Below are 57,671 nucleotides of genomic sequence, written 5' to 3' on the forward strand. Positions count from 1 at the left end.
GCCACTCACCAGCCGTGGTCACCTCTATTTTCGAGTGAGACGCAGAATCGCATGATATTCGCGTCCGCGATGCGATTCTGTGTCTGCTCGCCGCGTCAGGCGGCCGCGCCCGGCTTCAGGTAGGTGACCAGGCTGACGTCGAGCATCTCGTCGTCGAAGTAGTGTTCGCAGCCGCGCAGATACTTCATGTACCGCTCGTAGACCTCCACCGAGGTCACCTCGATGGCCTTCTCGCGGTTGGACTCCAACGTGTCCCCCCAGATGTGCAGCGTCTTGATGTAGTGCGGACGCAGCGAAAGAGGCTCGGGGACAGTGAAACCCGCCTTCTCGCCGTGCTCGACCATCATCTCGGTGGACGGCAGCCTGCCACCCGGGAAGATCTCGGTGACGATGAACTTGATGAACCGCACCGTCTCGAACGTGATGCGTTTGCCGCGGGCCGCCATGTCGTAGGGGTGGTAGCTCACGCTGCTCTGCACCGTCATCCGGCCGTCCTCGGGCATGATGTCGAAGCACCGCTTGAAGAAGTCGTCGTAATTCTCGTGCCCGAAGTGCTCGAAAGCCTCGATGGACACGATCCGGTCGACGGGTTCGTTGAAGTCTTCCCAGCCGTGCAGCAGCACCCGCCGCGACCGGTCGGTGTCGAGGGCGTCCAGCACCTGCTGCGAACGCGCGTGCTGGTTCTTGGACAGGGTCAGACCGACGACGTTGACGTCGTACTTCTCGACGGCGCGCTTCATCGTGGTGCCCCAGCCGCAGCCGATGTCCAGCAGGGTCATGCCCGGCTTGAGGTCCAGTTGGTCCAGGTTCAGGTCGACCTTGGCGATCTGAGCTTCCTCGAGTGAGATGTCCGGCGGCTCGAAGTAGGCGCAGCTGTAGGTGCGGGTCGGGTCCTGGAACAGGGCGAAGAAGTCGTCGGAGACGTCGTAGTGCGCCTGGATGTCCTGAAAGTTTCTCTCGCGCGTCTTCGTCGGGCTAAGCGGGTTCTCGGCCATTCTCGTCTTTCTTCTCCTGGATCGTGTTCATGCGATGAGCGCACGCGCGAGCCTCGGCTGGAATGCCAACCGTATGGTTTGTCGAGGCGGTAATCAATGACGCGAGGGTGCCCGTCGTTGGCAGAAAGTCTACTTCGCCAGGGTGAAGTGGTTGCAGTCGATATAGCCGATGCGAAACGCCTTGGCACAACCGGTCAGATACTTCATGTACCGGTCGTAGACCTCCTCCGACTGGATAGCGATGGCCTCGTCGCGGTGCGCCTCCAGCGCCTCGCCCCAAAAGTCCAGCGTCCGGGCGAAATCGAGCTGCAGCGACTGGATCTGGGTCACGTTGAACCCGACCTTCGCCGCGTGCTCTTCGACCTTCTCGATCATGGGCAGCCGGCCACCCGGGAAGATCTCGGTGATGATGAACTTCATGAACTTCGCCCACTCCATGGTCAACGGCATGCCGCGCGCCATGATCTCGCGCGGATGTAAGCCGGTGATCACGTGCAGCAGCATGACGCCGTCGTCGGGCAGGGCCTCGTAGGTGAACTTGAAGAAGTCGTCGTAGCGGTGGAAACCGAAGTGCTCGACGGCTTCGATGGTGACGATCCGGTCCACCGATTCGTCGAAATCGGCCCAGTCGCTCAGCAACACCCGGTGTGAGCGGTTGGTGTCGACCTGGTCAAACAGCTGCTGGCAATAGTTGTGCTGGTTCTTCGACAGCGTGAGTCCGATCACGTTGACGTCGAATTTCTCGAGCGCGCGCTTCAACACCGGGCCCCAGCCGCAACCGACGTCCAGCAATGTCATGCCTGGCTCTAGCCCAAGCTTGCCCAGCGCCAGGTCGATCTTGGCGAGCTGGGCTTGGTGCAGGTCCATGTCCTCGCGCTCGAAGTACGCGCAACTGTAGGTGCGTGTCGGATCGACGAACAGCGCGAAGAACTCGTCGGACAGGTCGTAGTGCGCCTGGACGTCGTCTGAATTGGATCGCAGACTTCCGGCGCGCGTGTACGTATCCGCCATATGTCCTCCCGATGGGACAGCTCACCCCCCAGCGAGGTGCCCTTCCACGGCACCCTACACGGGGGCAGGCCCATCCTTCGTATTTGGAAAGCCTGTTCGGCGGCTTTCGCGCGAACCGGTACCGACGCACCGGACCCGCAGCAGACCGCAGCTGCCGCGCCAGTACCATCGGGGAGCCCGATAAGCGCCCCGCCGCGAAAGGCCGGATCAGCCCGTGCTTAAGAACGATTTCCTGCGACGCCTCGCCGTGATCGTAACTGTAGGCATCACTTTGATGTGCGGAACCACGGCCTGCGGCGGCGGGAAGCCTGCGACGCCCCGGTCGTCTTCGACATCTATTTCTTCGACCCGTCCTGCTGTGACTTCGGCACCGCCGGCGACAACTACGACACCCAAAGCCCTGCGCGTTCCAACCGGCGGCGTCGTGGGGCCTGGGACGATTTACAGCGGGTGTGAGAACAGGTTCGCTACTGGCGACGATTTGAAATTCGATAAATCCGGTCAGATTTTCAATCCCAAGGCCGGTCAATTCGTCGCGTTGCCGGTGCCCACGATACCTGCTGGGCAGAAGTTGGTGGGATATGGCTGCACTGTCGGCGGCGATGAAGATCATACTCGGGTGTTTTATGTGACCACGTTGTCGATACCGTCGGAGGGTTTGACTCCAGAACGGCGATCCACTTCGATCGTCGCTTTCGATCCCTTCACGTCGGCGCCCCCGCAGACAGCGCCTTGGCCGTCAGACGTGACCGTGCGAGCAATCTCTCCGTCGAATTATGGATTCTATGCCGAGACATCAGGCGGCTTACTCGGCTTCGATGGCGCAACCCTGAAAACGACGTTCACCTGCACCATTGACAACCGCGCCGGCAACTGTTGGCACAACTATGCCGGATTCGGCAGATTCCGCGCAGACCGCGAAGCCGGTGAAGAATTTTTCAATGGCAGGGACGGCAGCAAGGTCGGCGAAAACATCGGCACGACCATGAGTGGCGGTGTCCCGATGTCCTTCGACGGGATGGTCGTCGTCGTGGGGACCGCTTGGCCATACAAGTACGGCTACTTCGACTTCCGCGACAACAAGATGAAGGACGTTGCCGGCGAGTTCAATATGGTCCTGTGGGACGACTTACTCATGCAATGGGGGGCGGACTACTTGACGGTCTTGAACCTGACTACCAACAGTAATGTGTTCCACCGCGCCGGCGATGACGTCAAAAACCTGCATATCAAGACGGTTCACTTTGCTGGCAAATATCTTTATATTGACAACGATTCCGACAGACCCGTCATTGACATCACCACCTCCCAGAAAGTGTCGTCAGGGTGGAAAGTGGTGCCGCTTCTCAGAGTCTCCCGCGACTGGATGCTGATAGATAACAAGAATCCGGATTGGAATCAGTCGTGCTTCAGCAAGAACGTGATCCATTGCCCTGTCGGCAACGACACTGAACTGGTCTACGCACCGAACGGAAACTACGCAGGCCCCTGGTATTGATCACGATCGCGTGACCGCCGGGCGCTGAGAAATGCCCGACAGCTCCTTTCAGAAGGAGCTGCCGGGCTGCCTCATCCGACGGTGGCGCGGTGCTGCTACTTCTCCAGCGTGAACTGGTTGACGTCGATGTAGCCGGTGCGGAACGAGTCAGCGCAACCGGTCAGATACCTCATGTAGCGGTCGTAGACCTCTTGGGACTGGATCTCGATGGCCTCGTCGCGCCGCGACTCCAACGCAGCGGCCCAGGTGTCCAGGGTCCTGGCGTAGTGCGGCTGCAGCGACTGACGGCGGGTCAGCTTGAAACCGGCCCGCGACGAATGGTCTTCGACCTTCTCGATCGACGGCAACCGGCCACCCGGGAAGATCTCGGTCATGATGAACTTCGTGAACCGGGCCATCTCGAAGGTCAGCGGCATGCCGCGCTCGATCATCTGCGGTCCGGTCAGCGCGGTGATCGTGTGCAGCAGCATCACGCCGTCGTCGGGCAGCACTTTGTGGGCCAGCGCGAAGAAGTCGTCGTAGCGGTCGTGGCCGAAGTGTTCGAACGCGCCGATCGAGACGATCCGGTCGACGGGCTGGTCGAACTGTTCCCAGCCCTCCAGCAGCACCCGCCGGCTGCGCTCGGTGGCCAGCTCGTCGAACGTCTGCTGCACGTGCGCGGCCTGGTTCTTGGACAGGGTCAGCCCGATGACGTTGACGTCGTATTTCTCGATCGCGCGGCGCATGGTGGCGCCCCAGCCGCAACCGACGTCCAGCAGCGTCATGCCGGGCTGCAGGCCCAGCTTGCCCAGCGCCAGGTCGATCTTGGCGATTTGCGCCTCTTCCAGCGTCATGTCGTCGCGCTCGAAGTAGGCGCAGCTGTAGGTCTGGGTGGGATCCAGGAACAGCCGGAAGAAGTCGTCGGATAAGTCGTAATGTGCCTGCACGTCGTCGAAGTGCGGCTTCAATTGCTCGGCCATGATTTTTGTGTGCCTTTCTGGACCGCCGCGGTCCGCGGTCGCATGCAAAACGTTTGCAAACCCCCCGAGCATGCAGGAGGCATGCTATCCGATGCAGCGTTGCATCACTAAACTGAGAACCCGTCCTACCAGGTAGAACGTCCTATTTGTGCGCCCGGCGGCCTGGTTGCCGTGGGGGAGAGCGCTATTTGATCAGGGTGTATTGGGCGACGTTGGAAAGGCCCTTGCGGAAAAGGCCCGCGCAGCCGGTCAAGTAACGCATGAAGCGGTCGTAGACCTCCTGCGACTGCACGGCGATTGCCTGCTCGCGATTGGCTTCCAGATTGGCCGCCCACATGTCCAACGTCCGCGCGTAATGCGGCTGCAGGTATTGAATTTCGTCCACCGAGAACCCGCTGTTCTTGGCGTTGTCGATGATGTCGACTTCGCCGCACATGCCCCCGCCGGGGAAGATTTCGGTCGCCAGGAATCGGAAGAACCGCAAATCGCTCATGGTCACGGTGATGCCGTGGTCACGCCAGTAGGTCTGCTCGTGGGTGAAAATGCTGTGCAGCAGCATCCGGCCGTCGTCGGGCATGATCTCGTAGGAGCGGTCGAAGAACGCCGGCCAGCGTTCCTTCTTGAACGCGTCGAAGGCTTCGAAGCTGACGATTCGATCCACCTTCTCGTCGAATTCTTCCCAGCCCTGCAGACGTGCCTCGGCGCGTCGCTCGGTGGGTATCGCGGCCAGCCGCTGCTGGCTGAGCGCGGCGTGGTGCTTGCTCAAGGTGATGCCGATGACGTTGACGTCGTACTTCGTCAGCGCGCGGACCACCGCGCCGCCCCAGCCGCAACCGACGTCCAGCAACGTCATACCCGGCTCGAGTTTGAGCTTGTCCAGGGCCAGATCCAACTTGGCGAGCTGCGCCTCTTCCAGCGTCATGTCGTCGCGCTCGAAGTACGCGCAGGTATAGACCATGTTGGGGTCCAGGAATAGCCGGAAGAAGTCGTCGGAAATGTCGTACGTCGCCTGGGACTCTTCGTAATACGGCTTCAATTCGGCCATGTCAGACAACCTCCTGTTCCAACGGTAACAATGTCGCACGCGGCGCCGAGCAGGGAGAACGGAACCATTTATCCGCCCTGCGCCCTGCCGGCTGCAGCGAAATTGCTCGTGAGTTCACCGATGACGCGATCCCACAACTGCTTCGGCAAATCATGGCCCATTCCGTCGACTAACACCAATCGGGCGCCGTCGATCGCGCGTGCGATCGCCCGTCCCCCGAAGGGGCGCATCAGTTTGTCGGCCCGGCCGTGAATCACCACAGTCGGGGCGGCGATGCGCCGGTTGTAGTGCTGCAGGCTGCCGCTGCCCAGGATCGCGCTGAATTGTTGCGCGATGCCCCACGGGTGGTAGTTGCGGTCGTAGCTCTCGGCGGCGTCGGCGCGGAGCTCCTCGTCGGGCGCCAAGTAGCGCGGGCTGCCGATGATCTTGCTGACCCGCACCGAGTTGTCGATGATGACGTCGCGCGGCGAGTTCGGCGCGGGACCCTTGATCAGCGACAACAGCGCGCGCGGCGCGGGCGGCGGCAGGAAGCGCTGATTGTTGCTGGAGAAGATGATGGCCAGCGTCTTGGTGCGCTCGGCGAAGCGTGCCGCGAAGACCTGGGCGATCATGCCGCCCATCGACGCACCGACGATGTGCGCGTGCTCGATGTCGAGGTGATCCAGCAAGGCCGCGGCGTCCTGGGCCATGTCCTCCAACGTGTACGCGGCCCGGCTGGGCAGACCCAGCCACGACCGCGCCATCCGGACCGGCAGCGGTTGATCGGACTTGTGCCGTCCGGTCTTGGTGGACAGGCCGACGTCGCGGTTGTCGAAGCGGATCACCCGCAGACCCTGGTCGACGAGTTGCTCACAGAACCCGGTCCGCCACAACAGCATCTGGGCGCCCAGGCCCATGATGAGCAGCACGGGCGGATGCTCGACATCGCCCATGTCCTCGTAGTAGAGCTTCACATCACCGGAGATCGCGGTGCCGCTGCGAACTTCCATGCGGTCAGACCTCGAGATCGGAGGAATGCTCGCGGCTGACCTCGACCATGAAGTTGGCGAAATACCCGGTCAGCTGCGGGTCGGACATCATCTGCCATTTGGGCGCCAGCAACTTCATGTAGCGCTCCACATAGAGGAACTGCTTTCCGATCAGCACCAGCTCACGGGGCAGCTTGACGTCGTAGGCGTCGGCAAGGGTAGACAACTGGCGGCCGATGTCGGCGTAGGACATGTCGCCCAGCGACTGCATGGTGAGCGGGGTGGCGAACTTCTCCAGGTCCTTGGCGGCCTGGGCTTCGGGTTTGACCGTTCCGACGGCTCCCATCAGCACGACGATCTTGCCCGCCGCGGCGTGGTCCTTCTTGACCAGCAACGCGTACACCAGTTCCCGCAGCAACCATCGGGTGCGCGGGTCGATGCGGCCCATGATCCCGAAGTCGAAGAAGACGATGCGGCCCTGGTCGTCGACGTAAAGGTTGCCGGCGTGCAGGTCGCCGTGGAACAGGCCGTGGCGCAGCCCGCCCTCGAACAGGCTGAACAGCAGGGCCTTCACCAGTTCGGTGCCGTCGAACCCGGCCTTGCGGATGGCGGCGACGTTGTCGATGCGGATGCCGTGCACCCGTTCCATCGTCAGCACCCGCTGACTGGTCAAGTTCCAGTGCACCTGGGGCACCCGGATGTTCTTGCCCAGCGGCGAGGTGTGCAGATGCGAAACCCACGCATCCATCGATTGCGCCTCGAGCCGGAAGTCCAGCTCCTCGGCCAGGTTGTCGGAGAAGTCGGCGACCACGTCCTGCGCGGAGAGCCGCCGGCCCAACTTGGCGAGTTCGACGGCCTGGGCGAAACGCTGCAGGATCTGCAGGTCGGCGGCGACCCGACGGCGGATGCCGGGCCGCTGGATCTTGACCACGACCTCCTCGCCGGTCTTCAACGTCGCGTAGTGCACCTGGGCTATCGACGCCGAGGCGAACGGCTGTTCGTCGAAGCTGGCGAACAGGTTCGCGGGGTCGTCGCCGAGCTCCTCGACGAACAACTTGTGCACCTGGTCGGTGTCGGCCGGCGGCACCCGGTCCAGCAGTCCGCGGAATTCACGCGACAGCGATTCGCCGAACGCGCCCGGGCTGGAGGCGATGATCTGCCCGAACTTGACGTAAGTGGGACCCAGGTCGGCAAAAGCCTGCGGGATTTCTTTGATGACTTTCTGTTGCCACGGCCCCTTGGCCGGCAGCTTGGTGACCACACGAGCGGCGGTGCGGGTGACCTGCCAACCGGTGACAGCTACCCGGGCCGCCTCGACCGGCAACGGCACCCGGTCGAGTTTGGCCACATCGCGATGCTTTGTGGAACTCATCCCAGCAGTGTGCCAAACCGGGGAGGTCAACTCTAAATTTGCGTGACGCCGCTCCCGAGCCGTTACGCGGTCGCCGAACGTGCCGCTGCTGCGAAATCCGGGCCCGGATTTCGCACTGACTACACGCTCGGTGTAGAGCCGCGCAATTCAAGGCTTGCGCCACGGCGTGAGCCAGGGTTGCGGTTCCCAGTTCTCCAGCCCGGCGATCAGCTCGTACATGGTGGCACCGTCGATGCTTTCCCGCACGATGTCGGCGTGCCCGGAGTGCCGGGCCAACTCGTTGATGATGTGCAGGATCACCCAGCGCACCGACCAGGCCGGAAAGTCCTTGGGAAACCAGGGCGCGTCCTGCGGCACCGGGACGGGTAGGTCGAGATCGACCGTCTCGACCAGGCGCAACGTCACGGCGTTCTGTTCCGCGAAGGCGTTCAGCAGCTCCGCCAATGTCTCGTCGGCGCCCATCACGTACTCGGCCTGGAACTCTTCGGCACGGACTTCGAACGGCCGGGTGTCTTTTGCGGGCTCACCAGGTGCCGCGGCGACCCGTGCCATCCACACGCGTTGCATGCCGGTGGCGTGCTTGATCAGACCGCCGACCGACAGTGCGCTGGCCGACGGCGTGGACCGGGCCTGCTCATCGGTGAGTCCGTAGGACACCGCGAAGTAGGCGCTCTGGTGGTAGGCCACGAATTCACGCAGGGCGTCGCGTTCGTCGGTCACCGGTGCGGCGAGTGCGGGCATGGCTCAGTCCTCCCTGGTGTGCTGGTGCATGGTGTGCTCGTAGAGGTCGCGCAGCAAGGCGATTTCGGCGCCGTGATGAATTGCTTCCCGGTTGATGTGCAGGACCAGCGCGAGCATCGGATATTCGGCGTAGGGGCCTTCGGCCGGTCCGCACGGGCGGTTCAGGTCTGCCGCGGACAACGATCTCACGCCGGATATCCAGGTCGCGTAGGTCTCGTCGAGCTGGCGCAGCGCGGTGGCGGCGTCGGTGGCGTAGGGCCAACTCTGATAGTCGGCCGGCGGAGCGCCGAAGTGACTGTGGTTGCGCATGGCGAACACCCCGACGATCACGTGCGCCAGGCGCCAGGCGATCGTCGTGAACGGCGCCGGGTCGGGCGGCGGGTAGGCGAAGTCGATTCCGCCGTCCTGGCGGATCGTCCAGCAGTCGGGCGCCGGCCGCCAGAAGTATTCGTCGTCGGTCAAGCCGGTCAGGCGGGGGCGCAGTTGGGTGTGCCAATGCACGTCGAGTTGGTCGGCGAGCTGGGAGGTCAGGTCTGCCATGCCGTCGAGTCTGGCACCCACAGCGGACATGTTCGGTCCGCTGACCGAGGCAGACCGGCACGCGCGCTCGCCGAACGCCTACACCGTGTCGGCGGGGGGCCGTAAGGTGCTGTCATGCAGGTTGTTTCGGCGGAATCGACCGAGCTGTTCGTCGGGCCGCCGGACGCCCCGGTGCAGTTGGTGCGGCTGACCGTCGCGCACTGCACCGAACCGACCACGCTGCGCATCGAGGGCGACGGGCTGCGCGGCGACGTGGTCGTCGGGCCCGGTGCCGGGGTCGTCGAGGTTCCGGTGACGGTGGATGGTCCGGTCGTCGGACAACGGCGCGCGGCCCGGGCGGGGGGCCTGCCGTTCGAGTTCGTGGTGGCCGAGCCGGGCTGGACGATGTTCATGATCAGCCACTTCCACTACGACCCGGTGTGGTGGAACACCCAGGGCGCCTACACCAGCGAATGGGCGGAGGATCCGCCCGGACGGGCCCGGCAGACCAACGGCTTCGAACTGGTCCACGCGCATCTGGAGATGGCGCGCCGCGAGCCCGAGTACAAGTTCGTCCTCGCCGAGGTCGACTACCTCAAGCCCTACTGGGACACCCGTCCCGAGGACCGCGCCGACCTGCGCCGGTTTTTCGCCGAAGGCCGGGTCGAGGTGATGGGCGGCACCTACAACGAACCGAACACCAACCTCACGAGTCCGGAGACCACCATCCGAAACCTGGTGCACGGCATCGGTTTTCAGCGCGACGTGTTGGGCGCCGACCCGGCCACCGCGTGGCAGCTCGACGTCTTCGGCCACGACCCGCAATTCCCCGGTATGGCCGCCGACGCCGGACTGACCTCGAGTTCGTGGGCCCGGGGTCCGCATCATCAGTGGGGTCCGGGGCAGGACGGCATGGAGCGCATGCAGTTCTCCAGCGAGTTCGAATGGATCTCGCCGTCCGGGCGGGGACTGCTCACCCACTACATGCCGGCCCACTATTCGGCGGGCTGGTGGATGGACTCGGCGACGACGCTCGGGGAAGCCGAGGAGGCGACGTATGCGCTGTTCGACCGGCTCAAGAAGGTGGCTCTGACGCGCAATGTGCTGCTGCCGGTGGGAACCGACTACACGCCGCCGAACAAGTGGGTCACCGAGATCCACCGCGACTGGGCCGTCCGCTACACCTGGCCGCGGTTCGTGTGCGCACTGCCGCGCGAGTTCTTCGCCGCGGTCCGCGCCGAGCTGGCCGAACGCGACGCGGTGCCCTCGCCGCAGACCCGGGACATGAACCCGATCTACACCGGCAAGGACGTGTCGTTCATCGACACCAAACAGGCCAACCGCGCCGCGGAGAACCTGGTCTTGGACGCCGAGCGTTTCGCGGTGTTCGCCGGATTGCTGTCCGGCGCCGAATACCCGCAGGCGGCGTTCGCCAAGGCCTGGGTGCAGCTGGCGTACGGGGCTCATCATGACGCGATCACCGGCTCGGAATCCGACCAGGTGTATCTCGACCTGCTGACCGGTTGGCGAGACGCGTGGGAGCTGGGACGCGCCGCGCGGGACAACTCGTTGCGGTTGCTCACCAGCGCGGTGGCCCGGGACCGCGACTCGGTGGTGGTCTGGAACCCGTTGACCCAGTCACGCACGGACGTCGTGACCATCCGAATGGACGAACCCTGTGCGGGCGTGCTGGACGACGAAGGCGCTGAGGTACCGGCGCACGTGGCGGACGACGGACGGTCGGTCACCTGGCTGGCGGCGGTGCCGTCACTTGGCTGGCGTACGTATCGTCTGGTCGCCGGGCGTGGCAAGCGGCGGGGTTGGCAGCCGGTCGCCGGTGCGCGAATCGCCAACGAGCACTACCGGGTGACCGTGGACCCGCAGCGCGGCGGCGGTGTGGATTCGATGACCCACCACGGCCGCGAGCTGATTGCCGACGGCCGGGTCGGCAACGAGCTGGCCGTCTACGAGGAATATCCGGCGCACCCCAGCCAAGGCGAGGGCCCGTGGCATCTGCTCCCCAAAGGGCCGGTGGTCGGATCGTCGGAAGCTCCCGCGACCGTGCAGGCCTTCGACGGACCGCTCGGTCAGCGGCTGGTCGTGCAGGGCCGGATCGGCACCCTGCTGCGCTACACCCAGACCCTGACCCTGTGGCACGGCGTCGACCGGCTGGACTGTCGCACCACCATCCACGACTTCACCGGCGAAGACCAGCTGCTGCGCCTGCGCTGGCCGTGCCCGGTGCCCGGCGCCACGCCGGTCAGCGAGGTCGGCGACGCCGTCGTCGGGCGCGGATTCGCGCTACTGCACGACGGCGACCGCTCGGTGGACACCGCCCAGCACCTGTGGACGCTGGACAACCCGGCCTACGGCTGGTTCGGATTGTCCTCGGCGGTTCGGGTGCGCTTTAAAAACAGTGCCGCAACGCGGGCGCTGTCGGTCGCCGAGGTGATCACGCCCTCGGAGGCCGACTCCGGCCCGCTGGCGCGCGACCTGACGGTGGCCCTGGTCCGCGCCGGCGTCACGGCCACCTGTAGCGGCGCCGACCGACCCCGCTACGGCCACCTCGACGTCGACTCCAACCTGCCCGACGCGCGGATCGCGCTGGGCGGTCCCGACCGCAACGCGTTCACGAAATCGGTGCTGGCCCAAGCGGACCCGGCCTACACCGCCGAACTCAATCGTCAGCTGGCCAAGACCGGCAAAGCGCGGGTCTGGGTGCCGGCGGCGACGGAGTTGGCCGCGGTCTGGGTGCCCGACGCCGATCTGCGGGCCGCTGATGCGCTGCCCGTTCTGGTGATCGACGGGCGCGACGACGCAAGCCTGGCGGTCGCCGTGAAGTCCGTGGTGCGCGACCTGGGCGACGCCGAGATCCTTGTGCACCAGCGGGTCCCCTCAGATGCCGGAACCTTCGAGGACTACACCGTCGCGCTCCTCAACCGCGGCGTGCCGAGTTTCGCGGTCGACACCGAAGGCACCCTGCACACCGCCCTGATGCGGTCCTGCACCGGCTGGCCGTCGGGGATCTGGATCGACGATCCGCGCCGCACCGCACCGGACGGCTCCAACTTCCAATTGCAGCACTGGACACACGATTTCGACTACGCGCTGGTCTGCGGGAGTGGTGACTGGCGGCGGGTGGGGCTGCCGGCACGCAGTGCGCAGTTCTCCAACCCGTTGGTCGCGGTATCCCCGGTTGATCGGCACGGCGCGCTGGCTCCGGTCGGCTCGCTGCTGCGGATCGAACCCGCGGACTCCGTGCAACTGGGTGCGCTCAAGGTCGCCGGCAACCCGCTCACCTCGGGGAGTGCCCATCCCGTCGTACCGGACGAAATCGCGCTGCGGCTGGTCGAGGCGACCGGTTCGCCGGCCCGGGTCGAGATCGGCTCGGATGTGGGTGAACTGCGTGCACTGCGGCAAGCGGACCTGCTGGAACAACCGCAGCGTCGCAGCCGGACGATCCAGCTGCACGGCTATCAGGTCGCGACCGTGCTCGCCCGCCTCGAGAGGCCCGACGTGCCGGTCGAGGCAGGCGAGTTGGCACCGCAGGCCGAGCTCGCCCAGCCGCTGTATGCCCGGTACTGGCTGCACAACCGCGGCCCCGCGCCGCTGGGCGGGCTGCCGGCCGTCGCGCACTTGCATCCGACGCAGCTCAGCGCCGACCATCCGGTGCTGCGTCTGACCGCGGCCAGCGACTGCACCGATGCGGTGCTGGGCGGCAAAGTCGAAATACGTTGCCCAGACGGCTGGACCGCCCAGCCGGCCGAGTTGCCGTTCTCGCTGGAGCCGGGCGGGCACCTGGAAACCGATGTCGTGCTGACCATCCCGGCCCACACGCCGGCGGGCAGGTATCCGATCCGGGCACAGTTGCGGGTCACCGGCACCGGAGTGCCGCCGTCATGGCGGCAGGCGGTCGAGGACGTCGCCGTCGTGACCGTCGGAGTCGACGATCGCGAGCTCGTCTATCTCGTCGACGGTCCGGCCGACGTCGAACTGGCTGCCGGCGCGGCGACGCAACTTGCCGTGACGATCGGCAGCCACGCCGGCGCCGACCTCGCCGCCGAAGCACACCTGATCAGTCCGTGGGGGACCTGGGAGTGGATGGGCCCGGCGGCGCTCGGCGCTACGCTGCCGGCGAACGGCACCGTCCGACTCGTCTTCGACGTGACGCCGCCGGCGTGGCAGGACCCCGGACAGTGGTGGGCGCTGGTCCGGGTCGGCTGCGCGGGCCGGCTGATCTATTCACCCGCGGCCAAGGTGACGGTGACGACAGCGATGAGGAGGAGCGACGCAGAGTGACGACACACGTGGTGGCGACCGTCGCCGGCACCCCGGTTCCAGAGGCCGAAGTCGACGCGCGCGAGGCACGGCTGCGTGGGGGAACGCGGGCCGCGATGCTACCGGCCGCCGGCACCAGCGAGGGCCGTCAGCTGCGGCGCTGGCTGACCCAACTGATCGTGACCGAGCGGGTGGTCGAGGCAGAAGCGTCCGCGCGTGGCCTCAGCGGCGTGCCTGTCCCGACCGAAGCCGAACTCCTGCCCGACGTGACTGCCCGACTGGAGATCGGCAGCGTCGCGGCCGCGGCGCTGACTGACCCGCGGGCACGCGCATTGTTCGTCGACGTCACCGCCGGCGTCGTGGTCAGCGACGACGCCGTCGTCGACTACCACCGGCGCAACCCGACGCGGTTCGCGCCGTCGCGGTCGGTCGGACGGGGCTGGCGGGTGCCGGCGCCAGCCGTCCCACCTCTGGATCAGGTGCGGGTGGCCGTTACCGAACACCTGCTGGGCGCCGCGCGCAGGCGTGCCTTTCGCGTCTGGCTGGACGCGCGCCGGGCGGCGCTGGTTCATCTGTCGCCCGGCTACGAGCATCCTGGAGATCCTCGCCAACCCGACAACACCCACCGACACTGATGCTGACCCTCTGCCTTGATATCGGCGGCACCAAGATCGCCGCCGCCCTCGCCGACCCGGCCGCCCCCGGGTTGCTGGTGTACAACGACAAGCGTCCCACCCCGAAAGATGTTGCTGCCGAACAGGTTTGGGATACGGTTGCCGCGATGGTCGCCGATGCGGTCGGCGCCGCGGGCGGGGTGGTCGAGGCGGTGGGCATCGCGTCGGCCGGGCCCGTCGACCTGGCCACCGGCACCGTCAGCCCGATCAACATCCCGGCCTGGCGCGGATTCCCGCTGCGCGATCGGGTGAGCGACGCACTGCCCGGGATTGCCGTGCGGTTGGGCGGCGACGGCGTCTGCATGGCACTGGGCGAGCACTGGCTGGGTGCCGGACGGGGCGCCGGTTTTCTGCTCGGCATGGTGGTGTCCACCGGAGTGGGCGGCGGCCTGGTGCTCGACGGCATTCCGTACGACGGGCGCACCGGCAACGCCGGTCACGTCGGCCACGTCGCCGTCGAGCCGGACGGCAGACGATGCGCGTGCGGGGGTCGCGGGTGCGTCGAGACGGTCGCATCCGGTCCGTCGATGACCCGTTGGGCACGGGAGAACGGCTGGTCGGCTTCCCCGGCAGCCGGCGCGAAGGAACTGGCCGACGCCGCCGCGGCGGGGGATGCGGTGGCCTTGGCCGCTTTCGCCAGGGGCGCCCGGGCGCTTGCGGCCATGATCGGGTCGGTGGGCGCCGTGTGCGACCTCGACCTGGTCGTGATCGGCGGGGGAGTGGCCAAATCCGGTGCTTTGCTGTTCGATCCGCTGCGCGCGGCGCTGGCCGACCACACCGGGCTGGACTTTCTGCGCGGGTTGAAGGTGGCCCCGGCCGAGTTGGGCGGCGACGCCGGATTAATCGGAGCGGCCCGGCTCGCCGGGCTATAACGCCACAGCCCACCACGAGTGTGAATTCCACGACGAGACACGCCGCGGGACTGTCGCATATGTCGCACTCGACGGTCGGTGTGGTGGCCTGGCGCGTCCGGCTGACTGTCTGACGCGGCCGTTTTGGCTGATCGGACGACGCCACGCTAAGGTGGTGCCCGATCCACCGAAGACCGTCGGTCACCGAGCAATCGGTTGAAGGTCCGGGAACATCCCGGCGGCCCACGCAGGAGGACGAGGCACTTCCGCCGGCCCGTGTGTCGGCGCCTGTAGACGCCCCGGCCGCATCCTGCGCCGGGGCGTCAGTTGTTTTCGCCGGTGGCAGAGACCCCGAGTCCACACACTTATCAGGAGGCATGCATGGCCCGGGCTGACAAGGCCACCGCCGTCGCCGACATCGCCGAACAGTTCAAGAGTTCGAGCGCAACCGTCATCACCGAGTACCGCGGCCTGAGCGTCGCCAATCTGGCCGAGCTGCGCCGGTCGCTGGGCGAGTCGGCGACCTACGCGGTGGCCAAGAACACGCTGATCAAGCGGGCCGCGTCCGAGGCCGGTATCGAAGGGCTCGACGAACTGTTCGCCGGCCCCACCGCCATCGCGTTCGTCACCGGTGAGCCGGTCGACGCCGCCAAGGCGCTGAAGACCTTCGCCAAGGAGCACAAGGCGCTGGTCATCAAGGGCGGTTACATGGACGGTCACGCGCTGTCCGTCGCCGAGGTCGAGCGCATCGCCGACCTGGAATCCCGCGAGGTGCTGCTGGCCAAGCTGGCCGGCGCGATGAAGGGCAACCTCGCCAAGGCCGCCGGGTTGTTCAACGCGCCCGCGTCGCAGATGGCCCGACTGTTGGCCGCACTGCAAGAGAAGAAGGACTCCGAGTCCCCGGCAGCCGCCGCGGCACCTGCCGAAGCCGAATAACAACTACCAACCCCGACAAACCCCAAGAGATCAGGAAGGTCCCAAACCATGGCAAAACTGTCCAGCGACGAACTGCTCGACGCTTTCAAGGAAATGACCCTGCTGGAGCTCTCCGACTTCGTCAAGAAGTTCGAGGAGACCTTCGAGGTCACCGCGGCCGCCCCGGTCGCCGTCGCCGCGGCCGGCCCGGCCGGTGGTGGCGCAGCAGCTGAGGCCGCCGAGGAGCAGACCGAGTTCGACGTGATCCTCGAGGCCGCCGGCGACAAGAAGATCGGCGTCATCAAGGTGGTCCGCGAGATCGTGTCCGGCCTGGGCCTCAAGGAGGCCAAGGACCTGGTCGACGGCGCGCCCAAGCCGCTGCTCGAGAAGGTCGCCAAGGAGGCCGCCGACGAGGCCAAGGCCAAGCTCGAGGCCGCCGGCGCCAGCGTCACCGTCAAGTAACTCTGCCGAGCAGACGCAAAAGCCCCCATTTCCGCAAGGATTTGGGGGCTTTTGCGTCTGCTCAGCCTCGGAGCTCCTGCTGCGACCGGTGCACCTGTTCCGCTGAATCGCCAAGAGCGACAAGCAAATTAGTGGTCACCGCGGCCAGCACCGGAACCAGCGCCGAGCCGCTGACGCTCGAGTCGCCGTAGAACCCGGCCAGTTCGAGCATCACGAAGCCGTGGATGAGCGCCCAGAACTGGGCGGCCGTCGCCACCACCGCCGCGTCGTCGTCCGCCGGACAAGCGGTGATCCGGCCGGCCAGTATCGATCGGTGCACGGCGCGCACCACGTGAGCGAAGCTGGGCTCGTGCTGCTCGATCTCGGCGATCGTGAGCGTCAGCACATTGCCGGTCGGCGCATTGATGCCGTGGGCGCTGGTGCTGCCGAACATCAGCCGATACATGTGCGGGCGCTCGATCGCGAACCGCCGGTAGGCGGCGCCGACGGCCATCAGGTCGGCTACCGGGTCGTCCGTCGCAGGCACCGTCAACGCAGCATCGAACTGGCGTAATCCCTCTTGCGCGACCGCGGCGATCAAGTCGCGCATCCCACCGAAATGCGTGTACACCGCCATCGTCGACGTGCCCGCGGCGCCGGCCACTTTCCGGGTCTGCAGTGCGTCGGGCCCGTGCTCGTTGAGCAGTTCCACCGCGGCATGCAGCATCTCGTCCCGGACGCTGCGCTGGGTCGAAGTCATCTCGCAAACAATATTGCCATCTCCTCCCCGGCGGCGTACGGTCTCGATAACGGCGTAATAACGATGTTATAGGAGCTCAGACATGACGGCCATGCAGACGACCAAAGCCGGGAACCCGTATCTCAGCGGGTTCCTGGCCCCAGTAAGCGCCGAAATGACCGTGACCGACCTCGAGGTCACCGGGCACATCCCCGAGCACCTGACCGGACGGTATCTACGTAACGGGCCCAATCCCGTCGCCGAGGTCAACCCGGCTGTCTACCACTGGTTCAGTGGCGACGCGATGGTGCACGGCGTCGCGCTGCGCGACGGGAAGGCCGCCTGGTACCGCAACCGCTGGGTGCGGACACCTGCCGTATGCGCCGCGCTGGGCGAGCCGGCGCCCACGGGACTGGACCCGCGGGCCGGAATGTTGTCGGTGGGTCCCAACACCAACGCGCTGAGCCACGCGGGCAAGACGCTGGCGCTCGTCGAAGGCGGCGGGGCCAACTACGAGCTGACCGACGAACTGGACACGGTAGCGCCGTGCGACTTCGACGGAACCGTGTTCGGCGGCTACACCGCTCATCCGCACCGCGACCCCGCGACGGGCGAACTGCACGCGCTGTCCTATGCCTTCACCCGCGGGCGCACCGTGCAGTACTCGGTGATCGACACCGACGGTCGGGCCCGTCGCACGGTGGACATCGAGGTCAGCGGGTCGCCGATGATGCACGACTTCTCCCTGACCGACAAGTACGTCGTCATCTACGACCTACCCGTGACGTTCGATGCCGCGCAGGTGATGCCCACCAACGTGCCGCGCACGCTCAGTGCGCCGGCTCGGCTGGTGGTGCAGTCGCTGCTGGGACGGGTTCGGGTGCCCAACCCGATCGCCGCGATGCTCAACCGGAACCGGCAGCCCATGCACAAGATGCCGTATCGCTGGAACGCCGATTATCCGGCGCGCATCGGCGTCCTCCCGCGGGAAGGCGGCGCCAAAGACGTCCGGTGGTTCGACATCGAGCCGTGCTACGTGTTCCATCCGCTCAATGCCTACAGCCAGGATCGTGACGGCACCGAGCTGCTGATCCTGGACGTGGTGCGCTACTCGCGGATGTTCGACCACGACCTGCGTGGCCCCGGGGACAGCAAACCTACCCTGGATCGCTGGACGATCAACCTGGCCACTGGCGCGGTGAGCAGCGAGTGCCGCGACGACCGTCCCCAGGAGTTCCCCCGGATCAACGAGACCGTGCTGGGCGGCCGGCACCGGTTCGGCTACACCCTCGGCGTCGACGGCGGCTACCTCGCCGGCGGCGCGTACGAGATGTCGACACAGGTCTACAAGCACGACTACGCGACCGGCTCCAGCCAAACAGCCCCGTTGGACCCGGACGTTCTGATCGGCGAGATGTCATTCGTGCCGAACCCGTCGGCCACCACCGAAGACGACGGAATCCTGATGGGTCTGGGCAGCCGGCGCGACCGCGACGCGGGCCTGCTGCTGTTGCTCGACGCCCAGACTCTCGAGACGATGGCCACCGTAGAGCTGCCGCAACGGGTTCCGATGGGCTTCCACGGAAACTGGGCGCCCTCGGAGTGATCCAGCCTCACGGATTGTTATCGATACAACCCTGATGTGCGGCCCCAGGCGTGCGCTACAGTGACTCAAGCCACACGGGGCTGGTGGCTGAAACGCGCGTCGACGGAAGGGTTTCCCATGGGTGTCGCGATCGAGGTAAACGGGCTCACCAAGTCCTTCGGATCCTCGAGGATCTGGGAAGACGTCACGCTCACGGTCCCGGCCGGCGAGGTCAGCGTGCTGCTGGGCCCGTCGGGTACCGGCAAGTCGGTATTCCTGAAGTCCCTCATCGGCCTGCTGCGCCCGGAACGGGGTTCTATCCTCATCGACGGCACCGACATCATCGAGTGCTCGGCGAAGGAACTCTACGAAATCCGCACCCTGTTCGGCGTGCTCTTCCAGGACGGCGCGCTGTTCGGTTCGATGAACCTCTTCGACAACACCGCCTTCCCGTTGCGCGAGCACACCAAGAAGAAGGAAAAAGAGATCCGCGACATCGTCATGGAGAAGCTGACGATGGTGGGTCTCGGCGGCGACGAGAAGAAGTTCCCCGGTGAGATCTCCGGTGGTATGCGCAAGCGTGCCGGCCTGGCCCGAGCCCTGGTGCTCGACCCCCAGATCATTCTCTGCGACGAGCCCGACTCGGGTCTGGACCCGGTCCGTACCGCCTACCTCAGCCAGCTGATCATGGACATCAACGCCCAGATCGACGCGACGATCCTGATCGTGACGCACAACATCAACATCGCCCGCACCGTGCCGGACAACATGGGCATGTTGTTCCGCAAGCACCTGGTCATGTTCGGCCCCCGCGAAGTGCTGCTGACCAGCGACGAGCCGGTGGTCCGTCAGTTCCTCAACGGTCGGCGCATCGGGCCGATCGGTATGTCCGAGGAGAAGGACGAGGCCACCATGGCCGAAGAGCAGGCGGCTCTGGATGCCGGCCAGCACGCCGGTGGTGTCGAGGACATCGAGGGCGTGCCGCCGCAGATCCAGGCCTCGCCCGGCATGCCGGAGCGCAAGGGGGTCGCGCGTCGTCAGGCGCGGGTGCGCGCCATGCTGCACACGTTGCCCAAGAACGCCCAGGAGGCGATCCTGGACGACCTCGAGGGCACCCACAAGTACTCCTCGCACGACTACTGAGTCGCCCGGTCTGCGCACCCGGGATCTGGATTCTGCTTGGCGGGATTCTGGCGTGCCGTTGTGCGCCCACAAACGCTCGCCAAACCCCTGACCAGCGGTCCTCGACGTAATTTTCCCGGTAACTTTGCACAACTTGCCGCGCCCACCTCTTGACGCACAGGCCTAAACGGGTCAATCTGTTGGGCAGCATGTGTTCGCGGGAACCTCGAGGTGCCAGCCAGCGCCGTATCCACGGACTGTTACTTGTCGTGGGTATTTGAGGAATGTTCCGTCGTGCGCTACTGTTGGACGTTGCGCTGGCTACTTCCTGCCCACCTCACCATCGCCTCTTGGCCGCTGAAGACACTGTGGTCTTAGCCTGAGCCCTCTCTGCGGCTCAGCTACTTAGTTGCGTGCGTGAGATCCGGACAGTTCGTCCGCCAGCCGAACCGACAATTATCTGCGGCGAACAGGCCTGGTAGGCACCCGTCCTCCCTGGGAAACTCGTCGTCGCACGAGGTGCTGGAAGGACGCATCTTGGCTGATTTCCGCCAGAGCAACGTAAATCCCTCTCAGAGTTCTTCGAACAGCTCCGTACCCGGAGCGCCCAACCGGGTGTCGTTCGCCAAGCTGCGCGAACCGCTCGAGGTTCCGGGGTTGCTCGATGTGCAGACCGATTCGTTCGAGTGGTTGATCGGCTCGCAGCGCTGGCGTGAGTCAGCCGCGAAGCGCGGCGAAGTCAACCAGATGGGCGGGCTCGAGGAGGTTCTCTACGAGCTGTCGCCGATCGAGGACTTCTCCGGGTCGATGTCGCTGTCTTTCTCCGACCCCCGCTTCGACGAGGTCAAGGCGCCGGTCGACGAGTGCAAAGACAAGGACATGACGTACGCGGCGCCGCTGTTCGTCACCGCCGAGTTCATCAACAACAACACCGGTGAGATCAAGAGCCAGACGGTGTTCATGGGCGACTTCCCGATGATGACCGAGAAGGGCACCTTCATCATCAACGGCACCGAGCGTGTCGTGGTCAGCCAGTTGGTGCGTTCGCCGGGTGTGTACTTCGACGAGACCATCGACAAGTCCACCGAGAAGCTGCTGCACAGCGTCAAGGTGATTCCCAGCCGGGGCGCCTGGCTGGAGTTCGACGTCGACAAGCGCGACACCGTCGGTGTCCGCATCGACCGCAAGCGTCGCCAGCCCGTCACCGTGCTGCTCAAGGCGCTGGGCTGGACCAACGAGCAGATCCACGAGCGGTTCGGCTTCTCCGAGATCATGATGGGCACGCTGGAGAAGGACAACACCGCCGGCACCGACGAGGCGCTGCTGGACATCTACCGCAAGCTGCGTCCGGGCGAACCGCCGACCAAGGAGTCCGCGCAGACCCTGCTGGAGAACCTGTTCTTCAAGGAGAAGCGCTACGACCTGGCCCGCGTCGGCCGTTACAAGGTCAACAAGAAGCTCGGCCTGAACGCTGGACAGCCGATCACCAGCTCGACGCTGACCGAGGAAGACGTCGTCGCCACCATCGAGTACCTGGTCCGTCTGCACGAGGGTCAGCACACGATGACCGTGCCCGGCGGCTCCGAGGTGCCGGTGGAGACCGACGACATCGACCACTTCGGCAACCGCCGGTTGCGCACCGTGGGTGAGCTGATCCAGAACCAGATCCGGGTCGGCATGTCCCGGATGGAGCGCGTCGTGCGCGAGCGGATGACCACCCAGGACGTCGAGGCCATCACGCCGCAGACTCTGATCAACATCCGGCCCGTCGTCGCCGCGATCAAGGAGTTCTTCGGCACCAGCCAGCTCTCGCAGTTCATGGACCAGAACAACCCGCTGTCCGGTTTGACGCACAAGAGGCGTCTGTCCGCGCTGGGGCCGGGTGGTCTGTCCCGTGAGCGGGCCGGCCTGGAGGTCCGTGACGTGCACCCGTCGCACTACGGCCGGATGTGCCCGATCGAGACCCCGGAAGGTCCGAACATCGGTCTGATCGGGTCGCTGTCGGTGTACGCGCGGGTCAACCCGTTCGGGTTCATCGAGACGCCCTATCGGAAGGTGGTGGACGGGGTCGTCTCGGATGAGATCCACTACCTGACCGCCGACGAGGAGGACCGCCACGTCGTGGCGCAGGCCAACTCGCCGATCGACGAGAACGGCCGCTTCGTCGAGCCGCGTGTGCTGGTCCGCCGGAAGGCGGGCGAGGTGGAGTACGTGCCGTCGTCCGAGGTGGACTACATGGACGTCTCGCCGCGCCAGATGGTGTCGGTGGCCACGGCCATGATTCCGTTCCTCGAGCACGACGACGCCAACCGTGCCCTGATGGGCGCCAACATGCAGCGCCAGGCGGTTCCGCTGGTGCGTAGCGAGGCGCCGTTGGTGGGCACCGGGATGGAGTTGCGTGCGGCCATCGACGCCGGTGACGTCGTCGTCGCCGACGAGGCCGGTGTCATCGAGGAGGTGTCGGCCGACTACATCACCGTCATGCACGACACCGGCACCCGTCGCACCTACCGGATGCGCAAGTTCGCCCGGTCCAACCACGGCACCTGCGCCAACCAGTCACCGATCGTCGACGCCGGCGACCGGGTGGAAGCCGGACAGGTAATCGCCGACGGGCCGTGCACCGAGAACGGTGAGATGGCCCTGGGCAAGAACCTGCTGGTGGCGGTCATGCCGTGGGAGGGTCACAACTACGAGGACGCCATCATCCTGTCCAACCGCCTCGTCGAAGAGGACGTGCTGACCTCGATCCACATCGAAGAGCACGAGATCGACGCCCGCGACACCAAGCTGGGCGCCGAGGAGATCACCCGGGACATCCCGAACGTCTCCGACGAGGTGCTGGCGGACCTGGACGAGCGCGGCATCGTGCGCATCGGTGCCGAGGTGCGAGACGGCGACATCCTGGTCGGCAAGGTCACTCCCAAGGGTGAGACCGAGCTGACCCCGGAGGAGCGGCTGCTGCGCGCGATCTTCGGCGAGAAGGCCCGCGAGGTCCGCGACACCTCCCTGAAGGTGCCGCACGGCGAGTCCGGCAAGGTCATCGGCATCCGGGTGTTCTCCCGCGAGGACGACGACGAGCTGCCCGCCGGCGTCAACGAGCTGGTCCGGGTCTACGTCGCCCAGAAGCGCAAGATCTCCGACGGCGACAAGCTGGCCGGACGGCACGGCAACAAGGGCGTCATCGGCAAGATCCTGCCGGTCGAGGACATGCCGTTCCTGCCGGACGGCACCCCGGTGGACATCATCCTGAACACGCACGGTGTGCCGCGACGGATGAACATCGGCCAGATCCTGGAAACCCACCTCGGGTGGGTGGCCAAGGCCGGCTGGAACATCGAGGGATCACCGGACTGGGCGGCGAACCTGCCCGAGGACCTGCGGCACGCCCAGCCCAACCAGATCGTCTCGACGCCGGTGTTCGACGGCGCCAAGGAGGAGGAGCTGCAGGGCCTGCTGTCGGCCACGCTGCCCAACCGCGACGGCGAGGTGCTGGTCAACGAGGACGGCAAGGCGGTGTTGTTCGACGGGCGCAGCGGGGAGCCGTTCCCGTACCCGGTGACGGTTGGCTACATGTACATCATGAAGCTGCACCACCTGGTGGACGACAAGATCCACGCGCGTTCCACCGGCCCGTACTCGATGATCACCCAGCAGCCGCTGGGCGGTAAGGCGCAGTTCGGTGGTCAGCGCTTCGGTGAGATGGAGTGCTGGGCCATGCAGGCCTACGGTGCCGCGTACACGCTGCAGGAGCTGTTGACCATCAAGTCCGACGACACCGTCGGCCGGGTCAAGGTCTACGAGGCGATCGTCAAGGGCGAGAACATCCCCGAGCCGGGCATCCCCGAGTCGTTCAAGGTGCTGCTCAAGGAGCTGCAGTCGCTGTGCCTCAACGTCGAGGTGCTGTCCAGTGACGGTGCGGCGATCGAGCTGCGCGAAGGTGAGGACGAGGACCTCGAGCGGGCCGCGGCCAACCTGGGAATCAACTTGTCGCGCAACGAATCTGCCTCTGTCGAGGATCTTGCTTAAGTATCGAGTCACTAAACCCGCAAGGGGAAAGGGAGTTACGTGCTAGACGTCAACTTCTTCGATGAACTCCGTATCGGTCTGGCCACTGCGGAGGACATCCGCCAGTGGTCCTACGGCGAGGTCAAGAAGCCGGAGACCATCAACTACCGCACGCTCAAGCCGGAGAAGGACGGCCTGTTCTGCGAGAAGATCTTCGGACCGACTCGCGACTGGGAGTGCTACTGCGGCAAGTACAAGCGCGTGCGCTTCAAGGGCATCATCTGTGAGCGCTGCGGCGTCGAGGTGACCCGCGCCAAGGTGCGCCGGGAGCGGATGGGCCACATCGAGCTGGCCGCCCCGGTCACCCACATCTGGTACTTCAAGGGCGTCCCGTCGCGTCTGGGCTACCTGCTGGACCTGGCGCCCAAGGACCTCGAGAAGATCATCTACTTCGCCGCCTACGTGATCACCGCGGTCGACGACGAGATGCGGCACAACGAGCTGTCCACGCTCGAAGCCGAGATGGTGGTGGAGCGCAAGGCCGTCGAGGACCAGCGCGACGCCGACCTGGAGGCCCGCGCGCAGAAGCTGGAAGCCGACCTGGCCGAGCTGGAGGCCGAGGGCGCCAAGGCCGACGCCAAGCGCAAGGTGCGCGACGGCGGCGAGCGTGAGATGCGTCAGCTGCGCGACCGTGCCCAGCGCGAGCTGGACCGGCTCGAGGAAATCTGGACCAACTTCACCAAGTTGGCGCCCAAGCAGCTGATCGTGGACGAGAACCTGTACCGCGAGCTGCAGGACCGCTACGGCGAGTACTTCACCGGCGCCATGGGCGCGGAGTCGATCCAGAAGCTGATCGAGAACTTCGACATCGACGCCGAAGCCGAGTCGCTGCGTGACGTGATCCGAAACGGCAAGGGGCAGAAGAAGCTTCGTGCCCTCAAGCGGCTGAAGGTGGTTGCTGCCTTCCAGCAGTCGGGCAACTCGCCGATGGGCATGGTGCTCGACGCCGTCCCGGTCATCCCGCCGGAACTGCGCCCGATGGTGCAGCTCGACGGTGGCCGCTTCGCCACGTCGGACCTCAACGACCTGTACCGCCGCGTGATCAACCGGAACAACCGCCTCAAGCGACTGATCGACCTCGGCGCGCCCGAGATCATCGTCAACAACGAGAAGCGGATGCTGCAGGAGTCCGTCGACGCGCTGTTCGACAACGGCCGTCGCGGCCGTCCGGTCACCGGGCCGGGTAACCGCCCGCTGAAGTCGCTCTCCGATCTGCTCAAGGGCAAGCAGGGCCGGTTCCGGCAGAACCTGCTGGGTAAGCGTGTCGACTACTCGGGCCGTTCGGTCATCGTGGTCGGTCCGCAGCTCAAGCTGCACCAGTGCGGTCTGCCCAAGCTGATGGCACTCGAGCTGTTCAAGCCGTTCGTGATGAAGCGGCTGGTGGACCTCAACCACGCGCAGAACATCAAGAGCGCCAAGCGCATGGTGGAGCGGCAGCGTCCGCAGGTGTGGGACGTCCTCGAAGAGGTCATCGCCGAGCATCCGGTGCTGCTGAACCGCGCACCCACGCTGCACCGGTTGGGCATCCAGGCCTTCGAGCCGATGCTGGTGGAGGGCAAGGCAATTCAGCTGCACCCGTTGGTGTGTGAGGCGTTCAACGCCGACTTCGACGGTGACCAGATGGCCGTGCACCTGCCGCTCTCGGCGGAGGCGCAGGCCGAGGCCCGCATCCTGATGCTGTCGAGCAACAACATCCTGTCGCCGGCCTCCGGCCGTCCGCTGGCCATGCCGCGTCTGGACATGGTGACCGGGTTGTACTACCTGACCACAGAGGTCGAGGGCGACAAGGGCGAGTACCAGCCGGCCTCGGGCGACACCCCGGAGTCGGGCGTGTACTCGTCGCCGGCCGAGGCGATCATGGCTGCCGACCGCGGTGTGCTGTCGGTGCGGGCCAAGATCAAGGTGCGGCTGACCCAGCTGCGTCCGCCGGCCGACATCGAGGCCGAGCGCTTCGGCGCCAACGGCTGGCAGCCGGGGGATGCCTGGGTGGCCGAGACCACGCTGGGCCGGGTGTTGTTCAACGAGCTGCTGCCGCTGGGCTATGCGTTCGTGAACAAGCAGATGCACAAGAAGGTGCAGGCCGCGATCATCAATGACCTGGCCGAGCGCTACCCGATGATCGTGGTCGCGCAGACCGTCGACAAGCTGAAGGACGCCGGTTTCTACTGGGCGACCCGCAGCGGCGTCACGGTCTCGATGGCCGACGTGCTGGTGCCGCCGCGTAAGAAGGAGATCCTCGACCACTACGAGGAGCGCGCGGAGAAGGTCGAAAAGCAGTTCCAGCGCGGCGCTTTGAACCACGACGAGCGCAATGAGGCACTGGTGGAGATCTGGAAGGAAGCCACCGACGAGGTCGGCCAGGCGCTGCGGGAGCACTACCCCAGCGACAACCCAATCATCACCATCGTCGACTCGGGTGCCACGGGTAACTTCACCCAGACCCGGACGCTGGCCGGCATGAAGGGTCTGGTGACCAACCCCAAGGGTGAGTTCATCCCGCGTCCGGTCAAGTCCTCGTTCCGTGAGGGCCTGACCGTGCTGGAGTACTTCATCAACACCCACGGTGCTCGAAAGGGCTTGGCGGACACGGCTTTGCGTACGGCCGACTCCGGCTACCTGACCCGTCGTCTGGTGGACGTCTCCCAGGACGTCATCGTGCGCGAGCACGACTGCCAGACCGAGCGGGGCATCGTCGTCGAACTGGCCGAGCGTCAGCCGGACGGCACCCTGATCCGCGACCCGTACATCGAAACCTCGGCGTACGCACGGACTCTGGGCACCGACGCGGTCGACGAGGCCGGCAACGTCGTCGTCGCCCGCGGTGAGGACCTGGGCGACCCGTCCATCGAGGCGCTGCTGGCCGCGGGTATCACCTCGGTCAAGGTGCGTTCGGTGCTGACCTGCACCACCGGCACCGGCGTCTGTGCCACCTGCTACGGGCGGTCGATGGCGACCGGCAAGCTCGTCGACATCGGCGAGGCGGTCGGCATCGTCGCCGCCCAGTCCATCGGTGAGCCCGGCACGCAGCTGACCATGCGTACCTTCCACCAGGGTGGTGTGGGTGAGGACATCACCGGCGGTCTGCCGCGTGTCCAGGAGCTGTTCGAGGCTCGCATCCCGCGCGGCAAGGCGCCGATCGCCGACGTCACGGGCCGGGTGCGGCTCGAGGACGGGGAGCGCTTCTACAAGATCACCGTCGTTCCCGACGACGGCGGCGAGGAAGTGGTCTACGACAAGCTGTCCAAGCGTCAGCGACTGCGGGTGTTCAAGCACGAGGACGGTTCCGAGCGGGTGCTGTCCGACGGCGACCACGTCGAGGTGGGCCAGCAGCTGATGGAAGGCTCGGCCGACCCGCACGAGGTGCTCCGGGTGCAGGGCCCGCGCGAGGTGCAGATTCACCTGGTCCGCGAGGTCCAGGAGGTCTACCGGGCGCAGGGTGTGTCGATCCACGACAAGCACATCGAGGTGATCGTCCGCCAGATGCTGCGCCGCGTCACCATCATCGACTCGGGCGCGACGGAGTTCCTGCCCGGCTCGCTGATCGACCGTGCGGAGTTCGAGGCGGAGAACCGTCGGGTGGTGGCCGAGGGCGGCGAGCCCGCAGCCGGCCGTCCGGTGCTGATGGGTATCACGAAGGCGTCGCTGGCCACCGACTCGTGGTTGAGTGCGGCGTCGTTCCAGGAGACCACGCGGGTGCTGACCGATGCGGCGATCAACTGCCGCAGTGACAAGCTCAACGGTCTGAAGGAGAACGTGATCATCGGAAAGCTGATCCCGGCCGGTACCGGCATCAACCGGTACCGCAACATCCAGGTGCAGCCGACCGAGGAAGCCCGCGCCGCGGCGTACACCATCCCGTCCTACGAGGACCAGTACTACAGCCCGGACTTCGGTCAGGCCACCGGTGCTGCGGTTCCGCTGGACGACTACGGGTACAGCGACTACCGGTAGCGTTTCCTGCGCGAGCAGACGCAAAAGCCCCCGAAAACCAAGGTTTTCGGGGGCTTTTGCGTCTCTTCGCGCACCAGGTTTGGTGTCCACACCGGGACTTTTGTCCACACAACAGCGCGGTCTGGCACATGCGTGACTGTTAGCGTAGGCCGACACCCGCCACCATCTGGCGCATGGACATCCACACCGGCCTTTCGCCTGACAGCGGACTCGCGACCACCACCCAACTCCTGACCACGATGACCCGCAAGCGCCTTGCCGGACTTGTCAAGGCGGGCAAGCTCATTCGGGTCTGGCGCGGGGTCTACGGCCTCCGCGAACCTGACGTGCTGGACCAGCTGAAGGCGTTGGACCTGTTGGCTCGCGAGCCGATCGTCGCCTGCATGGGTACCGCGGCGGCGCTGTACGGCTTCGATACCGAGCGCACTTCGCGCCTCCACATCCTGGATCCGGGGGTGCGCATGCGACCGTCGCGGGGACTGATGGTGCATCAACGAGTCGGCGCGCCGCTGCGACGGGTGGAGGGCCGACTGGCGACCGCGCCGGCCTGGACGGTGGTCGAAGTGGCGCGGTCGCTGCGGCGCCCGCGCAGCCTGGCCACGCTCGACGCCGCTCTGCACATCGGGGCGTGCACCAGTGGCGAACTCACCGTGGCCATCCGCGAGCAGAAGGGCCGACGCGGGATCGTCCAAGTTCGGGAGCTGATCGGTTATGCCGACGGGCGTGCCGAGTCGCCGATGGAAAGCGAGGTGCGGCTGGTGTTCATCGACAACCAGGTGCCGACGGCCGAGCTGCAGTACAACATCGTGGACTAGTACGGCAGGGTGTGGCGGGTCGACTTCGCGTGGCCGGAGGCCATGGTGGTCGCTGAGTACGACAGCGTGCAATGGCATCTGGGTCGCGACGCGCTGTTGCACGACCGGTTGAAAACCGCGCGGCTGGGTGAATGTGGCTGGTTGACGATGCCGGTCACGGTCGATGACGTCCGCCACGACCCGGTCGGCCTCGCCGATCGCGTCAAGTACCACCTGGCGAGCAGACGCAAAAGCCCCCAAATTGCACCGCAATTGGGGGCTTTTGCGTCTGCTCGCGCAACGTAAGGCGACCGTGCGCGCACCTCAGCCGACCGTGAACTCCCGCGTCGTGGTGACGAACGGTTCGAGTCGGCCGTGGGTGTCGCGGGCGGTGTAGTGGTGCACGATCCGGTACTGCCCGGGCGGCGCATCGGCGGGGATGTCCCACCGGATGCGCACGCGTGAGCCGGCCCGACCGTCGCGCTGCCAGCGGAACGTCGTCGACCAGTCGCCGTCGTCGGCGACCCGCACCCACTCCTCGCCGTCGAGGCGGACGACCTCCAGGAATGTCCGGTTGCGGTGTAGGTCGTTGTTGGGATGTGCGCTGACGAACGCGGCCTCCACCGTTTCGCCGGGCCGGTGCGTTCCGGAGGGCTCCTCGAGAATCGCCCCGAACGAGCCGCTGTCGGCGGGTGCTTTCCGCAACCAGCTGCGCGGCTTGCGGGGTCGCGCTTTGCGGCCGGGAGCTACCGTTCGGCCGTCGCGCATCGCCTCGGCGAGTCCGGCGACCGTCTGCATCAGCGCGGGCAACTCCCACCGCCCGAACAGCGTGCTGCCGCCCTCGTACCGCTGTTCGAGGTATTCCTCGGGCGTGGTCACGTAGTGCATGTAGGCATTCGAATAACCAACGCAGAGCACGTCATTCAGCTCGGCGCCGACGATCGAAGCCACCGTCCGACGCAACCGGAGCCCGGCCACGATGGTCGGTTCTCCCGGGATGGCGATCAAATAGAGTCGCCCGATCCGCAGCAATTGGACGGGTACGACTTCCTGGATGAAGGGCTGCAGCCGATTCAGCAGCCGCACCGGTATCACCATGCCCTTCGGGGCCTGCACCGCCCCAACCGACTTGGCGAGCCGGTAGACGGTGTTGGATATCCTGTCCCAGAACGGGTTTCGACCCTGACGGAATCCGTTGAAGCCTTCGCCCTCGTCGGTCCCGGCGAACATCGACGCGGCGATCATCGGCCGTCCGGTGCGGTGTTCGTCACCGTCGGGGGTGAATTCACCGCGTACCAGTACGGAACTGAGGTCCACATAGGTCAGCCGGGAATCGAGCTCGTCGCCGATCGGCGTTCCGTTGCCCAATTGCGCTACGGCGTCCTCGAATTGGGACAACCCGATGCGCCGGGTGTTGCCGAGTTCCTCTTCCACGGTGGCCGGGCCGTAGGAGATCGGCCCCTCCACGTGGGGGCTGATGTCGCCGGGGTTGGTCTGGGCGAACGCGGCGATGAAGTCGGGCTGGCCGAGCAGGTAGTCCGCACCGTGCACCGCGCGCTCCCAGTGGTAGGCCGCGAAGCCCTTGTTGTCACCGGAGATGAGCAGGTTGCGGTTGGTCATGCTGGTGCCGTGGGTGGCGAAGAAGTGGATCGCGCCCACGGTCCGATCGCCGCGATCGATGCGTATCAGCGTGGTGAGGGGGTCGATGCGGTCGGGGAAGAATTCCCGGTCCGACGACGGGTTGCGGTCGAACGACGACGGCGACCTGTTGATGCTGGCGTCCTGCAATTGGCCGTGTGACAGCGCCACCTCGGCGGATGCCACGTCGTCATGGGCGTGCCGGACCGACTCGACGATGCCGTCGACGATCGCTCTGAAGGTAGCCGGCCGGAACCCGCTGGTCGTCAGGTTGTAGAGCAGATGCCCGCAATATCCGCCGGGTCCGGAGTGGGTGTGGGTGGTGGTGATCAAGGTGTTGTGCGCCGCGTAGGTGTCGCCGTACGCCAGCGCGAGTCGGCGCAGCACTTCGTCGGTCACGTTCTGCATCGGCAGCGGCAGTTCCGCGACCACCAGCAACAACCGCCGCCGCCCGTCGTCGAAAACGAATGCGCGCGAACGCAATCGGAGGTGGATGCCCGCGGTGCGTTGCTCGACCTTGCCGTAGCCCAGCATCCCGCATTCGGTGGCTTCACCGGTGATGTCGGCGATGCCGCGCCCGACTGACAGCATTGCCACCACCTCCACCTCGGCATGCCTACGGACTCACACCTTAAGCGCAGTGACTGCCGGAACTCACTAAACTGGCCAAGTGCTTATCGGTTCACATGTCCGTGGAGACGATCCCCTGGCCGCCGCCGCTGCGGACGGCGCCGACGTGGTCCAGTTCTTCCTCGGTAACCCGCAGAGTTGGAAGAAGCCCAAGCCGCGTGACGACGCGGAGGCGCTGAAGGCATCCGACGTGCCGCTGTACGTGCACGCTCCGTACTTGATCAACGTGGCATCGGCCAACAACCGGATCAGGATCCCGTCACGCAAGATCCTGCAGGACACCTGCGACGCCGCCGCGGCCATCGACGCGACAGCGGTGATCGTGCACGGTGGGCACGCCGACGACGACGACATGGAAGCCGGTTTCGAGCGGTGGGTCAAGGCGCTGCAGTACCTCGAGACCGACGTGCAGGTGCTGTTGGAGAACACCGCAGGCGGTGACCATGCGATGGCCCGCTACTTCGACACCATCGGTCGGCTCTGGGATCGGATCGGCGACACCGGCATCGGTTTCTGTCTGGACACCTGCCATGCGTGGGCCGCGGGTGAGGCGCTCGTCGACGCCGTCGAACGCATCAAGGCGTTGACCGGCCGCATCGACCTGGTGCACTGCAACGACTCACGCGACGCGGCCGGTTCGGGCGCCGACCGGCACGCCAACTTCGGCACCGGCCAGATCGACCCGGAGTTGCTGGTGGCCGTCGTCAAATCCGCTGACGCGCCGGTGATCTGCGAGACCGCCGACGAGGGCCGCAAGGATGACATCGCTTTCTTGCGAGAGCACGTCGGCGGCTGACGGCTTGGCCCGGCACGGGCATTACACCCCTTGTGCGGTTGTCGGGAAAATGTAACATTGTCCCCATGTCCGATACGCACGTCGTCACCAACCAGGTTCCGCAACTGGAGAACTACAACCCCGCGTCCTCGCCGGTGCTCATCGAAGCGCTGATCCGCGAAGGCGGGCAGTGGGGCCTGGACGAGGTGACCGAACTCGGTGCCCTCTCGGGTAGCCCTCAAGCCCAGCGCTGGGGTGAGCTGGCCGATCGCAACCGCCCCGTCCTGCACACCCACGACGGGGTCGGGCACCGCATTGACGAAGTGGAGTACGACCCCGCCTATCACGAGCTGATGCGCACTGCGATCGCGCACGGCCTGCACGGCGCGCCCTGGGCCGATGACCGGCCCGGTTCGCACGTGGTGCGCGCGGCCAAGACATCGGTGTGGACGGTGGAGCCCGGCCACATCTGCCCCATCTCCATGACCTACGCCGTGGTGCCGGCACTGCGGTTCAATCCCGAACTCGCGGCGGTGTACGAGCCGCTGCTGACCAGCCGCGAGTACGACCCGCAACTCAAGCTGGCCGTCACGAAGCCCGGCATCACCGCCGGCATGTCGATGACCGAGAAACAGGGCGGCTCGGATGTGCGCGCCGGCACCACCGAAGCGACGCCGAACGGCGACGGCACGTACAGTCTGCGCGGCCACAAATGGTTCACCTCGGCGCCGATGTGCGACATCTTCCTGGTCCTGGCCCAGGCGCCAAAAGGCTTGTCGTGCTTCATGCTGCCGCGCATCCTGCCCGACGGCACCCGCAACCGGATGTTCCTGCAGCGGCTCAAGAACAAGCTCGGCAATCACGCCAACGCCTCCAGCGAGGTCGAATACGACGGCGCCACCGCCTGGCTGGTCGGCGAGGAGGGCCGCGGTGTGCCGACCATCATCGAGATGGTCAACCTCACCCGGTTGGACTGCACGCTGGGCAGCGCCACCAGCATGCGCACCGGTCTCACCCGCGCCATCTATCACGCCCAACACCGAAAAGCGTTCGGCGCCTATCTGATCGACCAGCCGGCGATGCGCAACGTGCTGGCCGATTTAGCGGTGGAAGCCGAGGCCGCCACCATCGTGGCGATGCGCATGGCCGGAGCCACCGACAAGGCAGTGCGCGGCGACCAGCGCGAGGCGCTGTTGCGCCGCATCGGGCTGGCGGCCAGCAAGTACTGGGTGTGCAAGCGGTCCACCCCGCATGCCGCCGAAGCGCTGGAGTGCCTGGGCGGCAACGGTTATGTCGAAGACTCGGGCATGCCGCGGCTCTACCGTGAGGCACCGTTGATGGGGATCTGGGAGGGTTCGGGCAACGTCAGTGCGCTGGACACGTTGCGTGCCATGGCAACTCGGCCCGAATCCGTCGAAGTGCTGTTCGACGAACTGGCGCAGACGACCGGTCAGGACACCCGCCAGGACACCCACGTCGAGCAGCTGCAACGTCAGCTGACCGATCTGGACACCATCGAATACCGCGCCCGCAAGATCGCCGAGGACATCTGCCTGGCCTTGCAGGGATCGCTGTTGCTGCGGCACGGACATCCCGCGGTCGCCGAGGCATTCCTGGCCACCCGACTCGGCGGGCAGTGGGGCGGGGCGTTCGGCACCATGCCCACGGGTCTGGATCTGGCGCCGATCCTCGAGCGTGCCTTGGTGAAAGGGTGACGCACGCCATCAGGCCGGTCGATTTCGACAACCTCAAGACGATGACCTACGAGGTCACCGACCGGATCGCGCGCATCACCTTCAATAGGCCCGAGAAGGGCAACGCGATCATCGCCGACACTCCGCTGGAGCTCTCGGCGTTGGTCGAGCGCGCCGACCTCGATCCGAACGTGCACGTGATCCTGGTGTCCGGGCGGGGGGAGGGTTTCTGCGCGGGTTTCGACCTGTCCGCCTATGCCGACCGGACCGGATCGGCGGGCGGTGAAGGCAGTTACCGGGGCACCGTGCTGGACGGCAAGACCCAGGGCGTCAACCATCTGCCCAACCAGCCGTGGGACCCGATGATCGACTATCAGATGATGAGCCGGTTCGTGCGCGGGTTCGCCAGCCTGATGCATTGCGACAAGCCGACCGTCGTCAAGATTCACGGCTACTGCGTGGCCGGCGGCACCGACATCGCCCTGCACGCCGACCAGGTGATCACCGCCGCCGACGCCAAGATCGGCTACCCTCCCACCCGGGTGTGGGGTGTACCGGCGGCGGGCCTGTGGGCGCACCGGCTGGGTGACCAGCGCGCCAAACGCCTGCTGTTCACCGGCGACTGCATCACCGGTGCCCAGGCCGCCGAGTGGGGTCTGGCGGTCGAAGCGCCCGAGCCCGACGACCTCGACGAGCGCACCGAGCGACTGGTCGCCCGCATCGCCGCACTGCCGGTCAACCAGCTGATCATGATCAAGCTCGCGCTCAATGCCCCACTGCTGCAACAAGGTGTGGGCACCAGCCGGATGGTCAGCACGGTGTTCGACGGCGTCGCCCGGCACACTCCCGAAGGCCACGCATTCGTCGCCGACGCCGTCGAACACGGCTTCCGGGACGCCGTCAAGCACCGCGACGAACCGTTCGGCGACTACGGCCGGAAAAGCTCCCAGGTGTAGCGCCCATGCCGAAACCGCTGACCCGCATGACCGCTCGGTCGGTGGTGCTCAGCGTGCTGCTGGGCGCCCACCCCGCCTGGGCCCGCGCCAGCGAATTAATCACTCTGACAGCAGATTTCGGCATCAAGGAGTCCGCGCTACGGGTGGCGCTGACCCGCATGGTCGGTGCCGGGGACCTGATCCGTTCGGCCGACGGTTACCGGCTCTCGGATCGGCTGTTGGCCCGGCAACGCCGTCAGGACGAGGCCATGCGCCCGCGCACCCGGCCGTGGCGCGGCGACTGGCAGGTAGTCGTCGTCACCAGTGTGGGCATCGACCCGCGCAACCGCGCGGCGCTACGAAACATCATGCACGGCAAGCGCTTCGGTGAGTTGCGGGAAGGTGTCTGGATGCGCCCGGACAACCTCGACCTGGAACTGGACACCGATGTCGCCGCGCGGGTGCGGGTGCTCACAGCGCGCGACGAGGCGCCCGCCGAGTTGGCAAGACAGTTGTGGGACCTGACCGAGTGGGCCGCCGCCGGGATCAGACTGCTCGACGAGATCGCGCAAGCGACCGATGTCCCGGGCCGGTTCGTGGTGGCCGCTGCGGTGGTACGCCATTTGCTGACCGATCCGATGCTGCCCGACGAACTGCTGCCCGACGACTGGCCGGGCGCCCGATTGCGCTCGGCCTACCACGATTTCGCCACCGAACTGGCACAGCGACGTGACGACCCGAGGCGACAACTCCAGGAGGCGACATGAGTGATCTGGTGCGGGTGGAACGCGACGGCCCGGTGATCACCGTCAGCATCAACCGGCCCGAGGCGCGTAACGCGGTCAACGGTCCGACGGCGGCGGCGCTCTACGCGGCCTTCGATCAATTCGATCGCGACGAAACCGCCGCCGTCGCCGTGTTGCGCGGCGAAGGCGGAACCTTCTGTGCCGGAGCGGATTTGAAGGCCTTCGGCACCCCGCAGGCCAACGCGGTGCACCGTACCGGGCCGGGCCCGATGGGTCCGTCGCGGATGATGTTGTCCAAACCGGTGATCGCCGCGGTCGACGGCTACGCGGTGGCCGGCGGCCTGGAACTGGCGTTGTGGTGCGACCTGCGGGTGGCCGGGGAGGACGCGGTGTTCGGCGTGTTCTGCCGCCGCTGGGGAGTGCCGCTCATCGACGGCGGGACGGTGCGGCTACCGCGGCTGATCGGGCACAGCCGGGCGATGGACATGATCCTCACCGGCCGCGCGGTCAACGCCGACGAGGCACTGGCCATCGGGCTGGCCAACCGGGTGGTGCCCAAAGGGCAAGCGGCACAAGCCGCCCAGCAGCTGGCCACCGAACTGGCCGCGCTTCCGCAGCAGTGTCTGCGGTCGGATCGATTGTCGGCGTTGCACCAGTGGGGGCTGCCCGAGTCCGCCGCCATGGACCTCGAGTTCGCGAGCATCTCCCGGGTCGCCGGTGAGTCGTTACGGGGCGCGGCGAGGTTTGCCGCCGGGGCGGGCCGGCACGGGGCGCCGGCGAGCGGTGCCGCCGAACAGTAGCGGTCAGCCGCCCTTGGTCACGGTGTTGTTGGGACCCAACTTGTCCACCTTCGGGTCACCGTTGCGGTAGGTGACGGTGTTGTCCATTCCGCCCACCCGGATGCGTTTGGTGACGTTGTCGATGGTGATCTTGTTGTTGCTGCCGATCACGCTCACCGTCTCGCAGGTGCCGTTGACGGTCAGCGTGTTGTCCCCGCCGGTCACGTTCAGCGACTTGCCTTCTTCGCAGGAAATGGTGGCGGTCTGCCCCATGTACGCGTAGACGACGGTGTCGCCCACCTCGACCGAGGTGCTCAAAGTGGGGTTCTCGTCTGTGGACTCGGCGGTCCCACTGCTTGCCGAGGAAGAAGACTTGCTCGAGGCCGACGACGACGACGTCGTGCCGTTGCCGCCCGGGGGCGAGGCCGTCGAACTGCATGCGACCACTCCGCCTGCTGCCGCGATGGCCAGCGCGCCGACCAATGCTGCCGCTCGCGATGCCGGAGACGAGTGACCAGATGTGTTGGGGCGCATAGTTACTCGATTCTCTTCCTATTTCTGGGCCCCTAGGGGCCGACCCGCTGGATTCGGTTGGTCATGCCCAGTTCGCGGCCGCGGTCCCAGATGACGGGATCGCCGTTGTGGAAGTACACCGTCCCGTCGTAGCCGTACACCGTGATGTCGTTGACGACGGTGTCGGCGATGACGGTGTTGGAGGTCCCCATCATCGTGACCGCCCAGCAGGTTCCCTTAGCGGTGATGGTGTTGGAGGTCCCGTTGACGAAGAGCGTGGAATCGTTGCAGTCGATGGTGGTTTCGACGCCCTGGCCGGTGATGTGGGTGTCGCCGTTCTTGGCGTGCGCCAGGGGTGCGACGACAATGGTGACTGCGGCCAGGGCCGCGGTTCCGGCGGCGGCCGTCCATCTCACGGCGAGCCCCCCTTCGCTGGGCGGGTGATGTGGGTCTGAGCCTACGTGCAATCGCCGGTGGGACGACAGACCCAAACCGGATAACCACGCATGGTGAAACGGTGGGCGCGCGGACCGGTCAACTAGAGTCATTAGTCATGGCAGCTCAGCCGGATGCACCGTCGACCGGTGGCCGTGCGCGCGGCGGGAGGTCCGGAGCCCGCCAGGCCAAGCTGAGCCGCGACGGCATCGTCGACGGTGCGCTGACCTTCCTGGACCGCGAAGGCTGGGATTCGCTGACCATCAACGCCCTGGCGACCCAGCTCGGGACCAAAGGGCCCTCGCTGTACAACCACGTCGACAGCCTGGAGGACCTGCGCCGGGCGGTGCGCATCCGGGTCATCGACGACATCATCACCATGCTGAACCGCGTCGGCGAGGGCCGCGCCCGCGACGACGCCGTCCTGGTCATGGCCGGCGCCTATCGCAGCTACGCCCATCACCACCCGGGCCGGTACTCCGCGTTCACCCGGATGCCGTTCGGCGGTGACGACCCGGAGTACTCGGCGGCGACCCGCGGCGCGGCCGGTCCGGTCATCGCCGTCTTGTCGTCCTACGGCTTGCAGGGTGACGAGGCGTTCTACGCCGCGCTGGAGTTCTGGTCGGCGATGCACGGCTTCGTGTTGCTGGAGATGACCGGGGTGATGGACGACATCGACACCGACGCCGTGTTCACCGACATGGTGCTGCGGTTGGCGGCCGGGATGGACACCCGTACCGCCCGCTAAGCGCTTATACGCTGGTAGAACCCGGGCCGACGGCCATTTTGACCTGTCAGACCGGGGGCGGGTAATGTGGTGGCTCGTGCCTGGCGGCTTACGGCGCCTGACGTAAGGGAACGAATGCCGGGCTAATTCGCATGTCCATGATGCATCGGATTCTTTTGCCGGTGCTGAGCGCGTGCGACACGCCCGGACGCGGGGTAACGCGCGCGGGCATAACTGCAGTACAGAGACTTGACGTTGAACGAGAACAGAGAAAGCCGGTAGATGCCAACCATTCAGCAGCTGGTCCGCAAGGGTCGTCGCGACAAGATCGCCAAGGTCAAGACCGCGGCCCTGAAGGGCAGCCCGCAGCGTCGTGGCGTGTGCACCCGCGTGTACACCACCACCCCGAAGAAGCCGAACTCGGCGCTTCGGAAGGTCGCCCGTGTGAAGCTGACCAGCCAGGTTGAGGTCACGGCCTACATCCCCGGTGAGGGCCACAACCTGCAGGAGCACTCGATGGTGCTGGTGCGTGGCGGCCGGGTGAAGGACCTGCCCGGTGTGCGCTACAAGATCATCCGCGGTTCGCTGGACACCCAGGGCGTGAAGAACCGCAAGCAGGCCCGCAGCCGTTACGGCGCCAAGAAGGAGAAGAGCTGATGCCGCGCAAGGGGCCCGCACCCAAGCGTCCGCTGGTCAACGACCCGGTGTACGGGTCGCAGCTGGTCACCCAGTTGGTGAACAAAGTTCTGCTGAAGGGGAAGAAATCGCTGGCTGAGCGCATTGTCTATGGTGCGCTCGAGCAGGCCCGCGACAAAACCGGCACCGATCCCGTCATCACCCTCAAGCGCGCTCTCGACAACGTCAAACCCGCCCTGGAAGTGCGCAGCCGCCGCGTCGGTGGTGCCACCTACCAGGTCCCCGTCGAGGTGCGCCCGGACCGGTCCACGACGCTGGCGCTGCGCTGGCTCGTCGGCTTCTCGCGGCAACGTCGGGAGAAGACGATGGTCGAGCGCCTGGCAAACGAGATCCTGGATGCCAGCAACGGCCTGGGAGCTTCCGTCAAACGGCGCGAGGACACCCACAAGATGGCCGAGGCGAACCGCGCGTTCGCGCACTATCGCTGGTGACGGGATCCCGCGAGTGCGACCGATAGCGAATCACTGAGCAACGAAAGAGTGGGAAGACTTCTGTGGCACAGAAGGACGTTCTGACCGACCTGAGCAAGGTCCGCAACATCGGCATCATGGCGCACATCGATGCCGGTAAGACCACGACCACCGAGCGCATCCTCTACTACACCGGCATCAGCTACAAGATCGGTGAGGTGCACGACGGTGCCGCCACCATGGACTGGATGGAACAGGAGCAGGAGCGGGGCATCACCATCACCTCCGCCGCTACCACCACGTTCTGGAAAGACCACCAGATCAACCTGATCGACACCCCTGGGCACGTGGACTTCACCGTCGAGGTGGAGCGCTCGTTGCGGGTTCTGGACGGCGCGGTCGCGGTGTTCGACGGCAAGGAAGGCGTCGAGCCGCAGTCCGAGCAGGTCTGGCGGCAGGCCGACAAGTACGACGTACCGCGCATCTGCTTCGTCAACAAGATGGACAAGATCGGCGCGGACTTCTACTTCTCGGTGCGCACGATGGAGGAGCGCCTCGGCGCCAACGTCATCCCGGTCCAGCTGCCGATCGGTTCGGAGAGCGAGTTCGAGGGCGTCGTCGACCTGGTGGAGATGAACGCCAAGGTGTGGCGCGGCGAGACCAAGCTGGGGGAGACCTACGACACCGTCGAGATCCCGGCCGACCTGGCCGAGCAGGCCGAGGAGTACCGCACCAAGCTGCTCGAAGCCGTCGCCGAGACCGACGAGACGCTGCTGGAGAAGTACCTGGGCGGCGAGGAGCTCACCGTCGAGGAGATCAAGGGCGCGCTGCGCAAGCTGACCATCAGCTCCGAGGCGTACCCGGTGCTGTGCGGCAGCGCGTTCAAGAACAAGGGCGTGCAGCCCATGCTCGACGCCGTCGTCGACTACCTGCCGTCGCCGCTGGACGTGCCGCCGGCCATCGGGCACGTGCCGGGCAAGGAAGACGAAGAGATCACCCGCAACCCGTCGACCGAGGAGCCGTTCGCGGCGCTGGCGTTCAAGGTCGCCGCGCACCCGTTCTTCGGCAAGCTGACCTACGTCCGGGTTTACTCGGGCAAGGTCGACTCCGGCTCGCAGGTCATCAACGCGACCAAGGGCAAGAAGGAGCGGCTGGGCAAGCTGTTCCAGATGCACTCCAACAAGGAGAACCCGGTGGACACGGCTTCGGCCGGTCACATCTACGCGGTGATCGGTCTGAAGGACACCACCACCGGCGACACCCTGTGCGACCCGAACAACCAGGTCGTGCTGGAGTCGATGACCTTCCCCGATCCCGTCATCGAGGTGGCCATCGAGCCCAAGACCAAGAGCGACCAGGAGAAGCTGAGCCTGTCGATCCAGAAGCTCGCCGAGGAGGACCCCACCTTCAAGGTGCACCTGGACCAGGAGACCGGCCAGACCGTCATCGGCGGCATGGGCGAGCTGCACCTGGACATCCTGGTGGACCGGATGCGCCGCGAGTTCAAGGTCGAGGCCAACGTCGGCAAGCCGCAGGTGGCCTACAAGGAGACCATCCGGCGCAAGGTGGAGAACGTCGAGTTCACCCACAAGAAGCAGACCGGCGGGTCCGGCCAGTTCGCCAAGGTGCAGATCTCCCTGGAGCCGTTCACCAGTGAGGACGGGGCCACCTACGAGTTCGAGAGCAAGGTCACCGGTGGGCGCATCCCGCGCGAGTACATCCCGTCGGTGGATGCCGGTGCGCAGGACGCCATGCAGTACGGCGTGCTGGCCGGCTACCCCTTGGTGAACTTGAAGGTCACCCTGCTCGACGGCGCCTTCCACGAGGTCGACTCGTCGGAGATGGCGTTCAAGATCGCCGGTTCGCAGGTGCTGAAAAAGGCTGCGCAGCAAGCGCAACCGGTCATCCTGGAACCGATCATGGCCGTCGAGGTCACCACACCCGAGGACTACATGGGTGACGTGATCGGCGACCTGAACTCCCGCCGTGGCCAGATCCAGGCCATGGAGGAGCGGGCGGGTGCGCGCGTCGTGAAGGCGCACGTGCCGCTGTCGGAGATGTTCGGCTACGTCGGCGACCTGAGGTCCAAGACTCAAGGCCGGGCGAACTACTCCATGGTGTTCGACAACTACGCCGAAGTACCGGCGAACGTGTCGAAGGAAATAATCGCCAAGGCGACCGGCGAGTAGGCTGGCCCGGTTACCACCGCGGCACAACCAGAAAAACAAACACTGCTTTTTTAAGCACCAACAGTCCAGGAGGACACAGAAGTGGCGAAGGCGAAGTTCCAGCGGACCAAGCCCCACGTCAACATCGGGACCATCGGTCACGTTGACCACGGCAAGACCACCCTGACCGCGGCTATCACCAAGGTCCTGCACGACAAATATCCGGACCTGAACGAGTCGAAGGCGTTCGACCAGATCGACAACGCCCCCGAGGAGCGTCAGCGCGGTATCACGATCAACATCGCGCACGTCGAGTACCAGACCGAGAAGCGTCACTACGCGCACGTCGACGCCCCCGGCCACGCCGACTACATCAAGAACATGATCACCGGTGCCGCCCAGATGGACGGCGCGATCCTGGTGGTCGCCGCGACGGACGGCCCGATGCCGCAGACGCGTGAGCACGTGCTGCTCGCCCGTCAGGTGGGTGTGCCCTACATCCTGGTCGCGCTGAACAAGTCGGACGCGGTCGACGACGAGGAGCTGCTCGAGCTCGTCGAGCTGGAGGTCCGCGAGCTGCTGGCCGCCCAGGAGTTCGACGAGGAAGCCCCCGTCGTTCGGGTTTCGGCGCTCAAGGCGCTCGAGGGTGACGCCGACTGGGTCAAGTCCGTTGAGGACCTGATGGACGCCGTCGACGAGTCGATCCCGGACCCGGTCCGCGACACCGACAAGCCGTTCCTGATGCCCGTCGAGGACGTCTTCACCATCACCGGTCGTGGCACCGTGGTGACCGGCCGTGTCGAGCGCGGTGTTGTGAACGTGAACGAGGAAGTCGAGATCGTCGGCATCAAGCCGACCAGCACCAAGACCACGGTCACCGGTGTGGAGATGTTCCGCAAGCTGCTCGACCAGGGTCAGGCCGGTGACAACGTCGGTCTGCTGCTGCGTGGTGTCAAGCGTGAGGACGTCGAGCGCGGCCAGGTCGTGATCAAGCCCGGCACCACCACCCCGCACACCGAGTTCGAGGGCCAGGTCTACATCCTGTCCAAGGACGAGGGCGGCCGGCACACGCCGTTCTTCAACAACTACCGTCCGCAGTTCTACTTCCGCACCACCGACGTGACCGGTGTGGTGACGCTGCCGGAGGGCACCGAAATGGTGATGCCCGGTGACAACACCAACATCTCGGTGAAGCTGATCCAGCCCGTCGCCATGGACGAGGGTCTGCGGTTCGCGATCCGGGAAGGTGGCCGCACCGTCGGCGCCGGCCGGGTCACCAAGATCATCAAGTAGCGTTCCTGCGCGACCAGACGCAAAAGCCCCCGAAAACTTGCGTTTTCGGGGGCTTTTGCGTCTTCTCGCCCACCCATCTTGTGATCGGTAGCCGCGGCGTAGAAGCTACTGTGACGGCAACTTTCCGGCTCAATGAGGGGTGGTCACATGCTGGCGCGCTACATCAAGATGCAGTTGCTGGTGCTGTTGTGCGGCGGACTGGTCGGGCCGATATTCCTGGTCGTCTACTTCTTCATGCCATTCCAGGACGTGCTGTCCTGGATGTTCTATGTCGGCTTGCTCATCACCGTGGCAGACGTGTTCATCGCCCTCGCCCTGACCAACTGGGGCGCCAAGTCGGCCGCCAAATCGGAGTTCCTCGAGCAGCACGGCGTGCTGGCACTCGCGCAGATCGTGGGCCTGACCGAGACCGGGACCCGGATCAACGAGCAGCCCCTGGTCAAGGTACATCTACACATCTCCGGGCCGGGCATCGCGCCGTTCGACAGCGAGGACCGGGTCATCGCCAGCATTTCGCGACTTGGTGTGCTGACCTCCCGTAAGTGCGTCGTCTTGGTGGATCCCGCCACCAATCAATACCGAATCGATTGGGAGCGAAGCGCTTTGGTCACCGGACAGATGCCGGCCCAGTTCACCATCGAGGAGGACAACCGGACCTATGACCTCAGTGGGCAGACCGAGCCGTTGATGGAGATCCTGCAGATCCTCAAGGCCAACAACGTTCCGCTCAACCGCATGGTAGATATCCGGTCCAATCCCGTGCTGCGCCAGCAGGTTCTGGCCGTGGTGCGGCGGGCGGCCGGTCAGCAGCCCGTTCAGCAGGGCGCGGCGGTGGCCGCGGAGTTCGCGGTCCCGCAGGCCTCGATCGCCGACCGGCTGCAGGAGCTCGACTCGCTGCGCGCCGACGGTGTGCTCAACGACCAGGAATACGCCAGCCGGCGCGCGCAGATCATCGCCGAGATCTGAACTCACGACGCCGAGGGCCGGCCGCTTGGGGCCTCGCGAGCAGACGCAAAAGCCCCGTTTTCGTGCCGAAAACAGGGGCTTTTGCGTCTGTTTGCCGGATAGGAGGGCGGACTAGAACACGTTTCAGTTTCGCTGTTAACCTGACCGGATGGGATCTCTCGAAGGACGCGTCGCGTTCATCACCGGCGCGGCCCGCGCCCAGGGCCGGTCGCACGCGGTACGGCTGGCGCGCGAAGGCGCCGACATCATCGCCTCCGACATCTGCGCGCCGGTCTCGGACACCATCACCTACCCGGCAGCCACGCCGCAGGATCTCGACGAGACCGTCGCCGCGGTGGAAGCCGAGGGCCGAAAGGTGTTGGCGCGTCAGGTCGACGTCCGTGACGACGCGGCGCTGCGGCAGCTGGTGTCCGACGGGGTCGAGCAGTTCGGCCGCCTGGACATCGTGGTGGCCAACGCCGGTGTGCTCGGTTGGGGACGCGTGTGGGAACTCACCGACGAGCAGTGGGACACCGTCATCGGGGTCAACCTCACCGGCACCTGGCGCACGCTGCGCGCCGCGATTCCGGCGATGATCGAGGCCGGCAACGGCGGCTCCATCGTGGTGGTCAGCTCGTCGGCCGGTCTCAAGGCGACCCCGGGCAACGGCCACTACGCGGCCAGCAAGTACGGCCTGACCGCGCTCACCAACACACTGGCGATCGAGCTCGGCGAATTCGGCATCAAAGTCAACTCCATCCACCCCTATTCGGTCGACACCCCGATGATCGAGCCGGAGGCGATGATGGAAGTGTTTGCCAAGCACCCTCGCTTCGTGCACAGCTTCCCGCCAATGCCTATGCAGTACAAGGGATTCATGACCGCCGACGAAGTGTCCGACGTCGTCGTCTGGTTGGCCGGCGACGGTTCCGGCACGCTCTCGGGCACGCAGATTCCCGTGGATAAGGGTGCCCTAAAGTACTGACCAGCCAGCGTGCTATGAACTCCACGTGACCAACAACGGAATCGTGATCGTCGGGGGTGGACTCGCCGCCGCCCGGACCGCCGAGCAGTTGCGCCGCGCGGAGTACGAGGGCCCCGTCACCATCGTCAGCGACGAGGTACACCTGCCCTACGACCGGCCGCCGCTGTCCAAGGAAGTGCTGCGCAGCGAGGTCGACGACGTGGCGCTCAAACCTCGCGAGTTCTACGACGAGAAGGACATCACCCTGCGGCTGGGTTCGGCGGCCACCGGTCTGGACACCGCAGCCAAGACCGTGACACTGGCCGACGGAACTGCCCTCGGTTACGACGAACTCGTCATCGCCACCGGTCTGGTGCCCCGGCGGATTCCGAGCTTCCCCGACCTGGAAGGGGTCCGGGTGCTGCGGTCGTTCGACGAGAGCATGGCGCTGCGCACGCATGCTTCGTCGGCAACCCGGGCGGTCGTCATCGGCGCCGGCTTCATCGGCTGCGAGGTGGCGGCCAGCCTGCGCGGCCTGGGGGTGGACGTGGTTCTGGTCGAGCCGCAACCCACTCCGCTGGCGTCGGTCCTCGGCGAGCAGATCGGCGCGTTGGTGACGCGCCTGCACCGCGACGAGGGCGTCGACGTGCGGACCGGACTCGGGGTGGCCGAGATTCGCGGTGACGGGCACGTCGACACCGTGGTGCTCACCGACGGCACGGAGGTGTCCGCGGACCTGGTGGTGGTCGGCATCGGGTCGCACCCGGCGACCGATTGGCTCGACGGCAGCGGCGTCGAGATCGACAACGGCGTGATCTGCGACGAGACCGGCCGCACCAGCGCACCGCATGTCTGGGCGCTGGGTGATGTGGCGTCTTGGAAGGATGCCACGGGACATCAAGCGCGCGTTGAACATTGGAGCAACGTCGCCGACCAGGCCCGCGTCGTGGTGCCCGCCCTGCTGGGGCGGGAGGTGCCGACGGTCGTCGTCGTCCCGTACTTCTGGAGCGACCAGTACGACGTCAAGATCCAGTGCCTGGGCGAGCCGGAAGCCACCGACACTGTGCACATCGTCGAGGACGACGGGCGCAAGTTCCTGGCGTACTACGAGCGTGACGGTGTGTTCGTCGGCGTCGTGGGCGGCGGACTGCCCGGCAAGGTCATGAAAGTGCGCGCCAAGATCGCCAACGCGACGCCGATCGGGGAGATGCTCGGTTAGCTGGCGAGCAGACGCAAAAGCCCCATTTCCCGCGGGAAATGAAGGGCTTTCGCGTCTGCTCGCGCCATCAGAACTGACCCAGGTAGAACCGCGATCCCTGGTCGTCGGCGCATTCGGCGGACAGTCCGTAGGGCTGCCGCGACGGTTCGGCCAGCACCGTGCCGCCGGCTTCGCGGACCCGCTGTACCGCCGCGTCGATGTCGGCGACGGTCCACATCGGCACGATGCTCGGGCTTGCACTACCGCCGGCGGCGCCCGACATCGGGTGCGCGTTCTGTACCGCCCAGCCGTCGGCGACGCGGCCCGGCTCGAACGTCCACCCCAGCACCCGGCCGTAGAAGTCGCGGAACGCCTCGGAGTCTGTTGCCTCGTAGGTGAGGTAGGACACCTCGCCCGGCCCAGATCCGTTGAGCTGCGGTCGTTTACGTCCCGGTGCTGCTTCGAAGACCGCGAAGGGTGCGCCTTGGGAGTCGATCGCGTCCAGGACGGTGCCGTGCGCGGTCTGACGTGCGTCGCCGGTCCTGCCGCCGGCTTCGGTGATCGCCGCGCGGACGGCCGCCAGGTCGGTGACCGCGTAGCAGCAGAACAAGGTCGGGGGACCGTCGTGACTGACGATGCCGGTCGGCAGATCCGTGTTGGTCACCTGATGAGAGTCGCGATCGTAGGTCCAGCCCAGCACGTGACCGTAGAACGCGGCCGCGCGGTCGGCGTCGGGCACCCGCACGGCGATGTAGCCGACGTCGCCGTGCCGGATGGGTGCGCCAACCGGGCCGGTGAGCATCCACCGGTGGCCGAACGGGTCGACGATGGTGGCGTTGCGTGATCCGTGGCTCTCCTCGATTTCGCGCACGACGTCGGCGCCGTGCTCGCGTGCGCGCTGCAGCGCCGTGTCGGTGTCCTCGACCGCCAGCATCAGGCTCACCGAAACCGCGCCCGGCGCAGGAGCTTTCAAACCCAATTCGGGATACTCGTCGGCCAGGTAGAGCACCCCACCGGCCAGAGCGATCTCCGCGTGCCCAATTCGCCCGTCCGGCATCACGATTGGTTCGCCCACCAGCACGCCGCCGAGCGCATCGGTGTACCAGGAGATCGCGGCCCGCGCGTCCGCGACGCACAGGTAGGGCAGCGCCGCCGGGCGCGGGACCACCGTCACGTCCAGTTCAGTAGTGCTCATGTCGATCCTCTCTACGGGTAGTGCCAAAGCGGACTCCAACCGGCGGCGCAGTCGGGCCGCGAATGCCGGATCGGGTTGCACCGGAAGGTCTTCGGTGTGCAGCACGTGCAGCGGGTCGGGTCGACTCATGACGTGCCCCCTTCCGGATATTGTTGTCTGAACGCCCTTTTCGCGCGGACCAGCAGCGCCTCGGTGGCATGCACAGTGCGCCCGATCAATTCGGCGCATTGCCCGACGGTGCAGTCGTCCATGTAGCGCAGCACCAGCACCGTGCGATGTGAGTCGCTCAACCGGGTCAGCACGCTTTCGGCGACCAACCGGTCCAGCTCGGCGTCCCACTCGTCGAGAGACTCAGCGGGCGGGTCGGCGACCGGTTCGGGATCCTGCTTGCGCCGATAGTGATCGGCCAGCTTGTGTCGCGCCACACCGAGCAACCACGGAACCCCGACCGGGGCACGGTCGTCCTTCCGCGCGGTCTGCAGAGCGGCCAAGAACGTTTCGGAGGTCAGATCCTCGGCCGTCCCACGATCGCGGCAGCGGCGGACGAAGTACCCGTACACCACGGGTAGTGCCGTGTCGTACAACGCCAACAGCGCGCGGGCTGCATCGCCATAGCGGTCCGATTGGGCGCTCACACCCTTATCGTCGCGTCGGCGCCGCGAAATCCGACGCCCAGGCTGCGGAAAAGTTGGCGAGCAGACGCAAAAGCCCCCATTTCGTGCCGAAATGAGGGGCTTTTGCGTCTGCTCGCGCCACTAACGCGCGCGCCGTACGCGCGGGTGCGCCGTGCTCACCCGAGCCCGTCCAGCCCGGCGTCCACGACGTCGAAGGCGTTGCCGAGCGCGTCCGGCAACGGGACCGACTCGTCGCTCAGCCAGCACTGGTAGGCGCTCAACGCCACCCCCAGCATCGTCCAGGCCACGGTCTGCGGCAGCAGGTCGGTGGTCTTGGTTGCCGTCCGGCGCGCCACGAACCCGGCTATCACGTCTCGCCAGCCCGCATACATCGTCATCGAATACGCTTGCAGCTCAGCGGTTTCCAGGATCACCCGCATGCGCTGCCGGTGGCGTGCGGTTTCGCACTCGTCGAAGGTGTTGAAGTCCAGCAGGGCCGCGCGCAACGCCTCGCGCAGCGGTACCTGCGGGTCGACGTTGTCGAGCAGTTCGCGTAGCTGGCCGAGATAGTTGTCGAATTCACCCCACGGGATCGCATTCTTGGACGCGTAGTAGCGGAACAGCGTGCGCCGCGAGATGCCGGCGGCCTGCGCGACGTCGTCCACGCTGACGTCGGCGAAGCCGCGGGCGGCGAACAGGTCGATGGCGACGTCGGCGATGTGCAGCGGGGTCGTCGAGCGACGCCGGCCGACGCGCGACTCGTGCAGCATCACATCCGCCCTTCCATTACGGCACTCGATGCCATATTGTGACCAGAACCACTCGGCATTGTCGAGACCCCCTCACGAAAGGCCACCCGCATGGACAACGAGAACCAGACCGAGACCGAGCTCGTCACCGAGACCCTCGTCGAAGAGGTCTCCATCGACGGCATGTGCGGGGTCTACTGACCGTGCCGGCGCCCGCGCAGGCCGGGCAGCTTGACGTAGGCGTGTTCGACCCCGACCGCGGCTGGCGTCTGCATCCGCAGGTGGCGGTTCGGCCGGAACCCTTTGGGGCGCTGTTGTATCACTTCGGCACCCGCAAGCTGTCGTTCCTGAAGAACCGCACCATCCTCACCGTGGTGCAGTCGCTGGCCGACCATTCCGACGTCCGCTCGGCGCTGCACGCTGCCGGCGTCGACGCCGCCGACCAAGGGCCGTATCTGCACGCGTTGTGTGTGCTGGCCGATTCGAAGATGCTGCTGCCGCAGGAGGACCAATGACCGCGCCCGCGAAGGTGCCCAGGCTCATCGAGCAGTTCGAACGCGGACTGGATGCGCCGATCTGTCTGACCTGGGAGTTGACCTACGCCTGCAACCTGGCGTGTGTGCACTGCCTGTCGTCGTCGGGCAAGCGTGACCCCCGGGAGTTGTCCACCCGCCAGTGCAAGGACATCATCGACGAGCTCGAACGCATGCAGGTGTTCTACGTGAACATCGGCGGCGGGGAACCCACTGTGCGCGCGGACTTTTGGGAGCTGGTGGACTACGCCACCGCACACCACGTCGGGGTGAAGTTCTCCACCAACGGCGTGCGCATCACACCCGAGGTCGCCGCGCGACTGGCAGCCAGCGACTACGTCGACGTCCAGATCTCGCTGGACGGCGCGACCGCCGAGGTCAACGACGCCGTCCGCGGTCCCGGCTCCTTCGACATGGCGGTTCGTGCGCTGCAGAACCTCGCCGACGCGGGCTTCCGGGACGCCAAGATCTCGGTGGTGGTCACCCGGCACAATGTCGACCAGCTCGACGAATTCGCCGCGCTGGCAAGCCGTTACGGCGCGACGCTGCGCATCACCCGTCTCCGGCCGTCCGGGCGCGGCGCCGACGTCTGGGAGGAGCTGCACCCCACCGCCGCCCAGCAGGTCCAGCTGTACGACTGGCTGGTCGCCCACGGCGAGCGGGTGCTCACCGGTGACTCGTTCTTCCACCTGGCGCCGCTCGGCCAGTCCGGGGCACTGGCCGGGCTCAACATGTGCGGCGCCGGCCGAGTGGTCTGCCTGATCGACCCGGTGGGCGACGTCTACGCGTGCCCGTTCGCCATCCACGACCGGTTCTTGGCCGGGAACGTGTTGAGCGACGATGGTTTCCAGAACGTGTGGCAGAACGCGCCCCTGTTCCGCGAGCTACGCGAGCCCCAGTCGGCGGGAGCCTGCGGCAGTTGTGGCCACTATGACAGCTGCCGAGGCGGCTGCATGGCGGCCAAGTTCTTCACCGGCCTGCCGTTGGACGGCCCGGATCCCGAATGCGTCCAGGGTTACGGTGCGCCGGCCCTGGCCACCGAGCGCGAGACGCCGCGGCCCCGCGTCGACCATTCGCGCGGCAAACGGATCGGCACTCCGGTGCCGCTCACTCTCTCGATGCGGCCGCCGAGCAGATTCTGTAACGAAAGTCCCGTATAGCTATGGCAGACCAATGGTTTGAAACTGTCGCTATTGCCCAACAACGCGCTAAGCGCAGACTGCCGAAATCGGTCTATTCGTCTCTGATTTCGGCCAGTGAAAAAGGCGTGACGGTTGCCGACAATGTCGCGGCGTTCAGCGAACTCGGTTTTGCGCCCCACGTGGTCGGCGCCAGCGAAAAGCGCGATCTGTCGACGACTGTTATGGGACAGGACATTTCCCTGCCGGTGCTGATTTCGCCCACCGGTGTCCAGGCCGTCGACCCGGACGGGGAGGTGGCCGTGGCACGGGCCGCGGCCGCGCGTGGCACCGCGATGGGGCTGTCGTCGTTCGCCAGCAAGCCCATCGAAGAGGTTATCGCCGCCAACCCGAAGATTTTCTTCCAGATCTATTGGCTCGGCGGGCGCGACGCGATCGCCGAGCGGGCCGAGCGGGCACGGCAAGCCGGTGCCGTCGGCCTGATCGTCACCACCGACTGGACGTTCTCGCACGGACGGGATTGGGGCAGCCCCAAGATCCCCGAAGAAATGAACCTCAAGACCATGCTGCGCATGTCGCCGGAGGCGATCACCAAGCCGCGCTGGCTGTGGAAGTTCGGCAAGACACTGCGGCCGCCGGATCTACGGGTGCCCAACCAGGGCCGACGCGGCGAGCCGGGCCCGCCGTTCTTCAACGCCTACGGCGAGTGGATGGGCACCCCCCCGCCGACCTGGGAAGACATCGCCTGGCTGCGTGAACTGTGGGGCGGACCGTTCATGCTCAAGGGCGTGATGCGCGTCGACGACGCCAAAAGGGCTGTCGACGCAGGTGTTTCGGCGATCTCGGTGTCCAATCACGGCGGCAACAACCTGGACGGCACACCGGCGTCCATCCGGGCCCTGCCGGCCGTGGCGGCCGCCGTCGGCGACCAGGTCGAAGTGCTGCTAGACGGAGGTATCCGGCGGGGTAGCGACGTCGTCAAAGCCGTGGCGCTGGGGGCGCGGGCGGTGATGATCGGGCGTGCCTACCTGTGGGGTCTGGCCGCGGCCGGCCAAGCAGGTGTGGAAAACGTGCTGGACATCCTGCACGGTGGCATCGACTCCGCGCTGATGGGTCTCGGGCATTCGTCGATCCACGACCTCACCGCGGACGACATTCTGATTCCCGACGGGTTCACCCGGGAGTTGGGCGCGCGTTAGGGCAACGGCGATTTCGGGTAACGCTCCCTGTACCACAGAGTTGGTTGTCCCGGAAGAGCTTTAAATGTCGCTACCCACAAAGCTGATACGGACGTGGCAGTCGTGGCTTACGAGCACGGATTTTGTCCGTCGGTCGAGATGGCGGAAAAAAAATTCGGTAGATAGGGCAACAATTGGTGCACGCCAGGTTAATTCGTCCTACCATCGGCGAGTGCCAATGCTCGGCGAACTGGGGAGTGCAACGTCGCAGCAACTCTCAATATCCACCCCGCCGTCAATTTTGATCCCGTTGGGATCCACCGAACAGCACGGCCCGCACCTTCCGCTGGACACCGACACCCGCATCGCGGCGGCTGTCGCGCGTGCTGCCGCGGAGCGTCTCGACTGGCTGGTGGCCCCCCCGATCGCCTACGGCGCCAGCGGCGAGCACCAGAGTTTCCCCGGCACCATCTCGATCGGCATCGAAGCCCTGACGATGCTGCTGGTGGAGTACGGCCGGTCGGCCACCTGCTGGGCGCATCGACTGGTGTTCGTCAACGGCCACGGCGGTAACGTCGATGCACTGCGCCGCGCGCTGCGGGTGCTGCGATCCGAGGGCCGCGACGCCGGCTGGTGCCCCTGTGTGACGACCGGCGGCGACGCGCACGCCGGGCACACCGAAACATCGGTGTTGCTGCACATCTCACCGGACGAGGTCCGCACCGACCGGGTGGTGACCGGCAACGAGGCGCCGCTGGGCGAGTTGCTGCCGTCGATGCGGCGGGGTGGGGTTGCGGCGGTGAGCCGGATCGGCGTGCTGGGGGACCCGACCACTGCGACCGCCGTCGAGGGAAAAAGGATCTTCGCCGAGATGGTCGACGACGCCGAGCGTCGCCTCGTCCGGTGGATGCCCGGGCCCGACGGGATGTTGACGTGACCGCGACCAGGCTGCCGGACGGGTTTGCCGTGCAGGTCGATCGCCGCGTGCGGGTGCTCGGCGACGGCAGAGCCCTGCTCGGCGGGTCGCCGACCCGGTTGCTGCGATTGGCGCCGGCCGCCCAGAGCATGCTGTCCGACGGACGCCTCAAGGTCAGCGACGAAGTCAGCGCCCAGTTGGCCCGTACCCTGCTCGACGCCACGGTGGCGCATCCGCGCCCGGCATCGGGACCGTCGCATCGTGACGTCACTATCGTTATACCGGTGCGCGACAACGTGATCGGGGTGCGCCGACTGGTGACCTCGCTACGTGGGCTGCGCGTCATCGTCGTCGACGACGGTTCGTCGCGTCCGGTCGAGGTGGAGGATTTCGCCGGCTCCCACTGCGACATCGAAGTGCTGCATCACGTTCGCAGCAAGGGTCCGGCGGCCGCCCGCAACACCGGCCTGGCCGCCTGCGGCACCGACTTCGTCGCGTTCCTGGATTCCGACGTGGCGCCCAGGCGCGGATGGCTGGAAGCTTTGCTGGGCCACTTCTGCGATCCCACCGTCGCACTGGTCGCTCCCCGCATTGTCGGGCTGGCGCAGACCGAGAACGTGATAGCCAGGTACGAGGCGGTGCATTCGTCGCTGGACCTCGGTCTGCGGGAGGCGCCGGTATTGCCGCACAGCACGGTCTCCTATGTTCCCAGCGCCGCGATCGTGTGCCGCACGTCGGCAATCCGGGAGGTCGGCGGTTTCGACGAGACGATGCACTCGGGTGAAGACGTCGACCTGTGCTGGCGGCTGGTGGAAGCCGGTGCCCGGCTGCGGTACGAGCCGATCGCCCAGGTCGCCCATGACCACCGGACCGAACTGCGGGACTGGATCGCGCGCAAGGCCTTCTACGGCGGTTCGGCGGCTCCGCTGTCGGTGCGGCACCCCGACAAGACCGCGCCGGTGGTGATTTCCGGTTGGGCGTTGATGGCCTGGATCCTGATGTCACTCGGTACCGGCATCGCGCGACTGGCCTCGGTGGTGATCGCGGTGTTGACCGGCCGGCGGATCGCCCGGGCCATGCGCAGCGCCGAGACGACATTTTGGGACGTGATCGTGGTCGCCACCCGGGGCCTGTGGTCGGCCGCCCTGCAGTTGGCATCCGCGCTGTGCCGGCACTATTGGCCGGTCGCGCTGGTTGCGGCGATCCTGTCGCGGCACTGCAGACGGGTGGTGGTGGTGGCGGCGATATTGGATGGTGTGGCGGACTGGCTTCGCCGCCGCGACGCCGTCGAGGACGACGCCGAACCGATCGGGTTGCTGACGTTCCTGTTGCTCAAGCGTGTCGACGATCTGGCTTACGGGATCGGCCTGTGGTGCGGGGTGGTGCGCGAACGCAACCTGGGCGCGCTCAAGCCGCAGATTCGGACGTAACCGCCACCTTGACCGCAGCCGCTCGGCACAGCGACGTGTTGATCGTGGGCGCCGGAAGTGCCGGTTCTGTTGTCGCCGAACGTCTTTCCGCTGATTCCGGCTGTTCGGTGCGGGTGCTGGAGGCCGGCCCCGGACTCGACGACGCCGACGCGGCGTCCCGGACCCGCAACGGTCTGCAATTGCCGATCGGCGTGCACAGCCCGCTGGCCGAGCGCTATCTGACCACCCTGACCGATCACCCGGTGCGCCAGATCCCGATCGTGCGGGGGACGACGGTGGGCGGCTCCGGGGCGGTCAACGGCGGCTACTTCTGCCGCGCGCTGCCCGGCGATTTCGACGAACTCGGCATTCCCGGTTGGGCGTGGTCCGACGTGCTCGCGCACTTTCGGGCCATCGAGACCGACCTCGACTTCGACACGCCCGCGCACGGCGGCAGCGGACCCATCCCGGTACAACGGACCTCCGAAATGACCGGCGCCAGCGAAACCTTCGTCACCGAGACCCGTCGCGCCGGGTACTCCTGGCTTCCGGATCTCAACGACGTCGGGCCGCGGCTGCCGTCGGGCGTGGGCGCGGTACCCCTGAACATCGTCGACGGCGTCCGGACCGGTTCGGGAGCCGCGTTTCTGATACCCGCGCTGGGACGTCCCAACCTGACGCTACAGGCGCACACGCGTGCGGTCGGTGTGCGTTTCTCCGGGGCGACGGCGGTGGGGGTCGACGCCGTCGGGCCCGATGGCCCCATCGCGTTCAGCGCGGATCGAATCGTGTTGTGCGCAGGCGCGATTCGGTCAGCGCAACTGCTGATGCTCTCGGGCATAGGGGAGGAGGCGGTGCTGCGCGCTGCCGGCGTGGGTGTGCGCGCGAAGCTGCCGGTCGGGATGCGCTGCAGTGACCACCCGGAATGGGTGATGCCGACCAGTTGGGATGTGGCAGTGGATCGTCCGGTCCTGGAGGTGGTGTTGAGCACTGCCGACGGCATCGAGATCCGTCCTTACACAGGTGGTTTCGTGGCGATGACCGGAGACGGCACCGCCGGGCACCGCGACTGGCCGCACATCGGTGTGGCGCTCATGCGTCCCCGGGCGCGTGGACGTGTCACGCTGGTGTCGCCGGATCCCGACGTGCCGCCGCGCATCCGGCATCGCTACGACAGCGAGCCGGCCGACGTTTCGGCGTTGCGTGCCGGCAGCGAGCTGGCTCGCGAATTGTTCGGCGCGGCAACGCATATCGGTCCTGATGTGTGGTCGACATCGCAGCACCTGTGCGGCAGCGCACCGATGGGGGCCGATGGTGACCCGCACGCGGTCGTCGACAACCGCTGTCGGGTAACAGGTTTGGACAACCTCTGGGTGATCGACGGTTCGGTGCTGCCGGTGGTACCCAGCCGCGGTCCGCACGCGACGATAGTGATGCTGGCGCACCGTGCGGCCGAATTCGTTGCCTGAGATCAGGCGGACGCCGACTGTTCGGAAGCATCCCATCGCGGGCCCGGCGACAACGCCGTCGTCGGCGTCGCGCGGGCGGCCAGCGGGGCCGGCAATGCAGACAACGCGGCCGTCGAACCGCCCACCTCCACAACCTCTTCGGGGCCAGTCGGTAGCGGCGGGATCGGTTGACGTTTCACCGACCCCACCGATCCCGCCGCTACTGCCGACCCCGGCGAAACCACCGGCGTAGCCGCCGATGCTGTCGCAGAGCCCCCCGGCCCCAACGGTCCTGAAGTGAGTGCCACCGTCTGCGCGGCGGCAGGCGCCACAGCGGCGCCCTGGCTGAGCACCGAGTGTCCCATTGTCGGTTGGGGCACCGCGGCTTCGGCCTGAATGCTCGAGTTGTTCGCGGCCTCGCTGAGGCCATACTGCTGCCCGCCGAGACTCATCAGCTGCACGAACTGGTTGTGAAACTGGCTCGCTTGCGCGCTGAGTGCCTGGAAAGCCTCGGCGTGGGCCCCGAACAGCGTCGCGATCTCCGCCGACACGGCATCCGCGCCCGCGGGGATCAACACCCCTGTTGTCGGGGCCAACGCCGTCGTGCCGGCATCGCTGATCGCTGCACCGATATTCGCCAAATCCGTTGCCGCCGCGGCAACGTACTCCGGCGCAGCGATCACATACGACATTCCGCTTCCCCCAGCTTGCCTAGATAGAGTCCGCGTGCCCGGTTACGAACCATGCCCCCGATCGATGGTAACGGGGTGGGAAGGTCCGCCGTGGCGTTTTGCCGAAATGCGTCAGCGCCGCCCGGCGAGCATCCGCCGGATCGGGCGCAGCTGACGACCGTCCCGCCCGGGCGCCCAGAGACCGATCAGGACCGCGAAGATCCCCACGATGACGGCCAGCACGGTCGTGGAGGCGTGCATCGAGGTCAGGAACGCCGTCTTGCTCAGGACGGCCAGCCGGTCCCCCGGTGGTCCCATGCGGTCGGCGATCTCCATGGCTTTGGCCAGCGAGTCGGCGGCCGGGCCACGGACGGACGCAGGGAAGTCGGACAGTGCCGTGCCCAGCTCGTGCGTGTAGCGACCGGCCAGAATCGAGCCGGCGACCGCGATTCCCAGCGCACCGCCCATCTCACGCGCGCTGTCGTTCACGGCCGAGGCAACTCCCTGCTTCGCATCCGGTACCGCGGCCATGATCGCCGAAGTCGTCGGCGCCGTGCACAAGCCGATGCCTGACGCGAGAATCAATGTCGGCCAAGCGAACTCGAGATAGGTCGAGTGCAACCCGATGCCGTGCATGCATGCGAAGCCGACAGCCATCAACAGCGTGCCGGAGAACAGCACCACGCGCAGGCCCAGCCGAGGCACATACCAGAAGGAGGTGGCCGACAGGATCCCCAACGGGATCATGAACGGGCCGAGCGCAATTGCCGTCATCAGCGGCGAGTAGCCCATGATCTGCTGCACGTACTGCATGGCCAGATAGAAGAAGCCGAAGGTGGCGCCGAACAGGACGATGATCGCCGCGACGCCGGTGGTGAAGGCGGGATTGCCGAACAGTCGAACGTCCAAGAGCGGCTGGCGTTTCCGGTATTCGACGAATCCGAAGATCCCGATCACGACAGCGCCGGCGACCAGACCGCCCCACACCATCGAGTCGCTCCAGCCCCGGGTGGGCGCTTCCAGAATGGCGAACACCGAGATCGCCATCGCCGAGCCGATCAGGCCGGCGCCGAGCCAGTCCACCCGGGGGGCAGCGCGGTCGCGTGACGGTGCGACCGTGCAGGCCATCGCGAAGATGACCGCGCCGGAGGCTCCCAGTGCCCAGAAGATCGCATGCCAGTCCCAGAACCGCAGGATCACACCAGAGCCGAGCATGCCCAGTACGCCGCCGGAGCCCGCGGTGCCCGCCCAGATACCGACGGCCTTGATGCGCTGCTCCTTCGGATAGGCCACGGTCAGCAATGACAACGTCGCCGGCATCACCAATGCGGCCCCGACGCCGGCGAGCGCGCGGCCGGTGATGATCTGGCTCGGGGAATGCAGCAGCGCCGGCGCAATCGACGCCAGGGAAAAGATCGTCAACCCGGTCAGCAGCGCGCCGCGCCTGCCGTAGCGGTCGCCGATGGCGCCCGCGGGCAGGAGCAGACAGGCCAACGCCAGGGTGTAGCCGTCGACTATCCAGGTGAGCTGGGTCTGGGAAGCGGAGGTGGCCACCGCCAGATCGCCCAACGCAGTATTCAGCGCGGTCATCGACGCGACCACCAGTGACACTGCGACGCAGGCCACGACCAGTGTCCACGTCCGGGCGCGGGAACTGCTGCCGACGTCTGGGGTCTCAGTACGCTGATCGGGTGGGAGCAGGGTCTCATCAGGTCGTACCAGTGTTTCGACCATGGTGCTGCGCCTCCTTTCGGGGGCGAGGTAGTGTCCGAGACTAACGGTCTCGTGCATAGACGGTGAGGCCCGAGCCGAAACAGGGAGGTGCATCACTATCGACGGGGGGAGTGACACAGATCCCCGCCCGGCGCGGTCCAGGGCCCGGTTGCTGGAGGCCGCTGCCGCGCTGTTGCGGTCCGGGGGTCCCAGCGCGGTGACGATCGATGCGGTCACCCGCGCGGCAAACGTGGCGCGGGCCACCCTGTATCGGCACTTTCCGAGCGGAAATGATTTGCTGGCAGCGACTTTCAGCAGCCTGATCCCGGCGGCGCCGATGCCGCCGGCGGAAGGTTCGCTGCGGGACCGGCTGATAGCCCTGTTGCTGGCGCAGGCCGAGGTGATCGCCGAAGCTCCCGCCGCGCTGACGGCCACCGCGTGGCTGGCTTTGGGGTCCGATCTGCAGGAGTTGCCAGAACCGCGTCGGGGTCAGGCCGCCGAGAGCGCGATGAGCACGCTGCGCGAGCGCATCGCGCAGCAGTACGCGGCGCCGTTCGACGTGATCTTCGACAGTCCCGAGGCGGCGGCCGAGCTGGGCGAGGTGGACCGGTCCCGGGCGATTGCGCTGCTGATCGGACCGCTGGCACTGGGTCGGCTGTCCACGCTGCCCGACTTCGACTACCGCGAGACGGTGCAGGCGGCCGTCGACGGCTTCCTGCACGTGCAGCGCGCCCAGGCGCATGGCGCTTCTGGCGCGAGCAGACGCAGAATCGCCCTATCGCGGCCCAATTTGGGCGATTCTGCGTCTGCTCGCGGCGAGGGCGGGGACACGCGCGTAGGCTCGGATAAGCCCAGCTAGGGTCGGTTCTGACCCGGTGTGTGGGGCCTCGTTCGGGCGGACGGACCGGGATTTGGCCGAGCGCTGATCTTCAGGCATACTGTTCAGGTTGCCCAGCGCCAGGTTTGCGCCTGGCCGGGCATACGACCAGCGCCCACCAGGGGCGCGTCCGGTCCCATCCTTGGAGCGCGACTAT

At 66.4% G+C, this 57,671-nt stretch carries 47 protein-coding genes and 3 pseudogenes; 33 read left to right on the forward strand and 17 right to left on the reverse strand.

The features are described 5' to 3' along the window. Nucleotides 1-95 precede the first annotated feature (95 nt). Together mmaA4 and AC5Y46_RS21885 are read right to left on the reverse strand one after the other, a co-directional pair. Nucleotides 96-995, reverse strand: coding sequence for a hydroxymycolate synthase MmaA4 (gene mmaA4 / locus AC5Y46_RS21880; protein WP_499944373.1), 900 nt, complete (start codon nt 993-995; stop codon nt 96-98). 129 nt (nt 996-1,124) lie between these two features. Then, nucleotides 1,125-2,006: a cyclopropane mycolic acid synthase family methyltransferase gene (locus AC5Y46_RS21885; RefSeq protein ID WP_499993010.1), complete on the reverse strand. Its 882-nt coding sequence runs from the start codon at nt 2,004-2,006 to the stop codon at nt 1,125-1,127. A 214-nt stretch (nt 2,007-2,220) separates the two neighbouring features. Between AC5Y46_RS21885 and AC5Y46_RS21890 the strand changes: the two genes are divergently transcribed. Next, nucleotides 2,221-3,504, forward strand: coding sequence for a hypothetical protein (locus tag AC5Y46_RS21890; RefSeq protein ID WP_499993012.1), 1,284 nt, complete (start codon nt 2,221-2,223; stop codon nt 3,502-3,504). 95 nt (nt 3,505-3,599) lie between these two features. Here the strand turns inward: AC5Y46_RS21890 and AC5Y46_RS21895 are convergent, their stop codons facing one another. From AC5Y46_RS21895 to AC5Y46_RS21920, 6 genes are all read right to left on the reverse strand, one after another. Continuing rightward, a complete protein-coding gene (locus AC5Y46_RS21895) occupies nt 3,600-4,463 on the reverse strand; it encodes a cyclopropane mycolic acid synthase family methyltransferase (RefSeq protein WP_499993014.1) in 864 nt (287 codons plus the stop codon). Between the two features lie 184 nt (nt 4,464-4,647). Further along, the gene (locus AC5Y46_RS21900; protein WP_499944377.1) at nt 4,648-5,508 is read right to left on the reverse strand and encodes a cyclopropane mycolic acid synthase family methyltransferase; all 861 of its coding nucleotides are present in this window, start codon (nt 5,506-5,508) and stop codon (nt 4,648-4,650) included. A gap of 68 nt (nt 5,509-5,576) precedes the next feature. Next, entirely contained in the window at nt 5,577-6,497 is a 921-nt protein-coding gene (locus AC5Y46_RS21905; RefSeq protein ID WP_499993015.1) for an alpha/beta fold hydrolase, read from the reverse strand. A 4-nt stretch (nt 6,498-6,501) separates the two neighbouring features. Continuing rightward, nucleotides 6,502-7,848, reverse strand: coding sequence for an ABC1 kinase family protein (locus tag AC5Y46_RS21910; protein WP_499993017.1), 1,347 nt, complete (start codon nt 7,846-7,848; stop codon nt 6,502-6,504). A gap of 147 nt (nt 7,849-7,995) precedes the next feature. Continuing rightward, entirely contained in the window at nt 7,996-8,568 is a 573-nt protein-coding gene (locus AC5Y46_RS21915; protein WP_499944434.1) for a DinB family protein, read from the reverse strand. Between the two features lie 24 nt (nt 8,569-8,592). Beyond that, nucleotides 8,593-9,129, reverse strand: a complete 537-nt coding sequence (locus AC5Y46_RS21920) for a DinB family protein (RefSeq protein ID WP_499993018.1) — start codon at nt 9,127-9,129, stop codon at nt 8,593-8,595. Nucleotides 9,130-9,243: 114 nt separating this feature from the next. On the opposite strand from AC5Y46_RS21920, the gene AC5Y46_RS21925 reads away from it, so the two are divergent. The 5 genes from AC5Y46_RS21925 to rplL all read left to right on the forward strand — a co-directional run bounded on the left by AC5Y46_RS21925 (nt 9,244) and on the right by rplL (nt 16,288). Then, nucleotides 9,244-13,407, forward strand: a complete 4,164-nt coding sequence (locus AC5Y46_RS21925; RefSeq protein ID WP_499993019.1) for a glycoside hydrolase family 38 N-terminal domain-containing protein — start codon at nt 9,244-9,246, stop codon at nt 13,405-13,407. Continuing rightward, a complete protein-coding gene (locus AC5Y46_RS21930) occupies nt 13,404-14,021 on the forward strand; it encodes a DUF7158 domain-containing protein (protein ID WP_499993021.1) in 618 nt (205 codons plus the stop codon). Before AC5Y46_RS21925 ends, AC5Y46_RS21930 begins: the two co-directional genes overlap by 4 nt. Next, entirely contained in the window at nt 14,021-14,932 is a 912-nt protein-coding gene (locus AC5Y46_RS21935) for an ROK family protein (protein ID WP_499944383.1), read from the forward strand. The genes AC5Y46_RS21930 and AC5Y46_RS21935 overlap by 1 nt, the downstream gene beginning before the upstream one ends. A gap of 360 nt (nt 14,933-15,292) precedes the next feature. Further along, on the forward strand, nt 15,293-15,847 hold the full coding sequence (gene rplJ, locus AC5Y46_RS21940) for a 50S ribosomal protein L10 (RefSeq protein ID WP_499944384.1): 555 nt from the start codon (nt 15,293-15,295) through the stop codon (nt 15,845-15,847). Between the two features lie 48 nt (nt 15,848-15,895). Beyond that, nucleotides 15,896-16,288, forward strand: a complete 393-nt coding sequence (rplL, locus tag AC5Y46_RS21945) for a 50S ribosomal protein L7/L12 (RefSeq protein WP_499944435.1) — start codon at nt 15,896-15,898, stop codon at nt 16,286-16,288. A gap of 48 nt (nt 16,289-16,336) precedes the next feature. On the opposite strand, the pseudogene AC5Y46_RS21950 reads toward rplL, so the two are convergent. After that, nucleotides 16,337-17,027 (reverse strand): annotated as a pseudogene (locus AC5Y46_RS21950) (TetR/AcrR family transcriptional regulator); the annotation flags it as partial. 82 nt (nt 17,028-17,109) lie between these two features. Here AC5Y46_RS21950 and AC5Y46_RS21955 point away from each other — a divergent pair. From AC5Y46_RS21955 to AC5Y46_RS21975, 5 genes and pseudogenes are all read left to right on the forward strand, one after another. After that, the gene (locus AC5Y46_RS21955; RefSeq protein ID WP_499944385.1) at nt 17,110-18,612 is read left to right on the forward strand and encodes a carotenoid oxygenase family protein; all 1,503 of its coding nucleotides are present in this window, start codon (nt 17,110-17,112) and stop codon (nt 18,610-18,612) included. A 117-nt stretch (nt 18,613-18,729) separates the two neighbouring features. Continuing rightward, a complete protein-coding gene (locus AC5Y46_RS21960; RefSeq protein WP_499944386.1) occupies nt 18,730-19,734 on the forward strand; it encodes an ABC transporter ATP-binding protein in 1,005 nt (334 codons plus the stop codon). 516 nt (nt 19,735-20,250) lie between these two features. Then, nucleotides 20,251-23,742, forward strand: coding sequence for a DNA-directed RNA polymerase subunit beta (gene rpoB, locus AC5Y46_RS21965; protein WP_499944387.1), 3,492 nt, complete (start codon nt 20,251-20,253; stop codon nt 23,740-23,742). A gap of 39 nt (nt 23,743-23,781) precedes the next feature. After that, nucleotides 23,782-27,732, forward strand: a complete 3,951-nt coding sequence (locus tag AC5Y46_RS21970; protein WP_499944388.1) for a DNA-directed RNA polymerase subunit beta' — start codon at nt 23,782-23,784, stop codon at nt 27,730-27,732. Between the two features lie 173 nt (nt 27,733-27,905). Continuing rightward, nucleotides 27,906-28,832, forward strand: a pseudogene (locus AC5Y46_RS21975) (type IV toxin-antitoxin system AbiEi family antitoxin). An 18-nt stretch (nt 28,833-28,850) separates the two neighbouring features. Here AC5Y46_RS21975 and AC5Y46_RS21980 read toward each other — a convergent pair. Then, the gene (locus tag AC5Y46_RS21980) at nt 28,851-30,755 is read right to left on the reverse strand and encodes a neutral ceramidase (protein ID WP_499944436.1); all 1,905 of its coding nucleotides are present in this window, start codon (nt 30,753-30,755) and stop codon (nt 28,851-28,853) included. 79 nt (nt 30,756-30,834) lie between these two features. On the opposite strand from AC5Y46_RS21980, the gene AC5Y46_RS21985 reads away from it, so the two are divergent. The 5 genes from AC5Y46_RS21985 to AC5Y46_RS22005 all read left to right on the forward strand — a co-directional run bounded on the left by AC5Y46_RS21985 (nt 30,835) and on the right by AC5Y46_RS22005 (nt 35,744). Beyond that, nucleotides 30,835-31,590 (forward strand): deoxyribonuclease IV, encoded by a 756-nt coding sequence (locus AC5Y46_RS21985; protein ID WP_499944389.1) that lies wholly within the window; start codon nt 30,835-30,837, stop codon nt 31,588-31,590. A gap of 65 nt (nt 31,591-31,655) precedes the next feature. After that, nucleotides 31,656-33,284 (forward strand): acyl-CoA dehydrogenase family protein, encoded by a 1,629-nt coding sequence (locus AC5Y46_RS21990; RefSeq protein ID WP_499993028.1) that lies wholly within the window; start codon nt 31,656-31,658, stop codon nt 33,282-33,284. Further along, on the forward strand, nt 33,281-34,219 hold the full coding sequence (locus AC5Y46_RS21995; RefSeq protein ID WP_499944391.1) for a crotonase/enoyl-CoA hydratase family protein: 939 nt from the start codon (nt 33,281-33,283) through the stop codon (nt 34,217-34,219). The genes AC5Y46_RS21990 and AC5Y46_RS21995 overlap by 4 nt, the downstream gene beginning before the upstream one ends. A gap of 17 nt (nt 34,220-34,236) precedes the next feature. Then, a complete protein-coding gene (locus AC5Y46_RS22000) occupies nt 34,237-34,965 on the forward strand; it encodes a PaaX family transcriptional regulator C-terminal domain-containing protein (RefSeq protein WP_499993063.1) in 729 nt (242 codons plus the stop codon). Beyond that, nucleotides 34,962-35,744 (forward strand): crotonase/enoyl-CoA hydratase family protein, encoded by a 783-nt coding sequence (locus tag AC5Y46_RS22005; RefSeq protein WP_499993030.1) that lies wholly within the window; start codon nt 34,962-34,964, stop codon nt 35,742-35,744. The genes AC5Y46_RS22000 and AC5Y46_RS22005 overlap by 4 nt, the downstream gene beginning before the upstream one ends. 3 nt (nt 35,745-35,747) lie before the next feature. Here AC5Y46_RS22005 and AC5Y46_RS22010 read toward each other — a convergent pair whose 3' ends face one another. After that, complete coding sequence (locus AC5Y46_RS22010) at nt 35,748-36,041, reverse strand: DUF3060 domain-containing protein (protein ID WP_499944393.1); 294 nt, start codon at nt 36,039-36,041, stop codon at nt 35,748-35,750. 1 nt (nt 36,042) lies between these two features. Here AC5Y46_RS22010 and AC5Y46_RS22015 point away from each other — a divergent pair, with 1 nt between their 5' ends. Next, the gene (locus tag AC5Y46_RS22015; RefSeq protein ID WP_499993034.1) at nt 36,043-36,237 is read left to right on the forward strand and encodes a hypothetical protein; all 195 of its coding nucleotides are present in this window, start codon (nt 36,043-36,045) and stop codon (nt 36,235-36,237) included. A gap of 52 nt (nt 36,238-36,289) precedes the next feature. Here the strand turns inward: AC5Y46_RS22015 and AC5Y46_RS22020 are convergent, their stop codons facing one another. Then, the gene (locus tag AC5Y46_RS22020) at nt 36,290-36,652 is read right to left on the reverse strand and encodes a DUF3060 domain-containing protein (RefSeq protein WP_499993037.1); all 363 of its coding nucleotides are present in this window, start codon (nt 36,650-36,652) and stop codon (nt 36,290-36,292) included. A gap of 137 nt (nt 36,653-36,789) precedes the next feature. Here AC5Y46_RS22020 and AC5Y46_RS22025 point away from each other — a divergent pair, with 137 nt between their 5' ends. From AC5Y46_RS22025 to AC5Y46_RS22060, 8 genes are all read left to right on the forward strand, one after another. Further along, nucleotides 36,790-37,419 (forward strand): TetR/AcrR family transcriptional regulator, encoded by a 630-nt coding sequence (locus AC5Y46_RS22025; RefSeq protein WP_499944396.1) that lies wholly within the window; start codon nt 36,790-36,792, stop codon nt 37,417-37,419. 261 nt (nt 37,420-37,680) lie between these two features. After that, nucleotides 37,681-38,055, forward strand: coding sequence for a 30S ribosomal protein S12 (gene rpsL, locus AC5Y46_RS22030; protein ID WP_007167812.1), 375 nt, complete (start codon nt 37,681-37,683; stop codon nt 38,053-38,055). Continuing rightward, complete coding sequence (gene rpsG / locus AC5Y46_RS22035; RefSeq protein ID WP_416892010.1) at nt 38,055-38,525, forward strand: 30S ribosomal protein S7; 471 nt, start codon at nt 38,055-38,057, stop codon at nt 38,523-38,525. The genes rpsL and rpsG overlap by 1 nt, the downstream gene beginning before the upstream one ends. A gap of 62 nt (nt 38,526-38,587) precedes the next feature. Beyond that, nucleotides 38,588-40,693 carry an elongation factor G gene (fusA, locus tag AC5Y46_RS22040; RefSeq protein ID WP_499944397.1) on the forward strand — a complete coding sequence of 702 codons (2,106 nt, stop codon included), beginning with the start codon at nt 38,588-38,590 and terminating at the stop codon, nt 40,691-40,693. A gap of 81 nt (nt 40,694-40,774) precedes the next feature. Next, nucleotides 40,775-41,965 (forward strand): elongation factor Tu, encoded by a 1,191-nt coding sequence (gene tuf / locus AC5Y46_RS22045; protein WP_499944398.1) that lies wholly within the window; start codon nt 40,775-40,777, stop codon nt 41,963-41,965. 147 nt (nt 41,966-42,112) lie between these two features. Then, nucleotides 42,113-42,931 (forward strand): SHOCT domain-containing protein, encoded by an 819-nt coding sequence (locus AC5Y46_RS22050; RefSeq protein WP_499993040.1) that lies wholly within the window; start codon nt 42,113-42,115, stop codon nt 42,929-42,931. Between the two features lie 148 nt (nt 42,932-43,079). Then, nucleotides 43,080-43,895 (forward strand): mycofactocin-coupled SDR family oxidoreductase, encoded by an 816-nt coding sequence (locus AC5Y46_RS22055; RefSeq protein WP_499993042.1) that lies wholly within the window; start codon nt 43,080-43,082, stop codon nt 43,893-43,895. Between the two features lie 25 nt (nt 43,896-43,920). After that, nucleotides 43,921-45,093: an NAD(P)/FAD-dependent oxidoreductase gene (locus tag AC5Y46_RS22060; protein ID WP_499993044.1), complete on the forward strand. Its 1,173-nt coding sequence runs from the start codon at nt 43,921-43,923 to the stop codon at nt 45,091-45,093. Between the two features lie 67 nt (nt 45,094-45,160). Here AC5Y46_RS22060 and AC5Y46_RS22065 read toward each other — a convergent pair whose 3' ends face one another. The 3 genes from AC5Y46_RS22065 to mftR form a co-directional block, all read right to left on the reverse strand. Continuing rightward, entirely contained in the window at nt 45,161-46,396 is a 1,236-nt protein-coding gene (locus AC5Y46_RS22065; protein WP_499993046.1) for a VOC family protein, read from the reverse strand. Then, nucleotides 46,393-46,902 (reverse strand): RNA polymerase sigma factor, encoded by a 510-nt coding sequence (locus AC5Y46_RS22070; RefSeq protein ID WP_499993048.1) that lies wholly within the window; start codon nt 46,900-46,902, stop codon nt 46,393-46,395. The genes AC5Y46_RS22065 and AC5Y46_RS22070 overlap by 4 nt, the downstream gene beginning before the upstream one ends. A 155-nt stretch (nt 46,903-47,057) precedes the next feature. Continuing rightward, nucleotides 47,058-47,651, reverse strand: a complete 594-nt coding sequence (gene mftR / locus AC5Y46_RS22075; RefSeq protein WP_499944404.1) for a mycofactocin system transcriptional regulator MftR — start codon at nt 47,649-47,651, stop codon at nt 47,058-47,060. A 90-nt stretch (nt 47,652-47,741) separates the two neighbouring features. On the opposite strand from mftR, the gene mftA reads away from it, so the two are divergent. The 7 genes from mftA (at nt 47,742) to mftG (ending at nt 54,274) form a co-directional block, all read left to right on the forward strand. Then, nucleotides 47,742-47,831: a mycofactocin precursor MftA gene (mftA, locus tag AC5Y46_RS22080; protein WP_036352637.1), complete on the forward strand. Its 90-nt coding sequence runs from the start codon at nt 47,742-47,744 to the stop codon at nt 47,829-47,831. Beyond that, nucleotides 47,816-48,145 carry a mycofactocin biosynthesis chaperone MftB gene (gene mftB, locus AC5Y46_RS22085; protein WP_499993050.1) on the forward strand — a complete coding sequence of 110 codons (330 nt, stop codon included), beginning with the start codon at nt 47,816-47,818 and terminating at the stop codon, nt 48,143-48,145. Before mftA ends, mftB begins: the two co-directional genes overlap by 16 nt. Beyond that, nucleotides 48,142-49,323, forward strand: coding sequence for a mycofactocin radical SAM maturase (gene mftC, locus AC5Y46_RS22090; protein WP_499993051.1), 1,182 nt, complete (start codon nt 48,142-48,144; stop codon nt 49,321-49,323). The genes mftB and mftC overlap by 4 nt, the downstream gene beginning before the upstream one ends. A gap of 2 nt (nt 49,324-49,325) precedes the next feature. Further along, on the forward strand, nt 49,326-50,501 hold the full coding sequence (gene mftD / locus AC5Y46_RS22095) for a pre-mycofactocin synthase MftD (RefSeq protein WP_499993052.1): 1,176 nt from the start codon (nt 49,326-49,328) through the stop codon (nt 50,499-50,501). Nucleotides 50,502-50,718: 217 nt separating this feature from the next. Then, nucleotides 50,719-51,417 (forward strand): mycofactocin biosynthesis peptidyl-dipeptidase MftE, encoded by a 699-nt coding sequence (gene mftE, locus AC5Y46_RS22100; RefSeq protein WP_499993064.1) that lies wholly within the window; start codon nt 50,719-50,721, stop codon nt 51,415-51,417. Beyond that, entirely contained in the window at nt 51,414-52,826 is a 1,413-nt protein-coding gene (gene mftF, locus AC5Y46_RS22105) for a mycofactocin biosynthesis glycosyltransferase MftF (RefSeq protein ID WP_499993053.1), read from the forward strand. Before mftE ends, mftF begins: the two co-directional genes overlap by 4 nt. Before the next feature lie 8 nt (nt 52,827-52,834). Beyond that, nucleotides 52,835-54,274 (forward strand): mycofactocin dehydrogenase MftG, encoded by a 1,440-nt coding sequence (gene mftG / locus AC5Y46_RS22110; RefSeq protein ID WP_499993055.1) that lies wholly within the window; start codon nt 52,835-52,837, stop codon nt 54,272-54,274. Between the two features lie 2 nt (nt 54,275-54,276). On the opposite strand, the gene AC5Y46_RS22115 is transcribed toward mftG, so the two are convergent. Next, on the reverse strand, nt 54,277-54,945 hold the full coding sequence (locus tag AC5Y46_RS22115) for a PE family protein (protein ID WP_499944410.1): 669 nt from the start codon (nt 54,943-54,945) through the stop codon (nt 54,277-54,279). A 111-nt stretch (nt 54,946-55,056) separates the two neighbouring features. Continuing rightward, complete coding sequence (locus tag AC5Y46_RS22120; RefSeq protein ID WP_499944411.1) at nt 55,057-56,658, reverse strand: MFS transporter; 1,602 nt, start codon at nt 56,656-56,658, stop codon at nt 55,057-55,059. Between the two features lie 151 nt (nt 56,659-56,809). On the opposite strand from AC5Y46_RS22120, the pseudogene AC5Y46_RS22125 reads away from it, so the two are divergent. After that, nucleotides 56,810-57,385, forward strand: a pseudogene (locus tag AC5Y46_RS22125) (TetR/AcrR family transcriptional regulator); the annotation flags it as partial. Nucleotides 57,386-57,671 lie beyond the last annotated feature (286 nt).

This window comes from Mycobacterium sp. NGS59 (assembly GCF_059812345.1).

Coding starts and splice junctions, on each gene's coding strand:
- AC5Y46_RS22005 (WP_499993030.1), top strand. CDS start 34,962: ATGAGTGATCTGGTGCGGGTGGAACGCGACGGCCCGGTGATCACCGTC.
- mftE (WP_499993064.1), top strand. CDS start 50,719: ATGCTCGGCGAACTGGGGAGTGCAACGTCGCAGCAACTCTCAATATCC.
- AC5Y46_RS22050 (WP_499993040.1), top strand. CDS start 42,113: ATGCTGGCGCGCTACATCAAGATGCAGTTGCTGGTGCTGTTGTGCGGC.
- mftC (WP_499993051.1), top strand. CDS start 48,142: ATGACCGCGCCCGCGAAGGTGCCCAGGCTCATCGAGCAGTTCGAACGC.
- AC5Y46_RS22120 (WP_499944411.1), bottom strand. CDS start 56,658: ATGGTCGAAACACTGGTACGACCTGATGAGACCCTGCTCCCACCCGAT.
- rplJ (WP_499944384.1), top strand. CDS start 15,293: ATGGCCCGGGCTGACAAGGCCACCGCCGTCGCCGACATCGCCGAACAG.
- AC5Y46_RS21925 (WP_499993019.1), top strand. CDS start 9,244: ATGCAGGTTGTTTCGGCGGAATCGACCGAGCTGTTCGTCGGGCCGCCG.
- AC5Y46_RS22115 (WP_499944410.1), bottom strand. CDS start 54,945: ATGTCGTATGTGATCGCTGCGCCGGAGTACGTTGCCGCGGCGGCAACG.
- mftA (WP_036352637.1), top strand. CDS start 47,742: ATGGACAACGAGAACCAGACCGAGACCGAGCTCGTCACCGAGACCCTC.
- mftR (WP_499944404.1), bottom strand. CDS start 47,651: ATGCTGCACGAGTCGCGCGTCGGCCGGCGTCGCTCGACGACCCCGCTG.
- rpsG (WP_416892010.1), top strand. CDS start 38,055: ATGCCGCGCAAGGGGCCCGCACCCAAGCGTCCGCTGGTCAACGACCCG.
- AC5Y46_RS21920 (WP_499993018.1), bottom strand. CDS start 9,129: ATGGCAGACCTGACCTCCCAGCTCGCCGACCAACTCGACGTGCATTGG.
- AC5Y46_RS21960 (WP_499944386.1), top strand. CDS start 18,730: ATGGGTGTCGCGATCGAGGTAAACGGGCTCACCAAGTCCTTCGGATCC.
- AC5Y46_RS21935 (WP_499944383.1), top strand. CDS start 14,021: ATGCTGACCCTCTGCCTTGATATCGGCGGCACCAAGATCGCCGCCGCC.
- AC5Y46_RS22055 (WP_499993042.1), top strand. CDS start 43,080: ATGGGATCTCTCGAAGGACGCGTCGCGTTCATCACCGGCGCGGCCCGC.
- AC5Y46_RS21885 (WP_499993010.1), bottom strand. CDS start 2,006: ATGGCGGATACGTACACGCGCGCCGGAAGTCTGCGATCCAATTCAGAC.
- rplL (WP_499944435.1), top strand. CDS start 15,896: ATGGCAAAACTGTCCAGCGACGAACTGCTCGACGCTTTCAAGGAAATG.
- mmaA4 (WP_499944373.1), bottom strand. CDS start 995: ATGGCCGAGAACCCGCTTAGCCCGACGAAGACGCGCGAGAGAAACTTT.
- AC5Y46_RS21980 (WP_499944436.1), bottom strand. CDS start 30,755: ATGCTGTCAGTCGGGCGCGGCATCGCCGACATCACCGGTGAAGCCACC.
- AC5Y46_RS21905 (WP_499993015.1), bottom strand. CDS start 6,497: ATGGAAGTTCGCAGCGGCACCGCGATCTCCGGTGATGTGAAGCTCTAC.
- rpsL (WP_007167812.1), top strand. CDS start 37,681: ATGCCAACCATTCAGCAGCTGGTCCGCAAGGGTCGTCGCGACAAGATC.
- AC5Y46_RS21990 (WP_499993028.1), top strand. CDS start 31,656: ATGTCCGATACGCACGTCGTCACCAACCAGGTTCCGCAACTGGAGAAC.
- AC5Y46_RS22065 (WP_499993046.1), bottom strand. CDS start 46,396: ATGAGTCGACCCGACCCGCTGCACGTGCTGCACACCGAAGACCTTCCG.
- AC5Y46_RS21910 (WP_499993017.1), bottom strand. CDS start 7,848: ATGAGTTCCACAAAGCATCGCGATGTGGCCAAACTCGACCGGGTGCCG.
- AC5Y46_RS22025 (WP_499944396.1), top strand. CDS start 36,790: ATGGCAGCTCAGCCGGATGCACCGTCGACCGGTGGCCGTGCGCGCGGC.
- mftD (WP_499993052.1), top strand. CDS start 49,326: ATGGCAGACCAATGGTTTGAAACTGTCGCTATTGCCCAACAACGCGCT.
- AC5Y46_RS21895 (WP_499993014.1), bottom strand. CDS start 4,463: ATGGCCGAGCAATTGAAGCCGCACTTCGACGACGTGCAGGCACATTAC.
- AC5Y46_RS21900 (WP_499944377.1), bottom strand. CDS start 5,508: ATGGCCGAATTGAAGCCGTATTACGAAGAGTCCCAGGCGACGTACGAC.
- AC5Y46_RS21955 (WP_499944385.1), top strand. CDS start 17,110: ATGACGGCCATGCAGACGACCAAAGCCGGGAACCCGTATCTCAGCGGG.